A 57671-nucleotide genomic window follows, 5' to 3' on the forward strand; every position below is an offset into this window, starting at 1 on the left:
TGACCCGGCCCAGGAACTCGGTGCCGCTCATGTCGCTCATGCGCTGGTCCGACAGGATCACCTGCACGTCGTTGGTGGCGAGCAGGTCGAAGGCGTCGCGCACGTTGCCGGCGGCCAGGATGCGGTAGCCATCGCGGCGGAACAGGCGCACCAGCGAGCGCAGCACGTTTTCTTCGTCGTCCAGCAGCAGCAGCGTGCGGTCGGGGCGGCTTTCGGCGAACGATTCCGGGCGCAGGTAGCGGCGGCGTAGCGCCATGCCGGCCGACTCGGCCGACATCGGTTCGCCGAACAGGTAGCCCTGGAAGATGTCGCAATCGTTGCGCCGCAAAAAGCCCAGTTGCGCCTGCGATTCCACGCCGTTGGCGATCACCGTCATGCCGAGCTGGTGGCCCATCGCGATGATCGCGCGGGCAATCGCCGCCTCGCGGCTGCCGGCCGGCGCGCTCTTGATGAAGCTGCGATCGATCTTCAGCCGGTCCACCGGATAGCGCACCAGCGCGCTCAGGCTGGAATCGCCGGTACCGAAGTTGTCCAGGCTCAGGCTGATGCCTTCGTTGCGCAGGTTGGCCATCGTCTCGTGGACGAAGTTGACGTTGTTGGTCAACGCGCTTTCGTTGATCTCCAGCGTGACGAACTGCGCCGGCACGCCGGCGGTCTGCAGCATCGCCATCACTTCGTTGAAGAAACCCGGGCGCAACAGCTGCAGCGTGGACACGTTGACCGCGATGCTGAAATCGTCGAAGCCCTGGTCGCGCCATAGCCGCGCCTGGCGCACCGCGTTCTGCAGCACCCATTCGCCGATCTGCACGATCACCCCCAGACGCTCGGCGGTACGCATGAAGCGCTCCGGCACCAGCATGCCCAGGGTGGGCGACTGCCAGCGCAGCAGCGCTTCCATGCCGACGATGCGGCCGTCGCGTGCGCTCACCAGCGGCTGGTAGCGCAGCCGCAGTTCGCCATGCGGGATCGCATCGACGATCTGCCGCGCAATGATGCTTTCGCTATGCGCATTGGTGGTCGAGTTGCGCGTGTACAGCCGCACCGTATTGCCGCCTTCGCGTGCGGCCTGGTAGCTGGCTTCTTCGGCGTAGTCGAGCAGGATCGACAGCGAGGTCGAGTGTTCCGGGCACAGGCTGATGCCGACCTTGCCGGTCATGAACAAGGTGTACGGCAGCACCGACAGCGGCAGTTCCAGCTGCTGGCGGATCTCTTCGGCAAAATCCTCCGGCAGCGGGGTGTCTTCGCGACGCACCGCCACCACCACCATTTCATCGCTGCCATGACGCCACAACTTGCCGCGCGTGCCGAGAAAATCCTGCAGCCGGCGCGCCACCAGCGTCAGCGCCTGATCACCGACTTCGGCACTCATGTTCTCGTTGATCGAGGCGAAGTGATCGATATCGATGTGGAACACCATCAACGGCGGGCCGCCGGATGCGGCAGCGTCCACCAGATGCAGCAGTTCGGGATTGCCCGCGCCCAGGCGGGTGGGTTTGACGATTTCCAGTCCGGGCGGGATTACGGGGCTCCACATGACTTAACGTCCACCATCGTCGTGGACGGACTCGCCGACCGGGTGATAGGGCAGGCGCAACGTCACGCGCGTGCCTGCTCCGGGTGCTGATTCTATCGCGAGCGCACCGCCGACGGTTTGCGCACGCTCACGCATCACGATCAGCCCGAGCCCACGCGGGCCTTCCGGCTCGAAGCCATCGCCGTCGTCGCTGACTTCCAGGCGGAAGCTCTCGCTGTCGATCGAGTACAGCCGCATGTGCACTTCGCCGGCGCAGGCGTGGCGCAGCGCGTTGGTCAGGCTTTCCTGCGCAATCCGGAAGCACGCCTGCTCGATCTCGTTGCCCGGGCGCACGTCCAGTGCCTGGATATCCAGCTCCAGCCGCACCGGCGATGCACGAAACAGCATCGAGGCCTGCCAGCGCAGGGCCGCTTCCAGGCCCAGCGCATCCAGCTGCGGCGGACGCAACAGCATCGACAGGTTACGCAGCTTGGTCACGGTGCTGTCGGCCAGCGACACCACTTCCAGCAGGTCTTCGCGGCGCGCGTCAGGATCCGGCTCGTCCAGCGCCGCATGCGCGGACAGCTTCATCGCGGTGATCGCCTGGCCGATGTCGTCGTGGAGATCGCGCGAGATCGCGCGGCGTTCGTCCTCCTGCAGCGAGAACAGGCGCTTGGCCATCGCCTGCAACTCGGCATTGCTCTCGGCCAGCGCATCGCGCATGCGCTCGGGTTCGCTCAGGTCGCGCACCACCAGCAATTTGCAGCTGCGTCCGCCATAGCGGATATCGCCGGCCGACAGGCCGGCATAGAACGTGCTGCCATCGCGACGGCGCATCGCCCGTGCGCTGGACACCGGCTCGTTGCGATCGCTGCCCGCGCGCAGGTACTCGCGCACCACCGGCAGGTCGCTGTCGCCGACCAGCGTCTGCAGCGGCTCGCCCAGGATGGTTTCGCCCTGGAAACCGAACTGCACCGATCCGGCGGCATTGGCATACATCACGTGCTCGTCGGCCAGGATCAGCACGCCATCGGGCAGCACCCTGACCAGCTCGCGGAACTGCTCCTCGCGCTCGCGCAGCAAGCGGCGCGACTGCTCGCGCTCGCTGACGTCCTGCAGCGTGCCATGGATATGCCGGGCGCCGTTCGGGTTGGTGACGCTTTCGGCGCGCAGATGCACGGTGCGCGGCTGCGAATCGCCGCCGGTCAGCGGCAGCAGCACGTCGATCTGCACGTCGCCACCGGTGCACATGTCCTCGATCATGCGTTCGATCCGCGCCTGGGTGGCGGTGTCCGAGGCGGTCAGCAGTTCTTCCAGCCGATGCTCGCGCCGATGCATCGGCACGCTGCGGCCGAGCAGGCGGTACACCGCCGGCGAGTAGCGCCCCAATCCGGTTGCGCGATCCAGCTGCCAGGAACCCAGCCGCGCGATGCTCTGCGCCTCTTCCAGCCGCTGCAACGCCTCGTCACGCAGATGCTGCGCCTGCCGTTCCTCGCTGCGGTCCACGGTGACCACCAGGCGGGCAGGGCCGCTGGCCAGATGCAGCTGGTTGCTGCGGATCTCGACATGGCGCGGGCCGCTGCGGGTCAGCAGATCCTCGTGCAGGGTGCAGGTGGCGTCGCCCTTGGCGCGGATATGGGCGATGATCTCCTCAAGGCGTGCGCCGTCGGCGTTGGGCCAGATCGCCTGCAGCGTCTGCTGCAGAAATTCGTCGCGTTCCCAGCCGAAGAATTCCAGCGCTGCCGGGTTGGCATCCAGGATGCGCAGCGTGGCCAGGTCGTAGATCAGCGCAGGGCTGGGCAGGGCCAGGAACTTGGCCTGCAGCACCGCTTCCGATTGCGCCAGTTGCGCGTGCTCTTCCACGATCAGCGCCACGAAACGGCGCAGCACCAGGTGGATCACCACGCTCGACACCAGCAGGAAGCTGGCGTCCGACCAGCGTTCCGGCATGGCGGCGCCGGCCAGGTGCAGCAGCCGGTTGCCCAGCAGCAGCCAGATCACCCCGACCAGCAAATACAGCCCGGTCAGGGTCCACAGACCTTGCTGCAGGCGCTCGGCGAGGCGAAGACGGGACACGGGAGCGGACGAAAACGCGGGCGCGGCGACAGGATGAGGCATGGGTCCGCGGACGACCTTTGGTGCTGGCGATGCAACCATCTTAGCCGCAACTCGTCCCGGTTCGGTCGAGCCCGAAACACGCGCCTCAACTAATCGGGGAAACGGCCGTTATCCATTGCGACTCCGAAGGCCGGGGTCGATTCTTCGGAGTGTTCCAGAGTGGACTCAGGCGTCATTGCAAGCATGCTGCAGCACCCGCTGACCTCGGCGGTGGTGTTGTTGGATGCGCATGGTCAGCCTCTGGCGGCCAACCGCGTTGCGCAATCGTTGGGATTGCCGGCCACCCTTGGCGCCTATGCCGAAGTCCTGGAAAGCAGTCGGGCCCAGGTGGCCAACAGCGGCGGCATGACCGCCTGCGTACTGCCGGGTACCGGTGGCGGGCGTCTGGAGGGCTGGCTGCGCGCGGTCAGCGACGAACACGGCCAGGTCATGGCCTTCACCCTGAGCATCCCCGAGCCGATGGGCGCCGACGGTACCAGCCGCTGGGAAATCGGCCTGGACAGCGCCGATCACGGACTGTGGGACTGGGACATTCCAGCCGATGTGGTCTACCGCTCCGAGCGCTGGACCCGCATGCTCGGATATTCCGAACAGTCGCTGCCGAACAATCTCACCGCGTTGTCCGGGCTGATCCATCCCGACGACCACGCGCTGGTCAGTGCGGCCGTGCAGGCGCACCTGGACGGCCGTACCGATACCTATACCGCCGAATTCCGCCTGCGTCAGCACGACGGCCAGTGGCGCTGGATCCTGGATCGCGGCCGCGTGGTGTCGCGGACCGCCGACGGCCGCCCGCTGCGCATGGTCGGCACGCATACCGATGTGCACCACCACAAGTTGCTCGAGCAGCAGCTGCGCGAGCAGCAGGCCCAGCTCGAAGAGGCCCAGCGCATCGCCAGCATGGGCAGCTGGAGCTGGGACACGCTCAAGGACGCGCTGTGGGTGTCGCCGGATTTCCTGCAACAGCTCGGCGTGACCCAGCAGCGCCTGCAGGGCATTCGCGACATCCTGCGCCTGCTGGGCCGGCCGTCGGTTGCGCATTTGCGCAGCGCCTGGCGCAAGATCAAGCACGAAGGCCTGCCGGTGCATTTCGAGCTGGAGATCAATGGGCTTGGCGACGTCAATCCGCATCACCTGCGGGTCTGGGCGCAGCCGGTGTTCGACGGCAACGGCAGCATGGTGCGTCTGCTCGGCCAGTTGCAGAATGTCACCGAGCAGCGCCAGACCGATGCATTGATTCGCTGGCGCACCGAGCTGCTCAACCGCGTGTCTGCGCTGGGCAAGATCGGCGGCTGCGAGATCGAGGTCGACACACGGCGCATGCAGTGGACCGAGGAGTGCTACCGCATCCATGGCCTGCGCAAGGAAAACATCACCCTGGAGCAGGCGCTGTCGCTGTACACGCAGGATTCGCGCGACGCCTTCGAGGCGGCGCTGCTGCGTATCTCCGACGGCGGCCTGCCCGAACAGCTGGAGCTGTGTTTCTACCGCAACTCCGGCCAGCGGATCTGGGTACAGGTGCTGATCGAGCTGGATCGTCGCGAAGGCCTGCCGCCGCGGTTCGTCGCCTTGTTCCGCGACGTTACCCGCGAACGCGAAGCCAACGAGCGCATCGAGCTGCTGGCCCACTACGATCGCCTGACCGGTCTGCCGAACCGCTTCCTGCTGCGCGAGCAGGCAGAGAACGCGATCCGCGAAGCACACGAGCGCGGCCAGGTACTGGCGATGCTGCTGATCGATCTGGATGGCTTCAAGAGCATCAACGATTCCTTCGGTCACGCCACCGGCGACAATCTGCTCAAGCTGGCCTCCGCACGCCTGCACCAGCATCTGCGCAACAGCGACCTGTTCGGTCGTTTCAGCGACGACGAATTCATCGTGCTGCTGCGCGATCTCTCCGAACCGGAAGACGCCGGCCATGTTGCGCGCAAGCTGATCAGCGCGCTGGGCGAACCGCTGCGCAAGGATCATGTCACCCTCAAGCTCGGTGCCAGCATCGGTATCGCGCTGCAAGGAGAAGGCCTCTCGGATTTCGACAGCCTGCTGCGCGCCGCCGATGCAGCGATGTATGCAGCCAAGGAATCCGGCCGCAACACCTTCCATTACTACAGCCAGGACGTGCTGATGCGCGCCCAGCGCCGCCTGGAGCTGGAACACGCGCTGCAAGGTGCGCTGGAACGCGAAGAGTTCACCCTGGTCTATCAGCCGCTGGTCAATACGGTGGGCGAATCCTCGCCGGCGATCGAAGCGCTGATGCGCTGGAATCGCCCCGGCCATGGCCAGTGCAGCCCGGTCGAGTTCATTCCGATTGCCGAGGAGTGTGGCGAGATCGTGCGCCTGGGCGAATGGGTGATCGGCGAGGCCTGCCGTCAGGCCGTGGTCTGGGACCGCGCCGGGCTCAATTTCAGCCGCATCGCGGTCAACGTCTCTGCGGTGCAATTGCGCGAGCGCGGCTTTGCCGAGCGCGTACTGGAAATCTGCCGCGACAACGGCTGGTCGCCATCGCGCCTGGAACTGGAGTTGACCGAATCGGCCTTGATCCGCGATTCCGACTCGCTGCGCCGCTGCTTCGAGCTGTTCGAACAGAATGGTGTGCTGTTGGCGGTGGACGACTTCGGTACCGGTTTCTCCAACCTGCATTACCTCAACCGCTTCCCGGTGCAGCGTCTGAAGATCGACCGCAGCTTCGTGCAAGGCATGCTCGACGACGCCAACACCGCCGAAGTGACCCAGGCCATCGTGCATCTGGGCCACGCGCTGGGCATGCAGGTAGTCGCCGAAGGCGTGGAAACGGTGCAGGAAGACGCATTGCTGCGCCAGCAGGGCTGCGACGAAATCCAGGGCTACTTCTACTCGCGGCCGCTGTCGCCGCGCGACATGGCGCAGTGGCTGCGTGAAGCCGAAGCCGGCATGCGCCTAGGCGCACGCCTGGTCCTCGCCAACTGACGCAAGCTGTCACAGCGCCAGGCGTCGCCCGCCGCCTATTGAAATGCGCCGCTCGAAAGCTCAGCGAGTCGAGGGCGCGATGCCCTCGCCACTTGCGGGACACGCCGTGAATCCATCCCTGGAGGCTCCTCGGGTTCCAGCAACCGGCAGGAGCACCGCACCAGAGAGTTGGTCGGTGGCCAGACAAAGACACACATATTGCAAGGCCTTGAGACTTTGAGAAGTCCATAGCCTGCCTGTCGAAAGCCTGCCTGTTATTCGGCTTGCGTGAGGAGGATTTTCGGACGCAAGGTGATCCGAACAATGCACCTCATGCGCTGCTTGCAACCACACACACCGACTATCTCGACTGGTCCTTGCCCGCCTACCATCGCGGGACCTTACGCGGCATGGATGCCGCGTAAGAGCCTACATGGATGTACTTGCGGCGTGTCCTGCGATGGTGGGCGGGCAAGGGCCCTGCAACCAACCTGCAAAGCCAGGCGCTCTACACCTGATCCAGCACGCGCCAGAGGACCGAAAAGGTACACGCCGGGATTCTGGGCAAAAGTAGCGTCGTGCCGGTGCAGCCCGCTCATCATCGCGGGACCTTGTGCGGCATGGATGCAGCTCAAGCGATTTCGAGAACGGATTCAAGGTCTGACCAGCGACAGTAGGCAGGCAAGGGCCCTGCAGCCAGGCCGCAGATCATCCGATTGACGTGTTGCCTTATGTCGTAGAAGTGCTCGAGCAGACGGGCAGGGGAGACCTCACCCTGGTGCTGCAATCGCACGGCATTGCCTGTTCGGCGCCACGCCGGGTGGCATGGCCTGATGCACAAGCGCCAAGGGTCGGGCAGTGGATACAGCCAGCGGGGCGCCTGCCGAGGCACGCCCCGCTGTCGCACAGAAACGTCAGCGTCCGGATACGTCCACAGCGGCGCCATCCAGGCCCAGATCCCAGGCCACGGTCGCGAACAGCAGTTCTTCTTCGCTGCAGCTGCGGCGCGGGTGCTGCATTGCCTGCACTTCCGCACGCGCGGCACGCTCCAGCCGTTCCAGCGCGGCCGGCATGCGCACGCTGCGCAGCGCGGGCCGGGCAGCGTCGCTTTGCGCAATGCGCTGGGCGTGTGCAGCCGCCAGCGCGGCTGATTCCAGCACGGCCGTGGGTGCATCGGTGGGCGGGGCAAGGAGCGTCATCAGGGGAATACCAGGTTGTTGCGGAACGACAAATCCCCGGAAGGCCGGGGAATGTCGGAAATCAGACAGTGCGTGGCATCGGTCTTAGAACAGCTCGACCGTACCGGCGCCCATGCCTTGCTGCGCCACCGGCTTGTGCGGCGGGCGCTCCCATTCCACACGCATGTCGCGCAGGCGGTTGGACACCTTGGCCAGCGCGGCGACCAGATCGCTGTCGTACACGCCGCCATTGCGATGCAGCAGTTCCTGCAGCGCCACCGCTTCGCGGTTGATCGCGGTGAGGCGATCGAGGTGGGTGTGGATACCGCTCAGCGTCTGCGTGGCGATGTCCTCGAACTGCAGGGCACGCACCGCTTCGGCCACGCTACCGTCGATGGAGCGCGCGCATTCGGAAATTTCGCGCATGCCGTCGCCCAGCGAGGCGTTGATCTGCGCAACGTTCTCCAGCATCGCCGCCGATTCGTGGCGGGCTTCGCGGGAGCGATCCATGTGACGCGAGGCCAGCTGCGAGACCGTTTCACGCACCTTGGCGATCGATTCCTTGGAGCTGTGCGCCAGCTTGCGGATCTGTTCGTTGAAGGTGGTGGAACGCTCGGACAGGTTGCGCACCTCGTCGGCGACCACCGCGAAGCCGCGACCGGCTTCACCGGCACGGGCTGCTTCGATGGCGGCGTTCAAGGCCAGCAGGTTGGTCTGGTCGGCGATCGACTTGACGTCTTCCAGCAACGCGAAGATGCCATCCAGGTGCTGCGCCATCTCATCGATGTGATGCACGGTGTTGGTGCTTTGGCCGCTCACCTGTTCCAGCGCTTCCACCAGTTGCTCCATGCGGGAGCTGGCGTGCTGGGCGAAGCGGGCGACGTCGACACCGGCGCTGCCGTCGTCACCGGCACGGTCGACGATGCGGGCCAATGCCTGGCTTTGCTGGCGCGACTTGCGGTTCATCGCTTCGAAGCTGCCACCAAGACCGGACACGGCCTGGCGGATCAGTTCGCGGGCACGCTCGACTTCCGAGCGTGAACCGTCGACTTCGTTGCTGACGAACGTACGCAGTTCGTTGAGCAGTTGGTCCTGCTCGCGCAGGATGCGGGTCTGGTCCGGATGACGCCGGAACTGGGAGTAGGTCACCCAGGCAGCGAAACCGAGCCAGCTGAGCGTCATGGTCGCCAGGATCGCCCAGCGCACCGAAGCGGGCCAGTCGAATCCGACAGCGAAGGGAAACAGCAAGGTCAGGGCCAAAGGGGCGGCCAGACGGATAAGTGGACGTGAATACATGGGCGTTCTCGGCAGAGTCACGGTTGCTGTATCGGCCGTCCCCCCTGCGTCTTTAGCGACGATCGCCACATCGTCTCGCCCGTTCAAGCTTCGTTGACACGCGCCAGTGATCGCCAGCGCGTGTAGCACACCGGAATCGCCAGTGATTTAGCGCAGCGCGCGGTCCACCGCATCGATCATTGCGCGCTTGGCAAACAGGAAATCCCACAGGCTGCCACCCATCTGCCGCCACAACACGGCCGAGCGGACAGCGGCCAGCAGCAGCGCGCGGATTTCCGCGACCACGCCGGCCTGGCCCAGGTAATGCGGATTGCCCTGCACCATGACCTTGGGGCGCAGGTGGCTGATGGTCTGCGCATACAGCCCGCCCAGCGAACTCAGCACGTCAGGGTGGCCGCTGTCGCCCAGGCTGTGTGCCTGCCGCGCCGCTGCCTCGATGCCATTGGAGACCGTGGCGACGGTGGCGGTGTCGCGCACGAAGCGGCGCTCCAGCTGCAGCACTGCCAGCGCCAGCCGCGGCAGGACCTCGTCCTGGCCCTGGTTGTGGAAATAGTTGTGCAGCACCCGCAGGCCCTGCGCCACATCCGCGGCCGAGCCGTACACGGCCTCCGGCGAGGACGCATCCACCCGGAACACGCTGTCCATGGCGGTACGCACCGTCGCAGCCTCCGAATGCCCGGTTTCGGCGATCCGCCGCACCTGTTGCAGGGCCTGGGCGACGCCGGCAAGCGCCAGCACGCGGTGATCCATGGAAGAACTCATCAAGCCACTACCTCAGGTGAAAAAGAAGATCCCGCCAGTTGGCGTTCCAGCGGCGCATCGGTGGCGGCAATGACTGCGCCACCCAGGCATTCCTCGCCGTCGTACAACACCAGCGACTGCCCGGGCGTCACCGCCCGCTGCGGCCGCTCGAAACGCACCTGCACGCTGCCATCGTCCTGCACTTCCACCGTGCACGGCTCGTCGGGCTGCCGGTAACGTGTCTGTGCGGTGCAGCCGAAGCTGCGCGCCGGCGGCGCCCCGGTGACCCAATGGGCCTGCTCGGACTGCAGCCAGCGCGATTGCAGCAGCGGGCTGTCGCGGTCCTGGTCCACATACAGCACGTTGCTCGCCACATCCTTGCCGACCACGTACCACGGCGCGGCGGCACGCCCACGCACGCCACCGATGTTCAGGCCTTCGCGCTGACCCAGGGTGAAATAGAACACCCCCGGATGCTCGGCGATGCGCTGCCCCTGCGGGTCGCGGATCTCGCCGCTGCGTGCGGGCAGGTAACGGCCCAGAAACTCGCGGAAGTCGCGCTCGCCGATGAAGCAGATGCCGGTGGAATCCTTCTTGGCATGGGTCGGCAGACCGGCGTCCTGGGCGACCCGGCGCAGCGTGCTTTTTTCCATATCGCCGATCGGAAACAGCGTCGCGGCCAGCTGGGTCTGGCCCAGCTGATGCAGGAAATAGCTCTGGTCCTTGCTGCGGTCGGCGCCGCGCAGCAGGCGCCAGCGCCCGCCGCTGTGCGCCACCCGCGCATAGTGGCCGGTGGCGATGCGCTCGGCGCCCAGTGCCTGGGCCGCCTCCAGAAAATGCTTGAACTTGACCTCGCGGTTGCACAGCACGTCTGGATTCGGCGTGCGCCCGGCCGCGTATTCGGCCAGGAAGTGCTCGAACACGCCGCTCCAGTATTCGCCGGAAAAGTCGCGGAAGTGGAACGGGATGCCCAGCACCCCGCATACCGCCACCGCATCGCGGCGGTCGTCCTCGGCGCGGCAATCGCCGCTGCCGTCGTCGGCCCAGTTCTGCATGAACAGCCCTGCGATCGACTCGCCCTGCTGGGCCAGCCGCCAGGCCGCCACCGACGAATCCACACCGCCGGAGACACCGACAACGATCCGCGGCGTACTCATGCGACGTGCCGCACCAAGGCCAGGGGATGGCGCTGGCCGGCCAGATAGTCGGCCACCACCTCCCACACCAGCGGGCTGCGCAGGCGCTCGCTCGCGCTGCGCAATTCGTCCGGCGTCATCCACAACGCGCGCACCACGCCGGTATCCAGGCTGCGCTCGGGATGGTGGGTCACGGCCTCGGCGACAAACGCAAACCGCAGGAAGCATTGGCCAGTCGGGGCGACCCATTGGTAGGTGCCGATGAAGTGGGTCAGGCGGACATCCCAGCCGGTCTCTTCCAGCGTCTCGCGCACCGCCGCATCGAGCAGGCTCTCGTCCGGTTCCAGATGTCCGGCAGGCTGGTTCAACAGCAGCTTGCCGCCAATGGTCTCTTCCACCTGCAGGAAGCGCCCGTCGCGCACCACCACGGTGGCCACGGTGACATCCGGATGCCAACGTTGGTCGGAAGCACTCATCGCTGCGGGTCCTGCGTGATTGGGGCCGCGCTCGCGCTGGCGGCGAACCGTACGGTTTGAAGCCGGGTCAAGCGGCGCTGCGACCCGGCAAGGTGCACGGAGCTGGACAAGTCGGCAGTGAACGACGGCGCCAGCAACCGCGCGGTCAGGGAATCGGTCATCAAGGGCCAGCCATGGAATCGGAGACAAATTGTGCGGGGCGCGGCGTAAATCGTCCAATGCGTGCGGCGATGAACCGTATAATGCCCGGATGCCTCGTAAGACCTCACACGAACACGATCACGGCCTCACCGTCGAAGCCAGCAAGCCTGAAGTGGCGCCACCGCCGCGTTATCAGGTGCTTTTGCTGAACGACGACTACACCCCGATGGACTTCGTGGTGACGGTGCTGCAGCAGTTTTTCAACCTCGATCTGGAGCGGGCCACGCAGGTCATGCTGCATGTCCACACCCGTGGACGCGGCGTCTGCGGGGTCTACAGCCGCGAAGTTGCCGAGTCCAAGGTGGCGCAGGTCAATGAATTTTCGCGCATGAACCAGCACCCGCTGCTGTGCACGATGGAACAGACCTGAGGCGTCAATCCGATCATTCCAGCAGCGCAACACTGTGGCTGCAATCACATGCTAACGCCGTCTGAACATGCCTATCCGATAGGGTTGTGGTAAATCCCAACAAAAGCCGCATATTGTTGGCAACAGCCGTTCGGAGTTACCAATGTTCAGCAAAGACCTAGAGCAAACCATCGGCCAGTGCTACAAGCGAGCACGCGAGGCGCGTCATGAGTTCATGACCGTCGAGCACCTGCTGCTCTCGCTGCTGGACAACCCGTCCGCCCAGGCCGTCCTCAAGGCTTGCGGCGCCGACCAGGTGCGTTTGCACAACGATCTGGAGCAGGCGATCGAGGCCTCGGTCTCGCGCCTGGCCGAAGACGATGGCCGCGACACCCAGCCCACCCTGGGCTTCCAGCGTGTGCTGCAGCGTGCGGTCTATCACGTGCAATCCTCGGGCAAGAAGGAAGTCACCGGCGCCAACGTGCTGGTCGCGATCTTCGGTGAGAAGGATTCGCACGCGGTGTACTTCCTGAACCAGCAGGACATCACCCGTCTGGATATCGTCAATTACCTCTCACACGGCATCGCCAAGCTGGGTGAAGACGGCGAGCAGCCGTCCGCTTCCGATGGCGAGCCCAAGAGCGAGGGCGGGGAGGGCGAGGCCAAAGGCGATGCGCTGGCCGAGTTCGCCACCAATCTCAACGAGCAGGCCCGCAACGGCAAGATCGACCCGTTGGTCGGCCGTGGCGACGAAATCGAGCGCACCATCCAGGTGCTGTGCCGCCGCCGCAAGAACAACCCGCTGTACGTGGGCGAGGCCGGCGTGGGCAAGACCGCGATCGCCGAAGGTCTGGCCAAGCGCATCGTCGACAACGACGTGCCGGAGGTACTGGCCGATGCGGTGATCTTCTCGCTGGACCTGGGCGCGCTGGTGGCCGGCACCAAGTACCGTGGCGACTTCGAAAAGCGCCTCAAGGGCGTGCTGGCGGCGCTGAAGAAGGTGCCCAACGCGGTGCTGTTCATCGACGAGATCCATACCATCATCGGTGCCGGATCGGCGTCGGGTGGCACCATGGATGCGTCCAATCTGATCAAGCCGGCGCTGTCGTCGGGCGAGCTGCGCTGCATCGGCTCGACCACGTTCCAGGAATACCGCGGCATCTTCGAAAAGGACCGTGCACTGGCACGTCGCTTCCAGAAGATCGACATCGTCGAGCCGACCGTGGGCGAGACCTTCGAAATCCTGCAGGGCCTCAAGCCCAAGTACGAGGCGCATCACGGCGTGACCTATGCCGATGACGCGCTGCAGGCGGCCGTAGACCTGTCGGTCAAGCACATCGGCGACCGCCTGCTGCCGGACAAGGCGATCGATGTGATCGACGAGGCCGGTGCGCGTCAGCGTCTGCTGCCGGAAGGCAAGCGCAAGGAACTGATCGATATCGAGGAGATCGAGACCATCGTCGCCAAGATGGCGCGGATTCCGGCCAAGCAGGTTAGCGCGACCGACAAGGACGTGCTGCAGCATCTGGAGCGCAACCTGAAGATGGTGATCTTCGGGCAGAACCCGGCAATCGAGACGCTGGCCGGCTCGATCAAGCTGGCACGCTCGGGTCTGGCCAATCCGGAAAAGCCGATCGGCAACTTCCTGTTTGCCGGCCCTACCGGCGTCGGCAAGACCGAGGTCACCAAGCAGCTCGCGCTGCAGCTGGGGATCGAACTGGTGCGCTTCGACATGTCCGAGTACATGGAAGCGCATTCGATCAGCCGCCTGATCGGTGCGCCTCCGGGTTATGTGGGCTTCGATCAAGGCGGTCTGTTGACCGAGAAAATCGTCAAGACGCCGCACTGCGTGCTGCTGCTGGATGAGGTGGAGAAGGCGCATCCGGACATCTTCAACATCCTGTTGCAGGTCATGGATCGCGGCATCCTCACCGACACCAACGGGCGCGAGGCGAACTTCAAGAACGTGATCCTGGTGATGACGACCAATGCCGGCGCCACCCAGGCGTCGCGGCGGTCGATCGGCTTCACCAAGCAGGATCACTCCACCGATGCGATGGAGTCGATCCGCCGCGGCTTCACGCCCGAGTTCCGCAACCGCCTGGATGCGATCGTGCAGTTCCAGCCGCTGGGCTTCGATCACATCCTGCGGGTGGTGGACAAGTTCATCATCGAGCTGGAAATGCTGTTGCAGGAAAAGCATGTCTCGCTGTCGGCCACCCCGACTGCGCGCGACTGGCTGGCCCAGCACGGCTTCGATCCGTTGATGGGCGCGCGCCCGATGTCGCGTGTGATTCAGGAGAAGATCAAGCGTCCGCTGGCCGACGAACTGTTGTTCGGCAAGCTGGTGGAAGGCGGTCGGGTCAGTATCGACGTCAAGGATGGCGAACTGGTGGTGGAAGCGCACCCGGAACCGGAGCGTCTGCTGCCGGCAACGGTCGACTGACCGCCTTGCGGTCCTGAAACGAAAGAACCGCTCGAAAGAGCGGTTTTTTTTATGCCCTCAGAACTTGTGGCCCGAGTGAGGGGCGCGTAGAAACCGGGCGGCGGTCGCGGCTCGCGAGGAGCAACGACAGCGCGCTTCCAGAGCTTGGGCAGGGTAGCGATCGAGGCGCAAGCGCCGGAGGCAAGGCAAGCGAAGACAGAAGCAAGCCGACACTGCCGAATCACCGCTGCCAACCCGATACGCAAATCTCGGGCACGACAAAAAGCGGCCATTGGCCGCCTCGCGTCTCACACCAGAACCGCTTACTTCATGCGGTAGGTAATACGACCCTTGGTCAGGTCGTAGGGAGTCATCTCAACTTTGACCCGGTCGCCGGTCAGGATGCGGATGTAGTTCTTGCGCATGCGGCCGGAGATGTGGGCGATGATTTCATGCCCGTTTTCCAGCTTGACCCGGAACGTGGTGTTGGGGAGCGTCTCGCTGACGCTGCCTTCGAATTCAATGGAGTCGTCTTTCGACATGTAATCCTGTGCAATCACGGCTGGCCCGGAAGGGCCGTAAGGGACGGCATTTTACGCCCCATCTCCCCGCGGTGCAAATTTTATGTTAAGCGGACTTCAGCAAGCGCGCTGGCAGGCCGCTCGCCGTAGCGCTCGGACCAACTGCCGGGTGCCGCCGCCTGGCCGACCTGCAGCCGCACCTGCTGCAGGAACTCTGCACGTGTCAGGCGTTGCGCACCCAGGCGCATCAGGTGCGGATTCTCCACCTGCGCATCGAGCAACGGCCACCCGCGGGAGTGCAGGTGCGCGGCCAGTGCCGCCAGCGCCACCTTGGAGCCGCCGCTGTCGGCACTGAACATGCTCTCGCCGAAGAACATCCGGCCGACCGCCACGCCGTAGATGCCGCCGACCAGGCGCGTGCCATCGAATACCTCCAGCGAATGCGCGTGGCCCAGCCGATGCAGTTCGATGTAGGCCTGCTGCATCGGCGTGGTGATCCAGGTGCCATCCTGGCCGGCACGCGGAATCGACGCGCAGGCATCGATCACCTGCGCGAAGGCGGTATCGGCGCGCACGATCCAGGGGCTGCTGCGCAGCTGGCGACGGAAACGCGAGGACAGGCGCACGCCATCGGTGCGAAACACCGTGCGTGGGTCCGGGCTCCACCACAGAATCGGCTGGCCTTCCGAGAACCACGGAAACACGCCACTGGCATAGGCGTTGAGCAGGCGCTGCGGCGACAGATCGCCGCCGATGGCGAGCAGGCCGTCCGGCTCGCGCAACGCGGACTCGGCCGGAGGAAACGGGGCGGCCGGATCGGCCGCCAGCAGGTAGGGAAGGGCGCGGGACATGCGCGCAGTGTAGAGCGTGTCGTACATGCTGCACCCAGTGCGACGACCATCGCCGGCATGCGACGGTCAGCGGGTGTGGTCGACACGCGTTGCGGCATGCGTCCGCAAGCACCGCGATGCTGGGCGCGTAGTTCGCACTCGCCAGACGAATGTTCTCTGGGTGGATTGGCCGCCTTGCTCCGACGTCCCCAAGACGCCCGGCCGGCGATCAGCGGCGACTGCGCGCTACGTCGCCGCCGCGCGGCTCAGTCGCGAAACGGGCTGTGCTCGGACAGCTCGCGTGCATGCCGGGCCACCGCCTGGCGCTCGTCGGCACACCATTGCGCCAGCGGCTCGCGGAAGCCGGTGTCGGCGATCCAGTGGCGGCTGCGGACCAGGGTCGGCAGAAAGCCGCGCGCGATCTTGTGCTCGCCTTGCGCGCCGGGCTCGAAGCGGGCCAGGCCCTCGCGCAGACAGTATTCGATGCCCTGGTAGTAGCAGGTTTCAAAATGCAGCCCCGGAAGGGCTTCACCGCCCCAGTAACGCCCGTACAGCGTGTCGCGCCCGCGCAGACAGAGCGCGCCGGCGATCGGTTTCCCGTCCAGCTCGGCCAGAAACATTACCAGCTGGCGCGGCAGGTGCCGGGCCAGGTGATGCAGGAATTCCGGCGTCAGCGCGGGCGAGTTGCCGTATTCGTTGAAGGTCTTGAGATAGAAACCGTACATCGCTTCCAGGTCGGCGTCGCTGGCTTCATCGCCATGCACCACGCGCAACTGCACGCCGGCCCGCTGCACCTTGGCGCGCTCCTGGCGGATGTTCTTGCGCCGCTTGTGATCCATCGCCGCCAGGAAGCTTTCGAAATCGCTCCAGCCGCTGGCGTTGTGCCAGTGGTACTGCAGATCGTTGCGCTCCAGCCAGTCGGCGTCGAAGGCGGCATCTTCGTCGGCCGGGTGGAAGTTGACGTGCGCCGACGACAGCCCGCTGCGCTCCACCAGCGTGCGCATCGCCTCGAGCAACTGCGGGCGCCAGCGTGGTGCGCCCAGCAGGCGCGGTCCGGTCACCGGCGAGTAGGGCACCCCGCACAGCCACTTGGGGAAGTACTCCTGCCCGTAGCGCGCGTAGGCGTGCGCCCAGGCGTGGTCGAACACGAACTCGCCATGCGAGTTGTTCTTCAGGTATCCCGGTGCGGCGGCGACCAGCGTGTCGCCGTCCCATAGTGTCAGGTGCAGCGGGTTCCAGCCCCAGTCCGGGCGCAGGCAGCCCTCCTGCTCCAGGCCTTCCAGGAACGCGTAAGAAATGAATGGGTGCGCGCCGTCATGCAGCGTGTCCCAGGCACCGGCCGGAAGCTCGTCCAGCCGGCGGCACCAGCGGGCCGTGACGCTCATGCGCACGGTCCACTGGTTTCGGCGCTGCCCGCACGGCGCAGCCGGCGGTCAGCAGCCACCTCAGGCGCTCTTGTCGAGGTAGCGCTCGGCATCCAGCGCGGCCATGCAGCCGAAGCCGGCCGAAGTGATCGCCTGGCGGTAGTGCTGGTCGGCGACGTCGCCGGCGGCGAACACACCGGCCACCGAGGTCTCGGTCGCCGCGCCGTTGAGGCCGGAGCGGATTTCCAGGTAGCCGTTGTTCATCGCCAGCTGGCCGTCGAACAATTGCGTGTTGGGGTGATGGCCGATGGCAACGAAGAAGCCGTGCGCGACGATCTCGCGGGTGCTGCCGTCGAGGGTGGACTTGACCCGCACGCCGGTGACGCCGGCATCGTTGCCCAGCACTTCATCGATGGCGTGGTGCCAGACGGTTTCGATCTTGCCGGCGGCGACCTTGGCGAACAGCTTGTCCTGCATGATCTTTTCGGCGCGCAGCGTGTCGCGGCGATGCACCAGGTAGACCTTGCGGGCGATGTTTGACAGGTACAGCGCTTCTTCGACTGCGGTATTGCCGCCGCCGACCACCACCACGTCCTGGTCCTTGTAGAAGAAGCCGTCGCAGGTGGCGCAGGCGGACACGCCGCGGCCCTTGAAGGCTTCCTCGCTGGGGATGCCCAGGTACTTGGCGGTGGCGCCGGTGGAGATGATCAGTGCGTCGCAGGTGTATTCGGCACCGTCGCCGGTCAGACGGAACGGGCGCTGCGACAGGTCGGCGGTGTGGATGTGGTCGAAGATCACCTCGGTCTCGAAGCGCTCGGCATGCGCCTGCATGCGGCTCATCAGGTCCGGGCCCATCAGGCCGTGGGGGTCGCCCGGCCAGTTGTCGACTTCGGTGGTGGTCATCAGCTGGCCGCCTTGCTGCAGGCCGGTGATCACCACTGGCTTGAGGTTGGCGCGGGCGGCGTAGACCGCGGCGGTCCAGCCGGCCGGGCCGGAGCCCAGGATCAGCAGACGGGAATGCTTGGCGGGACTGGCAGAAGAGGCGCTCATGTATACTCGCGATCTAGGAGTTGGCAGGGCAGGCGGGTGAATTCGCGCCCCTGTGGCGGCATAGAGTGGCGGTCCCCACCCGGTGAATCAAGGCGGCGCGATGGAACTGCTTGAACCGCAGATGGCATGGTCCACCCAGTACGCGCAATCAACGCCGCCCCGTGCGGCGTTTTTTGTTGACCATCGCATGCCCGCGCAGGCGATGCGCATGCAACAGCTGAAACCGTGGCCTCAGTCGTTTATTATCAACCACTAACAGCATTTTTCTAAGGTCTGGCTACAGGTGGCAAAGCAGGTTCCCGAACGCAGCAAGCCCGCTGAGGGCAAGACGTCCTCGCGCAAGACAGCGGCGGCGGACAATCCGCGTCGGCAAAAGCTCTGGCGCGATCTGGCATTGATCGCGGTGGCGCCGCTGCTGCTGTATCTGCTGGCCAGCCTGTTCACCTATTCGAGCGCCGATCCGGGCTGGTCGCAGACGGGCAGCGTGGTCGCGCCGGTGCACAACATGGGCGGCCGCGTCGGCGCCTGGACGGCCGACGTGCTGCTGCAGTTGTTCGGTTATGTGGCCTTCCTGCTGCCGGTGGTACTGGGCGCGGTGGCCTGGATCGCCTTGTTCGGCATGGACAAGGAAGGGCAGGCCGAGGCCGATCTGGGGCCGGCATTGCGGCTGGTCGGCATGGTGGGTTTCCTGATCGCTTCGACCGGCTTCCTGCATCTGCGCCTGTTCAACGGCGACGTGGCCGCCGCCGGCGGGATCCTGGGGCGGTTGGTCAGCAATTCGCTGAGCGCCGGGTTCGGGGCCTTGGGTGCCAACCTGTTCGTGCTGGTGCTGCTGCTGGTGTCGATCACCCTGGCCACCGGCCTGTCGTGGTTTGCGGTGATGGAGCGCATCGGCACCTGGGTGCTGGCGCTGGGGCCGCTGATGCAGCGCAAGACCCACCAGGCCACCGAGTGGCAGCAGACCCGCGTGATGCGCGAAGAGCGCGAGGAAGTGCGCAAGGTCGATGCGGTCAAGCAGGCCAAGCGCGAGCCGGTCAAGATCGAGCCGCCGCCGGCACCGGTGGTGGAAAAGAGCGAGCGCGCTAAGCGCGATACCCAGATCCCGATGTTCCAGGGCGTGAGCACCGACGGCTCCGACCTGCCGCCGCTGGCCCTGCTGGACGACCCCAAGCCGCAGGCCAAGGGCTATTCGGAAGAGACGCTGGAGACGCTGTCGCGGCAGATCGAGTTCAAGCTCAAGGATTTCCGCATCGAGGCGCAGGTAGTCGGGGCCTATCCGGGCCCGGTGATCACCCGCTTCGAGATCGAGCCGGCACCGGGCATCAAGGTCAGCCAGATCAGCTCGCTGGACAAGGACATCGCGCGCGGGCTGTCGGTCAAGTCAGTGCGTGTGGTCGACGTGATCCCGGGCAAGTCGGTGATCGGCCTGGAGATCCCCAACGTCAGCCGCGAGATGATCTTCCTGTCCGAGCTGCTGCGCTCCAAGGAATACGACAAGTCGGCCAGTCCGCTGACCCTGGCCCTGGGCAAGGACATCGCCGGGCGCCCGACGGTGGCCGACCTGGCGCGCATGCCGCACTTGCTGGTGGCCGGCACAACCGGCTCGGGCAAGTCGGTGGCGGTCAACGCGATGGTGCTGAGCCTGCTGTTCAAGGCCTCGCACAAGGAACTGCGCATGCTGATGATCGACCCGAAGATGCTCGAATTGAGCGTCTATCAGGGCATCCCGCATCTGCTGGCGCCGGTGGTCACAGACATGAAGGAGGCCGCCAACGGCCTGCGTTGGTGCGTGGCCGAGATGGAGCGCCGCTACAAGCTGATGAGCGCAGTGGGCGTGCGCAACCTGGCCGGTTTCAACAAGAAGATCAAGGACGCCATCGACGCCGGCCAGCCGATGATGGACCCGTTGTTCAAGCCCAATCCCGAACTGGGCGAGGCGCCGCGGCCGCTGGAGACGCTGCCGTTCATCGTGATCTTCATCGACGAATTCGCCGACATGATGATGATCGTCGGCAAGAAGGTCGAAGAGTTGATTGCGCGCCTGGCGCAGAAGGCGCGTGCGGCCGGTATCCATCTGATCCTGGCCACGCAGCGGCCGTCGGTGGACGTGATCACCGGCCTGATCAAGGCCAATATCCCGACCCGCGTGGCGTTCCAGGTCAGCTCCAAGATCGACTCGCGCACCATCCTGGATCAGTCCGGCGCCGAAGCGCTGCTGGGCAATGGCGACATGCTGTATCTGCCGCCCGGCACTGCGCTGCCGGACCGCGTGCATGGTGCCTTCGTCAGCGACGAGGAAGTGCATCGGGTGGTCGAGCATCTCAAGGCCAGCGGGCCGGTGTCCTACGTCGAGGGCGTGCTGGACGAGGTTCAGACCATGGGCGATGGCACCGTGGTCGGTGCGACCGGTTTGCCGGAAAGCAGCGGCGGTGGCGGCGACGAGTCCGACCCCTTGTACGACGAAGCCTTGCGCATCGTCACCGAAACCCGGCGTGCCTCGATCTCCGGCGTGCAGCGGCGCTTGAAGATCGGCTACAACCGCGCCGCACGCCTGATCGAAGCGATGGAAGCGGCCGGCGTGGTCAGCCCGCCCGAGCACAATGGAGACCGCACCGTGCTGGCACCGCCGCCGCCCAAGTAATCGGCGGCCGGCAACGCGGCGCGTATCGGCCTGGTCGACGCCGCGTTCCGGGCTGATGCGGGGTGTGTGTGCGCATGCACATGCGCATGGATGCGGCAATGTTGGAGGCCGGTGCCTGACGCTGCGGCGCACACCGGCTACCCTGATGCCCGAGGGCCGCTCCGGCCCGCCGCGATCGAGACCCATGCTGCGTCGTTCCGTGTTGCTGCTCCTGCTGCTGATCTCACTGCCATTGCTGGCCCAGGCCCAGCAACAGGCTGCGCCTGCTGCCGCTGTGGTGCGCACGCAGGCCGACACCAACTACAGCTTCGTGCGCTATCGCGCCGATTACGAAGTGCGTGCCGATGCCAGCAGCGTGGAAACCGACGAATACGAGATCCTGCTCAAGACCAAGTCGGCGGTGGAACAGTTCAGCCAGGTGCGGCTGAGCTATAGCGAGAAGATGGAAACCCTGGAGGTGCTGCAGGCCTACACCGTCACCGCCGAAGGGCTGCGCCAGGACGTGGCGCCCGACAAGATCTACACCCAGGAAAGCTATTCCAGCGCAGCGGCGGCGATGTATGCCGACCGCAAGGTCAAGGTGGTGGTGTTCCCGAATCTGGCCCCGGGCGCGCGCATCGTCTATCGCGTGCGGCGTGCGCAGAACACCCCGTACTTCCCCGGCTATTTCAGCCTGTGGGAGACCTTCAGCGTGTTCGCGCAATACGACGATGCGGTGGTCACGCTGGTGGCGCCGAAGGCATTGCCGATGCATTTGTCGGTGCGCGGCTTGCAGGGCGGGACCAGGCCGGTGGTGCGTGGCGATCAGGCGCGCTGGGAGTGGCGCTATCAGCGCACCACGCCGATGAAGAACCAGAACTGGAGCGCGGCGACCTGGGAGTTCAGCCCCACCTTGATGGCCAGCACCTTCGACAGCTGGTCGCAGATGGGCCTGGCCTATCACGTCAAGGGTGGCCGCGCCGCCGCGGTGACGCCGGCGATCCAGTCGCTGGCCGACGAGGTGACCCGAGGCATCGACGCGCCGCGGGCGCAGGCCGCTGCGCTGTACGCGTGGGTGGCGCGCAATATCCGCTACGTGGCGGTATACCTGGGCAACGGCGGGCTGGAGCCCAACAGCGCCGACAGCATCCTGGCCAACCACTATGGCGACTGCAAGGACCACACCGTGATCCTGGAAGCCTTGCTGGCGGCCAAGGGCATCGCCAGCACACCGGTGCTGATCGGTGCCGAGGGCGGGCCGACGCTGCCGCCGATCCCGGTGCTCGGCCGCTTCAACCACGCCATCACCTATATCCCGGCGTTCGATCTGTATGTGGATTCGACCAACCCCTATGCGCGCTTCGGCCAGTTGCCGGCCGGCGACCTCGGGGCGCCGGTGGTGCATACGCTGGACGGCAAGGTCACGCATACCCCGCCCAACGACCGCAAGGTCAACCGCTATGTCGCGCGTACCGAGTACCGCTTTACTCCGCAGGGCGGGCTGCACGGCCTGACCACGCTCGACAGTGGGCAGACCGGCGAGGTGGGGCTGCGTGCGATGTTCGTGCAGCTCAATGCGCAGAACCGCAATCGCATCGAGGAGTCGATCATTGCGCAGTCCGGCTTCGACGGCACCGGCGATCTGTTGATCCAGGGCGACCCGCTGGATCTGGATGCGCCGTTCAACTATCGCTACTCCTTCCAGGCCGAGGATGCAGTGGATTTTTCGGTGGTCGGCGGCATGACGTTGCCCGACATGCCCGGTGCCGAATCCACCCGTGGCATCTATACGACCACCTCGGCCGACGACAACCTGACCCCGTTCTACTGCAACGACAGCGTGCGCGAAGAGACCTATGTGGTGAGCTTCCCGGCGACGGTGCCGATCATCGCGATTCCGCGCAGCAGCCGCTTTCGCAACGCTGCTGGCGAGTACGCGGTCGAGTGGACGCGCCAGGGCCAGACGGTGACGGCGGTGCATCGCCTGCAACGCGCGGCAGTACGTGGGCCGCAGGCGCTGTGTCAGCCGCAGGATTACCGCGCGTTTCGCGAGCTCTACCAGCAGGTGCGGCGCGGCTTTCGCGGGCAGATCGTGTATGGCGATCTGTCCAGGGTACAGACGGCGCAGTGAGATGAATCGACTGGCGGCGGCCGCGATCTGAACGCCTTGTGCGATAGCGCTCGCCCATTCATCCAGGAAGTATCAGAATTCCCGCATTCCCTTTCTGGAACACCGCGATGCATCGCCAGCTCCGTTATGCCGTTCTCGCCACCGCCTTGTTCGCCGGCACCGCGTTTGCCGGTGCGCGTCAGGAGCTGGACACGTTCACACGCGGCCTGAAAGGCCTGGACGGGCAGTTCAGCCAGCAGGTCTCCGATGCCAACGGCCGGGTCAAGGAACGCGCGAGCGGGCGGGTGGCATTGTCGGCGCCGCGCCAGTTCCGTTGGGAATACGCCAAGCCCTACAAGCAGCTGATCGTGGCCGACGGCAAGAAGGTGTGGGTGTTCGACCCGGACCTGGAGCAGGTGACCGTGCGTGCGCAGGGCAGCGAAGAACAGAACAGCCCACTGGTTGCATTGATCGACCCGGCGCGCCTGGACAAGCAATACGACGTCAGCGAAGAAGCGGCGCCGCGTGACGGACTGCAATGGCTGTCGCTGACGCCCAAGGTCGACACCGAAGCCAGTTTCCAGATGGCCTCGCTGGGGTTCGGCAAGGATGGCCTAGCCAGGATGGAAGTGGTGGATGCGGTCGGCCAGCGCACCGCGATCAGCTTCAGCGGTTGGAAGCGCAATCCGGCATTCGCGGCCGACACCTTCCGCTACACGCCGGGCAAGGGTGTGGACGTGGTCGGCGACGCGCAGTAGGCCGTTGCTTGCAGGAGTCGTGCAGCCAACGGCCGTGTTCGCAGAAGGTCGTTGGCTGACGCGATACAATGCCGCGTGGCACGAACCAAGCTCCCCATCACTCCCGAAGCCGATCTGCTCAGCGTAGACGGCGAGCACCTGCGCCCGCTGGCCGAGCGCATGCGTCCGCGCACCCTTGACGAGATGGTCGGGCAGAAGCGACTGCTCGCGCCCGACAGCGCATTGCGACGCGCGGTGGAATCCGGCCGTGTGCATTCGATGATCCTGTGGGGTCCGCCCGGTTGCGGCAAGACCACCCTGGCGCTGCTGCTGGCGCATTACGCCGACGCCGAGTTCAAGGCGATCTCGGCAGTGCTGTCGGGTTTGCCCGAGGTGCGCCAGGTGCTGGCCGAGGCTGCGCAGCGCTTCGCCGGCGGGCGCCGCACGGTGTTGTTCGTCGATGAGGTGCACCGTTTCAACAAGGCGCAGCAGGATGCGTTCCTGCCGCATATCGAGCGTGGCACGATCCTGTTCGTCGGTGCGACGACCGAAAATCCCTCGTTCGAACTGAATTCGGCATTGTTGTCGCGCTGCCGCGTGCACGTGCTGGAAGGCGTTTCGCCGCAGGACATCGTCGAGGCCTTGCAACGTGCGCTGCACGATCCGGAGCGCGGGCTGGGGCAGGAGAGCATCCAGGTCAGCGATGCCTCGCTGCTGGAGATTGCCAGCGCGGCCGACGGCGACGTGCGCCGTGCATTGACCCTGCTGGAGATCGCCGCGGAACTGGCAGGCGGCGAGGGCGGCCAGATCACTCCGCAGACGCTGCTGCAGGTGCTGGCCGACCGCACGCGTCGCTTCGACAAGAACGGCGAGCAGTTCTACGACCAGATTTCGGCGCTGCACAAATCGGTGCGCAGCTCCAACCCCGATGCCGCGCTGTACTGGCTCACGCGCATGCTCGACGGCGGCTGCGACCCGGCCTATCTGGCGCGGCGGCTGACCCGCATGGCGATCGAGGATATCGGCCTGGCCGATCCGCGCGCGCAGAGCATGGCGCTGGAAGCCTGGGACATCTACGAGCGTCTGGGCAGCCCGGAGGGCGAGCTGGCGTTCGCGCAACTGGTGCTGTATCTGGCCAGCACCGCCAAGTCCAATGCCGGCTATGCCGCCTTCAACCAGGCCAAGGCCGAGGTGCGCGCCACCGGCACGCAGGAGGTGCCGCTGCATCTGCGCAACGCGCCGACCAAGCTGATGAAGACGTTGGGCTACGGGCAGGACTATCAGTACGACCACGACGCCGAAGGCGGGATCGCGCTGGACCAGACCGGCTTTCCGGATGCGATGGGCGAGCGGGTCTATTACAACCCGGTGCCGCGCGGGCTGGAGATCAAGCTCAAGGAAAAGCTCGACCGCCTGCGCGCCGCGCGCGAACAGGCGCGGGCTGACAAGGGCGGCAAGCCCACGGCATAATCGGCCACACAGGAGATGGCATTCCTCCTTGAACCGCACGCACCCTGCGCGCTGATGATGCCTGCCCACCCCCGCCGGGGCGGCAGGTCTGTGCCCCGGCATCCTTTCTCGCTCAGAAAACCGGATGATGCCGACATGCACGACACCTTGTTGAACCCCCCTTCTGCCGCCTGTGGAGTGCGCGCATGAACGCACCGGTGTGGTGGCAGCAATTGCTGCTGGCGATGACCGGCGGTGCGCTGGGCTCCGGCCTGCGCTTTGCCATCGGTGCGTCGTTGCTGCAGCGCTTCGGTAACGGATTTCCGTGGGGCACGCTGACCGTGAATCTGCTCGGCTCGTTCGTCGCCGGCGTGCTGCTGGTCTGGCTGGATGCGCGCGGGCCGGCAAGCTGGCCGTTGCGGGCCTTGTTGATCGTCGGCGTGATCGGCGGGCTGACCACGTTCTCGTCGTTGATGATGGAATGCCTGGTATTCGCACGCACGGATCGGTCCGCGATGATCGGCGTGTATCTGGCCATCACGCTGGTGGCCGGACTGGCGCTGGTGTTCGCCGGTGCGCGTGCCGGTCAGTGGCTGGTGGCGCGTTAGGCGCAGCTTTGCCGTGTAATCGCGGCAGTGCAGCCAAGGCCGGGATGCGGCGACGTTGCGAGCGTAGATACACACCGACGATTGAATGGCTGGCATGGGTTGGCGCCGCCGGGCGACGGTCAACGTGCGATCAGGAGCCATGCTCGGACGCGACGCCTGGCCGCGTGCCTGTCGGGCGTGCCGACGGATGCATGGTTGTCGCTGGCATTCGCTGACGACCGTTTGCACTGGCGCATAAAAAAGGCGTGCTCGCGCACGCCCTGATTACTGACAGCCTGGTCGGCGTTGCGGGATCGGCCCGGCGGCCGATCCCGCAGTGCATGACTTACAGCGCTTCGATGATGCCCGCCGCGCCCATGCCGGTGCCGATGCACATGGTGACCATGCCGTATTTCTGCTGACGACGGCGCAGACCGTGCACCAGGGTGGCTGCACGGATCGCACCGGTGGCGCCCAGCGGGTGGCCCAGGGCGATGGCGCCGCCGAGCGGGTTGACCTTGGACGGATCCAGCTCACTGTCGCGGATCACCGCCAACGCCTGCGCGGCAAAGGCTTCGTTGAGCTCGATCCAGTCGAGTTGGTCCTTGGTCAGGCCGGCCTGCTTCAGCGCCTTGGGAATCGCCGCGATCGGGCCGATCCCCATCACCTCCGGACGCACGCCGGCCACCGAGAAGCTGACAAAGCGGGCCAGCGGGGTCAGCCCGTAATCCTTGATCGCCTGCTCGGAGGCCAGCAGCACCGCACCGGCGCCGTCGCTCATCTGCGAGGAGTTGCCGGCGGTGACGCTGCCGCCGAACTGGCCGTTGCGGAACACCGGGCGCAGCTTGGCCAGGCCTTCGAGCGAGCTGTCCGGACGCGGGCCTTCGTCGGTGTCGACCAGCCGCTTGCGCAGCGCGATGACATTGCCGGCCAGGTCGGGCTGGTGCGACAGGATTTCGTAGGGAGTGATCTCGTCGCGGAATTCGCCGGCGGCAATGGCGGCAATCGCCTTCTGGTGCGAAGCGAGCGCGAATGCATCCTGATCCTCGCGCGAGACCTTCCATTCCTCGGCCACTTTCTCGGCGGTGATGCCCATGCCGTAGGCGATCGCGACGTGGTCGTCGGCAAAGACGTTCGGCGACATGGCGACCTTGTTGCCCATCATCGGCACCATCGACATCGACTCGGTACCGCCGGCCAGCATCAGGTCGGCATTGCCCAGACGGATCTGGTCGGCGGCCATCGCCACGGCCTGGATGCCGGACGAACAGAAACGATTGATGGTCTGGCCGGCCACGCTGTTGGGCAGGCCGGCGAGCAGCACGCCGATGCGCGCCACGTTCATGCCTTGCTCGCCCTCGGGCATCGCGCAGCCGATGATGGCATCGTCGATCCGCGACAGATCGATGCCTGGCGCCTGCGCCACGACTGCACGCAACACGTGCGCCAGCATGTCGTCGGGACGGGTATTGCGGAACACGCCCTTCGGCGCCTTGCCGACCGGCGTACGGGTGGCGGCGACGATGTAGGCTTCTTGAATCTGTTTGCTCATGGCTATCTCCGATAGCCGGGATTGGGGAGTCGGGATTGGGGATTCGCAACTGCGGATCCTGATTCCTGAATGGTCCTGCCCGGCGGATGAATTTGGTGGAAGCGAGAATGTTGGAGGGCAGGGGAGCCGCTGTTACGAATCCCCAAACCCGAATCCCGAATCTCAGTTCCTCAACGGCTTACCCGTCTTGAGCATGTGCCCAATCCGCGCCTGGGTCTTTTCCTGCTGGGCCAGTTCGACGAAGTGCTTGCGCTCCAGCTTGAGCAGCCATTCTTCGTCGACCAGTGCGCCGCGATCGACTTCGCCGCCGCACATCACCGTGGCGATACGGGTGGCGATTTCATAGTCGTAGTCGCTGATGAAGCGGCCTTCCAGCATGTTGACCAGCAGCATCTTGAAGGTGGCGATGCCGACGTCGCCGGCGACCTGGATGCGGCGTGCCGGCAGCGGGGCGCGATAGCCGCCCTCGGCCAGTGCGCGCGCTTCGGCCTTGGCGATGTGCAGCGACTCGAAGCTGTTGAACACCACCTTGTCGGTGGCGCGCAGCAGGCCCAGCTCCTTGGCATTGACCGCCGAATTGGACACCTTGGCCATCGCGATGGTTTCGAAGGTCTTCTTCAGCTCGGCGAACACATCGCCGCCCGGACCTGCGGCCTGCGAGGCGCGCACGGCGATTTCCTTCAGGCCACCGCCGGCCGGCAGCAGGCCGACGCCAGCTTCGACCAGGCCGATGTAGCTTTCCAGCGAGGCCACCGTCTTGGCGCTGTGCATCTGGAACTCGCAGCCGCCGCCCAGCGCCAGCCCGCGCACGGCCGAAATCACCGGCACCTGCGCGTATTTGATGCGCTGGCTGGTGGCCTGGAAGTTGGCGACCAGCGCTTCGAATGCATCGACCTTGCCGGCCTGCAGCAGACCCAGCGCGCCGGCCAGATCGGCACCGGCGGAGAAGGGCTCCTTCTGCTGCCAGATCACCAGCCCGGCGAAGTCCTTCTCGGCGCGGCCGACGACCTCCTGCAGGCCATTGAGCACGTGATCGGAGACGGTGTTCATCTTGGTCTTGAAGCTGACCACGGCGATGTCGTCGCCGTCATGCCACATGCGTACGCCGTCGTTTTCGAACACCGTCTCGCCCGGCGAGAACTGTTCGCCCAGCAGCGGATCGGGGAAGCGCTGGCGCTTGTATACCGGCAGTGCCGAGCGCGGCAGCTTGGCGTCGCGCGCCGGGCTGTACGAGCCTTCGGCCGCATGCACGCCATCGCGGCCGTCGAACACCCAGTTCGGCAACGGCGCGCTGCTCATGCTCTTGCCGTTGGAGATATCTTCGGCAATCCACTGCGCCACCTGCTTCCAGCCGGCGGCCTGCCAGGTCTCGAACGGGCCGAGCGACCAGCCGTAGCCCCAGCGGATCGCCAGATCCACGTCGCGCGCGGTCTCGGCGATGTCGGCCAGGTGGTAGGCGCTGTAGTGGAACAGGTCGCGGAACGTGGCCCACAGGAACTGCGCCTGCGGGTGCTGGCTTTCGCGCAGCTTGGCGAACTTCTCGGCCGGGTTCTTGATCTTGAGGATCTCGACCACTTCCGGCGCCGCGCTGCGATCGGCGGTTCTGTAATCCTGCTTCTCCAGGTCCAGCACCACGATGTCCTTGCCGACCTTGCGGAAGATACCGGCACCGACCTTCTGGCCGAGCGCGCCCTTGCCGATCAGCGCCTCCAGCCACTTGGGCGACTTGAAGTACTGGTGCCACGGATCGTCGGGCAGGGTGTCGCCCATGGTCTTGATCACGTGCGCCATGGTGTCCAGGCCGACCACGTCCGAGGTGCGATAGGTCGCCGACTTGGGGCGCCCGACCAGCGGGCCGGTCAGCGCATCGACTTCGTCGAAGCCCAGCCCGAACTCGGCGGTGTGGTGGATGGTGGACAGGATCGAGAACACGCCGATGCGGTTGCCGATGAAGTTCGGGGTGTCCTTCGCATACACCACGCCCTTGCCCAGCGTGGTGACCAGGAAGCTCTCCAGGCCTTCCAGCACGGCCTTGTCGGTGCCCTTGGCGGGAATCAGTTCGGCCAGGTGCATGTAGCGCGGCGGATTGAAGAAATGCACGCCGCAGAAGCGGTGGCGCAACTGCTCGGGCAGCACGTCGGAGAGCTTGTTGATGCCCAGGCCCGAGGTATTGGAGGCCAGCACGGCGTGATCGGCCACGAACGGGGCGATCTTCTTGTACAGGTCCTGCTTCCAGTCCATGCGCTCGGCGATCGCTTCGATGATCAGGTCGCAATCGCGCAGCTGCTCCAGGCCGCTTTCATAGTTGGCCGGCGTGATCGCCTCGGCCAGGGCCTTGCTGGCGAGCGGGGCAGGGCTGAGCTTGCCGAGGTTGGCGATGGCCTTGAGCACGATGCCGTCGGCAGGACCTTCCTTGGCAGGCAGGTCGAACAGCACGGTGTCGACACCGGCATTGGTGAGGTGCGCGGCGATCTGCGCGCCCATGACGCCGGCACCGAGCACGGCAGCACGACGGACTAGCAACGGATTGGACATAGCGATGAGCCTTTGGTGTGAGCGACTACGGTGTGGAATGGGTACGGAAACCAGGTTCCGCAAAACGAATCAGTTCGCGCGCGGCGCGCGCGCGGTGGTCGGCCTCGCTGACCCCGGCCGGGCGCTTGATCAGTCCGAAATCGGCCATCGCATAGGTGAGCGCACCGGCCAGGAAATCCAGGCGCCAGTACAGCTCTTCCTTGCTCAGGCCCGGCACGCAGGCAGCGATGGCCTTGCCGAACTCGCGCAGCACATGTCCGTAGTGGTCGGACAGGAACTTGCGCAGGTTGTCGTTCTTTTCAGCATAGGCGCGCGCAATTACCCGCACGAACGCGCCGCCGCTCTGGCGGTCCTGCGCCATCGCCAGGGCCGGCTCGACGAAGGCCGCCAGCACCGCGGTGAGCTCGCCCGGCTGTGACTTCCTGGCCGCCTCCAGTTGCTGCAGGCGCGCGGCAGTCATCTCGTCCATGCGGCGACGGAACACCTCGTTGACCAGGTTTTCCTTGGACCCGAAGTGGTAATTGACCGCCGCGATATTGACGTCGGCCTGGGTGGTCAGCTGGCGCAGCGAGGTTCCGGCGAAGCCATGCTGGGCGAACAGCTCCTCGGCCGCGCCGAGGATGCGGTCCTTGGTGGAGAAGTGGGCGGGCTTGGGCATGCGCGGGGCGGAACTCAATCAAACGATTGTTTGAGTCTACGGGCTGGACGCTGTGGCGGTCATGCGGCAGCGCAGCACGATTCAGGGGGCGGTGTGCAAATGCAGCGACGAAGGGATAGAATTGACCATCGCAAAGAAGCCTAAGCCCGCGTTTTGACGCGGGTTTTTTTCATGATAACCTCGGGCCTTCAGTGGCCCGCCCAACGGAGATCCTCCCATGGCGCTGGAGCGCACCCTGTCCATCATCAAGCCCGACGCCGTTGCCAAGAACGTCATCGGCGAAATCTACAGCCGTTTCGAGAAGGCCGGCCTGAAGATCGTGGCGTCCAAGTACAAGCAGCTGTCGCGTCGCGAAGCCGAAGGCTTCTATGCCGTGCACCGCGAGCGTCCGTTCTTCAACGCGCTGGTCGAGTTCATGATCTCCGGCCCGGTGATGATCCAGGCGCTGGAAGGCGAGAACGCCGTTGCCGCACACCGTGACCTGCTGGGCGCGACCAATCCCAAGGACGCTGCGCCGGGCACCATCCGCGCCGACTTCGCCGACTCGATCGATGCAAATGCCGCCCACGGCTCGGATTCGGTCGAGAACGCTGCCAACGAAGTCGCGTATTTCTTTGCCGCCACCGAAGTGGTCTCGCGCTGAGGCCGAGAGAGTCGAATCGTGAATGAGGTCGTGATCCCCTCCGTGCTGCAGGACGTTCCCGTCCGTACCCCGGAACTGCGCAAGCAGAACCTGCTCGACCTCGACCGCGAGGGACTGGAGCGCTTCTTCGCCGACACGCTCGGCGAAGCGCGCTACCGTGCCCATCAGGTGATGAAGTGGATCCACCATCGCTACGTCACCGATTTCGATCAGATGACGGACCTCGGCAAGGCGCTGCGTGCAAAGTTGCACCAGCACGCCGAGGTCCTCGTCCCGAATGTCGTGTTCGACAAGCCGTCCACCGACGGGACCCACAAGTGGCTGCTGGCCATGGGTACCGACGGCAAGAACGCGATCGAAACCGTCTACATCCCCGACAAGGGCCGCGGCACGCTGTGTGTGTCGTCCCAGGTCGGCTGCGGTCTGAACTGCACCTTCTGTTCGACTGCCACCCAGGGCTTCAACCGTAACCTCACCACCGCCGAGATCGTCGGGCAGGTGTGGGTGGCGGCGCGCCATCTGGGCAACGTGCCGCACCAGCAGCGCCGCCTCACCAATGTGGTGATGATGGGCATGGGCGAGCCGCTGATGAATTTCGACAACGTCGTTCGCGCCATGAGCGTGATGCGCGACGACCTGGGCTACGGCCTGGCCAGCAAGCGGGTGACGCTGTCGACCTCCGGCCTGGTGCCGATGATCGACCGGCTCTCGACCGAAAGCGATGTCTCGCTGGCGGTCTCGCTGCATGCGGCCAACGACACGCTGCGCGAAAGCCTGGTGCCGTTAAACAAGAAATACCCGATCGCCGAGCTGATGGAATCCTGCGCGCGCTATCTGCGCGGCAACAAGAAGCGCGATTCGGTCACCTTCGAATACACCTTGATGAAAGGCATCAACGACCAGCCCGAGCATGCGCGCCAGCTGGCCAGGTTGATGCGTCAGTTCGACAATGCGGTGCAGTCCAAGGACGCCGGCAAGGTCAACCTGATTCCGTTCAATCCATTCCCGGGCACGCGTTACGAGCGCTCGGGCGAGACCGAGATCCGCGCGTTTCAGAAGATCCTGCTCGACGCACAAGTGCTGACGATGGTCCGGCGGACCCGTGGCGACGATATCGACGCCGCCTGCGGGCAGCTCAAGGGGCAGGTTATGGACCGCACCCGTCGTCAGGCGGATTTCCTGCGCACCCTGGAAGGGCAGGCCGGTCGAGATGCGGCAGCGTGATCTAGCAGCCATGGCGGCTGTGGCGATCGCACTGTGCGCGGTCGGCTGCGGTGGTCGCAATGCCAAGGCCGGCTCGGTCCAGACGGTCGAGGAGGTCGCGCAGGTGCATTCGTTCCGCGACAGCACCGCGACAAAGAATCGTCTGGCGGTGCAGGAGAAGCTGGGCCTGGCCAATAATCGGCTGCAGACAGGCGACTACGTCGCTGCCGAAGAGCAGGTCCGTGCAGCCTTGAAGAAAGATCCCCAGTCGGTGGATGCCATTGGTCTGCTGGCGCTGATTCAAGGCGCCAAGGGCGATGTTGCCGGCTCCGGTGCGTCATACCGCCGGGCCGCGGAGCTTGCGCCGCAGCGCGGCGATGTCCTGAACAATTACGGCGCGTGGTTGTGCGCGAACGGCTCGCCGGCCGAATCGCTGATCTGGTTCGATCGCGCCCTGACCGACAGAAACTACGCATCGCCAGCCTCCGCGTTGGGCAATGCAGGTGGCTGCGCACTCAAGGCCGGGCAGCCGCAGCGGGCGGTCGGCGACTTGCGCAAGGCGCTGGAACTGGATCCGCGGAATCCATACGCACTCGAGTCGATGGCGCGCTCCGAAGCGACCAATCGCAATTATTTCGAAGCGCGTGCGTTTATTGAACGACGGCTTGCGGCTGCACCGGCAACCGCTTCCGTGTTACAACTCGCCATTCAGATTGAGCAAGGGCTAGGCGACAAGGTAGCTGCCAGCCGTTATCAACAGCGGTTGGTCAAGGAATTTCCTGACGCAGCGACCGCTAACCCCGGGGCCAATGCATTGTGATCAGTGATTCCAATCCGAACCCTTTCGAGCAGGAAAAGGGCTGCGGACAGCATTTGCGCGACGCGCGCGAAGCGGCAGGTCTGAGCGTGGACGAAGTCGCCGGCAAGCTGCGCATGCCGGCGCACGTGGTGCGCTCGCTGGAGCAGGAAGACTGGCAACGCCTGGGTGCGCCGGTCTTCGTGCGCGGTCAGTTGCGCAGCTATGCGCGCTTGCTGCATGTGGACCTGGAGCCGCTGCTGCAGCAAGCGGCGATTGCGCCGATCGAGCCGGTCAAGCTGGTCAGCCACACGCATACGCCGCGGGCGCGGCGCATCCTGGAAAGCACGGCGCGCAAGGCGATGTATGTGGTGATCACCGGCGTGTTCGCGGTGCCGGTGTGGTACGCGACCCGTTCGCATCTGGATGGCAAGGCGCCCAGCACGGTATCGCTGGACAGCATGCCGGAAGCGCCCGGGACCGGCACCCCGGCCAACGCTGCCACGCAGCCGGCCAGCGCGCCGCGCGAGCAGCCGGCGCCGTACATCGCGTCGATGACGCCGGTGCCACGGGCCACGCCCGAGGTCGAGACCCTTGCAGTGTCGGCCGCCAGTGGCGGCAGTTTGTCGTTGAGTTTCAGCGGCGACAGCTGGGTGCAGATTCTGGCACCGGATGGCAGCGCGGTCGAAAAGGCACTGGTGCGTGCCGGCGAGCGTCGCAGTTATTCGCCAGGGCAGGTGGGTCGCATCGTGCTGGGTAATGCGTCGGCGGTAGAGGTTCAGCAAGGCGGCAGTATCGTCGATGTGAAACCGTTCCAGCGCGCTAACGTGGCCCGTTTTGCGGTATCCTCCGACGGCTCCGTGGTACCTGCTTCCGAGTGAAGCGGACTGCGGTTTTTCATTTTTCCCTATTGATGTTCCGCGCCTCCGGGATGACGGAGCGAGAGTACGCATGGCGATCGACGATCTGCTGGACGAACACGAACAAGGCGAACGCGTTCGTTCCTGGTTGAGAAAGAATGGCGCAGGGCTGGTAGGCGGCATCGTGGTGGGCCTGGCCCTGATCCTGGGCTGGCAGTGGTGGCAGAAGCACACCGCCACCCAATCGGTGGAAGCCAATACCCGTTACGAAGCGGTGGTCAAGTCCATCCAGGGCAAGGACCTGGACAAGGCGGCCAAGGACATCGTGGCGCTCGATGACGGCAAGGGCGGTGTCTACGCCGAACTGGCTGCATTGCGTCTGGCAAAGGCCCAGGTGGATGCCGGCAAGCATGCCGAAGCGATCAAGACCCTGCGCGACGTGCCGGCCGAAGGCGAGCTCAAGCAGATCGTGCAGCAGCGCCTGGCGCGTGTGTTGACCGAAAGCGGCAAGCCGGACGAAGCGATCAAGCTGCTGGCCGATGCGCAGGACCACACCAGCCTGGAGATCCGCGCCGATGCGCTGGTCGTGCAGGGCAAGCCGGACGAAGCGCGTGCGCTCTACGCCAAGGCCCTGACCACGGTGGACGTGGCCTCGCCGCAGCGCCGTTTGCTGGAAACCAAGCTGATGGATGTGGGCGGCAAGGTGCCCGATCCGGCGGAGCCGATTTGATGAAGCAGGTTGATATGTACAAGCGCATTGCAATGATCGCCCTGATGGGCGTGTCGCTGGCTGGTTGCAGCACCGTCAAGGGCTGGTTTGCCGGGAAGGACGCTGCTGCCAAGAAGGCGCAGGAACCTGCCGAGCTGGTCAAGTTCGAGCCGTCGGTCAAGGTCGACAAGATCTGGTCCACCGGCGTGGGCAAGGGCGAAGGCCATATCGGCGTGCGCCAGCGTCCGGCGGTGGCCGATGGCAAGGTGTACGCCGCGGCGATTACCGGCGGCGTGCAGGCGCTGGACCTGCAGACCGGCAAGCGCGTGTGGGAATACAAGCCCAAGAAAGAAGAGCGTAACGATCGCAAGTTCAAGCAGCGCCTGTCCGGTGGCCCCGGCGTCGGCGAAGGCCTGGTGGTGATCGGCACCCTGTCTGGCGACGTGATTGCCTTGAACCAGGCTGATGGCACCGAAAAATGGCGTGCCAAGGTGCCGAACGAAGTCATCGCCGCACCGGCGATTGCACAGAACCTGGTGTTGGTGCGCAGCAACGATGGTCGCGTCAGCGCCTTCGACGCGGCCACCGGCGAGCGTCGCTGGTTCCATGCCGAAGAAGGCCCGACCCTGTCGGTGCGCGGCAATGCGCCGATCGTGACCGGCCCGGGCGTGCTGTTCGTCGGCAACGACAGCGGCACCTTGAGCGCCCTGGCGCTGCAGGACGGCCGCCCGTTGTGGGAACAGGCGATCGGCGTGCCGGAAGGCCGCACCGAGCTGGAGCGCATGGCCGATGTGGACGGCGCCCCGGTGCTCGATGGCACCACGCTGTATGCGACCAGCTTCAAGAACGAAACCCTCGCACTGGAAGGCCCGAGCGGCCGTCCGCTGTGGACGCGCGATCACGGCGGCGCCGGTGGCGTTGGCGTGTCGTCGGCAGTGGTGGTGGTCTCCGACAACGCCGGCTCGGTGTGGGGCCTGGACAAGAGCAGCGGGGCGGCGATGTGGTCGCAGGCCGCGCTGGCGCGTCGCTCCCTGACCGGTGTGGCCATCCAGGGCGATTACGCCGTGGTCGGCGATTACAAGGGCTATCTGCACTGGCTGAAACTCAGCGACGGTGCACTGGCCGCGCGCGCTCGCGCTGGACGCGACACGCTGCTGGCGCAGCCGATCGTCGTGGACGGCATTCTGTTGGTACAAAACACCGATGGCGATGTCACCGCCTTCCGGTTGGCACAATAAGGACTTCGCGATGCTGCCCCTGGTCGCCCTGGTCGGACGGCCCAATGTCGGCAAGTCCACCATCTTCAATGCGCTGACGCGCACCCGTGACGCGCTGGTCCACGACCAGCCCGGCGTCACCCGCGACCGTAACTACGGGGTCTGTCGTCTCGACGAGGAACGCCCGTTCATCGTCGTCGATACCGGCGGTATTGCCGGTGACGAGGAAGGCCTAGCCGGCGCCACCGCGCGGCAGGCCCGCGCCGCTGCCGGCGAGGCCGATCTGGTGCTGTTCGTGGTCGACGGCCGCGAAGGCGCCTCCTCGCTGGACGACGAGATCCTGGCCTGGCTGCGCAAGCTGGCGCGGCCGACCGTGCTGGTCATCAACAAGATCGACGGCACCGATGAGGAAACCGTGCGCTCGGAATTCGCGCGCTACGGGTTCTCCGATGTGGTGGCGTTGTCTGCCGCACATCGGCAGGGCATCGACGAACTGCTTGAGGAAGTCGGCGCACGTCTGCCCGAGGAAGGTGCCGGCGAGCTGCTGGATACCGACCCGGCGCGTGTGCGCATCGCCTTCGTCGGCCGCCCGAACGTGGGCAAGTCGACGCTGGTCAATCGCCTGCTCGGCGAAGAACGCATGATTGCCTCCGAAGTGCCGGGTACCACGCGCGATTCGATCGCCGTGGACATGGACCGTGACGGGCGCCAGTACCGCTTGATCGATACGGCCGGCCTGCGTCGCCGCGGCAAGGTCGAGGAGGCGGTGGAGAAGTTCAGCGCGTTCAAGACGCTGCAGGCGATCGAGCAATGCCAGGTTGCGGTGCTGATGCTCGATGCCGGCGAAGGCGTCACCGACCAGGACGCGACCATTCTGGGCGCCATCCTGGACGCTGGCCGCGCCCTGGTGGTGGCGATCAACAAGTGGGACGGGCAGAGCGACTACCAGCGTGCGCAGGCCGAAGACCTGCTGTCGCGCAAGCTGGGCTTTGTCAGCTGGGCCGAGGCGGTGCGGATTTCCGCGCTGCACGGCTCGGGCATGCGCGAGTTGTTCCAGGCGATTCACCGTGCACACGCGTCGGCCACGCACGAGTTCAGCACCAGCGAAGTCAACCAGGCGCTGGAAATCGCCTACGAGACCAATCCGCCGCCGAGCATCCGTGGTCACGTCTCCAAGCTGCGTTACGTGCATCCGGGTGGCGCCAATCCGCCCACCTTCATCGTGCACGGCACGCGCCTGAAGGTGCTGCCGGAGTCGTACAAGCGCTATCTGGAAAACTTCTTCCGCAAGCGCTTCAAGCTGGTCGGCACGCCGGTACGTTTCATCTTCCGCGAAGGTGCCAATCCGTACGAGGGCAAGAAGAACACGCTCACCGAACGGCAGGTGGCGCGCAAAAGGCGGTTGATGAAGCACGTCAAGGGCAAGTAAGCAGGGAACGGCCCGTGCCTGGCCAATGATCATCAGATGGAGTGGCCGCAGCGCCTGCAACTGCCGTGGTCCAGTGCCGCGAGCTACGCCAGGAAGGTGCAGTGATTCCTTCTGGCATCTGCACTGGCAGTGCCTGGCGTTCTGAGTCGTCGTGGTGCGCTGGTATCCTGCGTGCCATGACCGACTATCCCTCCCGCATTCCCTATGCACAGGCGCTGCAGATCCTGCAGGCCGTCGCCGCCAACAGCCGTCCGCCCGACGAGAACATCGCCACCTCGCGTGCCGACGGGCGGATCAGCGCTGCCGATCTGATCGCACCGATCGCGTTGCCGCCCTTCGCCAACAGCGCAATGGACGGCTTCGCGTTGCGGCATGCCGATGTCGCTGGCGGCGATGCGTCATTGCAACTGGTCGGCGAGCAATTCGCTGGCGAGCGCTGGAGCGGCACGCTGAGCGCCGGCCAATGCCTGCGCATCACCACCGGTGCGCCGCTGCCCGATGGCGCCGATACGGTGATCCCGAAAGAGGATGCGCAGGAACGCGATGGCGTAATGCGTTTCCATAGCATGCCTGCGCCGGGTGCGGCGGTGCGTCTGGCCGGCAGTGACGTGCGCGCGGGCGATCTGGTGGTGCAGAGCGGCCAGGTGTTGACGCCTGCTCGGATCGGACTGGCGGCTGCGCTCGGCCTGTCGCGGCTTGCGGTGGCGCCGCGGCCGACCATCGCGGTGCTGGCCACCGGCGATGAACTGGTGGAGCCGGGCATGCCGCTGGGGCCGGGACAGATCTACAACAGCAACCGCGACATGCTGATGGCGCAGCTGCGGGCACTGGGCTACGCGCCGACCGCATGGCCGACCCTGCCGGACGATCCGCAACGCATCCGTACCATGCTGGAAGACGCGGCTGCGGCGTTCGATGTGGTGATCACCTGCGGCGGCGTCTCGGCGGGGGAAAAGGATTATCTGCCGCAGCTGATCGGCGAACTGGGCCGCATCCACTTCTGGCGCGTGCGCATGCGCCCGGGTATGCCGGCGGTGCTGGGCCAGATCGGCCGCTGCCTGGTGCTGGGTCTGCCGGGCAATCCGGTCTCGGTGCTGGCGACGCTGATCGCCTACGGCGTGCCGCTGCTGGATGGCCTGCAGGGACGTAGCGAGCCGCGCCCGCTGTGGCATGCGGCCCTGGCCAGTCCGTGGGAAAAACGCCACGAGCGCCTGGAGTTCCTGCGCGGGCGGCTGGAGTGCGGCGAAGACGGGCGTCTGACGGCGTTGCCGCATCGGGGCGATGCATCGCACCTGCTGCGTGGCGCGGCCGACAGCAATGCCTTGATCGTGTTGCCCGAGCAGGCACGGCGTTTCGAGGCGGGCGAGAGCGTGCGGGTGATTCCTTACGCGCTTTGAGCGTTTGGTACAGCACGCGCGACAAACAGCAGGGGCCGCGCTCGCCGTCAGGCGGGCAGGCCGGTCCTTTCGCGGCTTCGGCACTGAACGCCGACGGTGCGTGACGTAATGGCAGCGACGGAGGGCGCACGTAGTAGCAGACTGCCCCGTCCACGTCACGCGCAGGAACGTGGCGGCCTGATGCGAAGCGACAACCAGCGCCGATCGGTCGCGCTCAGCCGACGGCGCTGCCGCAGAAGGCGGCGTAATCGGCATATCCGGTGAATGCGACACCGGGAGCACACACCGGGCAATGCGGGTCGGGCGGCAGCCGGATTTCGCGAAAGCGCATTGCCAATGCATCGAAGCTGAGCAGGCGCCCGGTAAGGGTCTCGCCCATGCCCAGCAGCAACTTGATCGCCTCGGTGGCCTGCAGCAATCCGATCACCCCGGGCAGCACGCCCAGCACGCCGGCCTCGGCGCAGCTGGGGGCGAATTCGGGCGGCGGCGGCTCGGGAAACAGGCAGCGATAGCAAGGTGCATGGCCGCGCTTGCGGCCGGCATCGAACACGCTCAATTGCCCTTCGAACTGCTGTACCGCGCCGTAGACCAGCGGTTTGCCGAGTTTGACGCAGGCATCGTTGAGCAGATAGCGCGCAGGAAAATTGTCGGCGCCGTCGACCACGACATCCACGTCCTTCAGCAGGGCTTCGACATTGTCGGCAGTCACGCGTGCCTGCAGCGCCTCGACCTGCACGCGTGGATTGAGCGCGGCAATGCGCTGCGCGGCCGAGCTGACCTTGGCGACGCCGACGCTGTCTTCCACATGCAGGATCTGGCGCTGCAGATTGCTGCGGTCAACCACATCGTCGTCGGCGATCCGCAGGTGGCCGACCCCGGCGGCAGCGAGATAGAACGCCGCCGGCGAGCCGAGCCCACCTGCACCGACCAGCAACACGCGCGACTGCGCCAGGCGCTGCTGGCCTTCCAGACCAACCTGCGGCAGGCGCAGATGGCGCGAGTAGCGCTCGAGAAAATCCTGCTCGTCCGGCGGCAGGGTAGGGCGCGCCAAGGGAAGGCCGGCGCCGGTCCATGCGGCGGTGCCACCGAGCACCGAAGACACCTGCGTATAGCCGTGCGCGCGCAAGATCTCCGCCGTGTGTGCCGAGCGCTTGCCGCTCTGGCAGATCAGCACGATCTCGCGCGTCTGCTCCGACAGATGCTGTGCGGGTGCGGTTTCCAGATCGTGTTGCGCAATCGCCAACGCGCCTTCGGCCTGGCCGCCGGCACGCTCGTGCAACTGCCGGATGTCGATCAGCAAGGCGCCTTGCAGGGCGCGCAGGCGGGCGTCTGCAGGGGAGATATCGTGGCTGCTCATGGCGTCATTGTCGCGCAAACGCAGGCCGTGCGATGCACAGGACTGCCATGTTGGCATCAGGCTCACCAGCACGGCGGTAGCGTGGGCACACAAGGAGACCCTCAATGACCCCCGATATCGACGCGCAATTGAAACAACTTGCCGATGCATTGCCTGATATTCGTCGCCAGCATCCGGACGATTTCTGGGATGTATTCCACGCACGTGCAGAGAAGATCACCGCTGCCGCAGAGTCGCAGGAGCAGGCGGCGCAAATCGTCAAACGCATCGACGACATCCTGTCGGCGCATCAGTTGGGCCCTGCGGATCCCGGCGCCTGACCCGGCGGGCCTTGCTCTACGTGCAGTCTTGCAAGTGCGCATTCGCAGTCCTGAATGCTGAGTATTCCAAGGCAGCCGGACGGCTCGAGCCATGTTCCGTGGGAACGGGAGCCGGTTGCTCAGTGTGCCAGCACCGTCCTAAGTCGCCCAACACGGACGCCATGCCACCTTCACTCCATGTGAAGCGCACTGCGGTGCAGCACGGTTTCCTCTCCAGCTTTCGACGCCGGTACGACGATCGGGTCACGCGACGAGGTCCAGCATGAAGGCACACCTTCTGGCTGGAGATCCATATGAAAGTACGTCACCCGATGTTTGCGGCGCTGACCCTGTGTCTAGGCATCACCGCCGCTGCGCATGCGCAGAACGCAACGCAGGCCGGCATGCCCGCCACTGCCCAGCAACAGGCGGGCACTAATTCCCCGAGCGCGAAGGAGCGTGAGGCGCTAGGCACCCTGAGCGCCATCAACACCAGTGAAATCAGTGCGGCCAATCTCGCGCTGCAGAAGCAGGTGCAAGGTGGCCTGCGCGACTATGCGATGCAGATGGTCAAGGAGCATACCGACAACAATCAGAAGCTGGCCAAGTGGTCGCCGGACCTGTCTGCTGCCGCTGCCAAGGCGCAGATGAGCAAGGCCAAGACCGAACTGGCGGTGTTGCAGAAGCTCGACGGCAAGGCCTTCGAGGCCGCCTACGTCACGGCAATGGTGAAGGACCACACTGACGCACTGACGCACTGGCGGCGCTGGACAAGCAACTGATTCCTGCGGCCAAGACGGCACAGGTGCTGGCGCATCTGCAGACCACGCGCAGCCATGTCGCCGAGCATCTGGCGGCTGCCAAGACGCTGCAGGCCGGCAGCAAGGGTGCCGGACGCTAAGGCATGCCTGGATTGCCGGCAACACCGGGTGCCGCTGTTGAAGACCCCATGAAGTGGATGCGTCGCCTGATCATCCGGGCCGAGCCGCACCAGATCCTGGATGCGTGGTGCGATGCCAATGTGCAGCGACGCATCCTGCGTGGAGTGGCGGAGCTGGTCGCTGGCGATGGGCATGCATCACGTTGGGCGCTGCAGGCCACTTGGTGTCGGCGCGGCGTTGTCGGGTTGCAGCGTGGTGAGGCGCGCCTGGGTGAATCGGTGCGTTACCAGGTTGATGGCGGTCGCGGCCTGCAGCTGGGCGTGTTGCTGCATGTGCGGACTGCGCCTGGATGCGAGGGCAGTTGTGTCACGTTGAGTCTGCAGGGTGCAGATGGGCGAGAGCGCGCTCGGCCATCGGTCGAGCGCATGCAGCGTGTCCGGCATCTGTGGATGGGCAAGGCGTTACGGCGCCTGCGTGACGGTATGGACGTGTGAGATCGCGTCCGCTCGTCCGCACCTTGTCGATGGACTTCGAATGCCTGGCCCCCGATTGCAGTTGCTACGGGCGGCCAGGTCTTGAGGGTTCAGTCGGATGGGGTGCTTGCGTCGACCACCCCGGGGAGCGGTTCGACATTGCCGAAGTGCGGCCGCAAGGCATCCACTCCGTGCTGCGGCCTGGCCAGCGGGGTCAGGTCCTGGCGATTGGCGCGACGTTGCGCGGTAGAGAACGTGGCCAGCTTGTCGCGCTGATCGATCAGCGGTTGCTGCACCTCGCCATCGCGATTGAACGACCAGGCCAGCATCGGCTCGCCCAGCGGCAATGCATCGCCCGCGGCGGTGCCGTTGCGCGAATGCCAGGTGTGCCAGGTCTTGCCATAGCTGTTTAGCTTGCTGCGCATCAGTTCTTTCTCCGCAACCAGCGGCAGGTTGGGCGCGGATAGCTGGCCCGACAGGATTTCGCCATTGTGCGGATGCCAGAAGTTGCGCTCGTGCTCTGGCAACTGCGCGAACAGTTGTTCGGAAATGATGTACTCGATACCGGTGAGGTTGGCCTGATCGGTATTGCCGTCGTAGAGCGCGCATTGCGCCAGGTCTTCATTGACCTGATGGCAGTAGTGATGCGCTTCCATCTGTACATCCGGTGCGTCCTTCATCGGATGGAAGCCCACCAGGTAGATGTCGAGCTTGCCGACCGGCCCGGTCGGTTGCAGGACCCTGGCACCGGCCTCCAGCACATTGGTCTTGGCGCTTTCAGGCGCGCCCGGTGGGGTAACCGAAGGCGGGCTGCGCGAGCAGCCGGCGCACAGCAGGGCAATCCAGAGCGCGGACTGTCGCATGCGATCTCCAACAATGAGTAGTGGGGCCAGCCTACGGAGGCTGATGGTTTGCGAAGCGTGAGCGCGTGCGCAGATATCCAACAGAGCTTCACCTCGCTTGAGCATCTGCTTAATGCCACGGCGGCGATGCTGCGCAGCTACGCATGCCTGGTCGCTCACCCATGTCCGCCACCACCCGCAAGATCGCGACATTCAACGTCAATGGCATCACTAGCCGGCTGCCGCATCTGCTGGAATGGCTACAGCGCGAGCAACCGGACATCGTCGGCTTGCAGGAATTGAAAGCCACGCAGGACGCCTTTCCGGAACAGGCAATCCGCGATGCTGGCTATGGCGTGATCTGGCAAGGCGAGAAGTCGTGGAACGGTGTGGCATTGCTGGCGCACGGCGCCGATCCGGTCGAAATCCGTCGTGGGCTGCCGTGGGACCGCGGCGATACGCAGAGCCGTTATCTGGAAGCTGCAATTCACGGGGTAGTGGTGGCCTGCCTGTATCTGCCCAATGGCAACCCGCAGCCCGGTCCGAAGTTCGACTACAAGCTGGCGTGGTTTCAACGTCTGATCCGGCACGCCAAGACGCTGGTGGACCTACCGCACCCGGTAGCACTGATCGGCGATTTCAACGTGGTGCCGACCGATGCCGACATCTACGACCCCAAGGGCTGGCGCAAGGATGCGTTGCTGCAGCCGGAGAGTCGTCAGGCGTACCAGACCCTGCTCGAGCAGGGCTGGACCGACAGCCTGCTTGCAGTGCATGGCGAAACGCCGATTTACACCTTCTGGGATTATTTTCGCCAGCATTTTGCGCGCGATCGTGGGTTGCGCATCGACCACCTGCTGCTCAACCGCACCCTGGCGCCTGGGCTGCAGGACGCCGGCGTGGACAAGTGGGTACGTGCACTGGAAAAGGCCAGCGATCATGCGCCGACCTGGATCAGCGTGCATGTGCCCGAAGCGGTAGCCGAGCCAGCAACGCAGGCCGAGGCCGTGCCCAGGCCACGAAAGCGTGCCGTGGCGAAGGCAAGCCCGGCACGCACGTCCACGACGAAGAAAACGCCCAAGACCGCGGCGAAAAAGGCCGCAACGCGGTCTGCCGCCAGCAAGTCAACCGGACCCACCAAGCCGCGCAAGCTGGCGAAGAAAAGCGCCAAATAACGCGGCAGCGCTAGCCGATACTGCCCGCGTGACGCTCCATCCGACGCTGCTTGATCCGGTGCAGCACATGCCCGGTGAGGGCGGTCAGCAGGATCAGCACATTGCTGACGATAAACACGGCATTGCCGACCAGGTAGCTGTAGAGGATGAACAGCACCGAGGCGCTGATCTGGCCGATGAACAGCCAGCGCGACACGCCCTGTGCCGCATCCGAGCGCCATTGCTTGTAGATCTGGCGGATCAAGGTGGCAATCAGGACGGCACTGGCGAGCCAGCCTACAAGATCGACGAGTTGCATGCGGCAGGGAGACCGTGGGGAACTGCATGTCACTGTGCAAGTTGCCGTGTGGGCGCGGCGTTCTAGCGGCTTCAAGCGACGTGCGCCCTGGTCGAGACGAGGGCGCGCATGCAGCAGGGTGCGGTGATGCCGCGATTGCTGCGCCTGTACCGGCCGCGTCGGGGGCCGGTATCCTAGCCAGGTCATCCACCGGTCGACCGTGCCTTGCTCATGATCAGCTACGCCGACGCACTTGCGATTGTCCATCGGCAGATCGCCGTGCTTGCCGGCGAGTGGGTGGACAGTGCCGATGCCGAGGGGCGTGTGCTTGCGCAGGTGTTGTCGAGCCCGGCGGAGTTGCCGGCGTTCGACAACAGCGCGATGGATGGATTTGCGTTGGTCACCGCCGCCCGTGGCGCGATCGCCGGCAGCGAACATGTGATCGGTGGCAGCGTTGCCGCAGGCGAAGATGTAGGTGGCATCACGGCTGGCAGCGCGTGGGAAATCATGACCGGCGCCGGTTTGCCCGCGGGCGCCGATGCCGTGGTGCCGATCGAGCAGGTGGACGTGCTGGCGCACGATGACGCGCGGCCCGGTCGCATCCGGCTGCGCGCCGATATCCGCGCCGGTCAGCATATTCGTCGACGTGGGGAAGATGTGGCCTTGCACGACCGCGTGATCGAGGCCGGCACCGTCTTGCGCGCCGCACACCTGATGCTGCTGGCCGGGCTGGGCTGTGCGCGGGTGCAGGTGGTGCGGCGTCCGCGTGTGGCCTTGATTGCGACCGGCCGCGAGTTGATCGGCGATCCGGCGCAGCCGTTGCGGCCTGGCCAGATTCGCGATGGCACCAGCAGCTATCTGCTCAGCCAGCTGCGGGCAGCCGGTGCCGAACTGGTCTGGCATGGACAGGTGGGCGATGACGATGCCGGTTTCGATCTGGCGCTTGCGCAGGCGCGCGATGCGGGCGCCGAGGTGATTCTGAGCACCGGTGCGGTGTCGCGCGGGCGCTACGATTTCGTGCCCGATGCCTTGGCAGGGCATGGCGCGGCGGTGCTGTTCCACAAGGTTGCGGTGCGGCCGGGCAAGCCGGTGTTGCTGGCGCGCTTCGCAGACGGTGCGTTGTATGTCGGTTTGCCGGGCAATCCGATGGCCAGCGCTGCCGGGCTGCGCTTTTTCGTGGAGCCGGCGCTGCGCGGTTTGCTTGGCATGCCGGCCGAGCGCGGCGTGCAGGTTGCGCTGGAAACCCCGATGCAGGCACGACCGCTGTGGCGGCAGCACCTGCGCGCACGTTTGACCTGCAGCGCTGCCGGAGTGCTCTGCGTGCAGATCCTGCCGCAGCAGGAGTCGTTCCGCGTGGCGCCGTTGTTGCAGGCCAATGCGTGGGCGGTACTGGAGCCGCAGGACGAAGGCGCCGCGCCCGGTACGACAGCGCAGGTGTTCGGGCTGGGCCATCTGCAGCCGGCTGCACCGGAGATCGCGCCATGAGCCAGCACCTGCACGTCGTGCGATGCCGTGCCGGCGAGCAGGCGGCATGAACGCGAGACCTGCATGGACGGGCGTGGTGCTGGCCGGCGGCCGTTCCTCACGGATGGGGCAGGACAAGGCGCTGCTGCAGTGGCGCGGACGTCCATTGCTGGAGCACATGCAGGCGTTGCTGCGCGATGCCGGCGCGCACAATGTGGTGATCAGTGGCGATCGCCCGGACTACGCCGGGATTGCCGACGCGCAGCCGGACCTGGGGCCGCTTGGTGGCCTGGCCAGCGTGATCGATCGGCTCGCCGATGCAACGACACTGGTGGTGGTGCCGGTCGACATGCCGCTGCTGTCCCGGTCATTGCTGGATCGGCTGCTGGCGCCACCGCATCGGCGCTGCGTTACCTTTGAAGACCAGATGCTGCCGATGCGCCTGTATGTGGATGACGTTGTGCGTGAGGCGCTCACTGCGCTGATGGCAGGAACTGGTTCGTCACGCTCGCTGCGCGCCCTGCAGGCTGCGCTGCAATGCCATCGCATCGCTGTCACCGCCAGCGAACGCGCCGCGTTCGTCAATTGCAATACGCCCGAGCAGTGGAGTCAGCTCATTCATGAAAATCCAGATTGAAGCTCAGCAGCTGCGCTTCCGCATCGACGAAGCCGAATTGGCCGATTTGCTTGCCGGGCGCACGGTCGAGAATCTGAGCCGCTTGCCGAGCGGGCAGGGCGCGCGACTGCTGCGCCACAGCGTCAGCCTGAGCGACGGTGACGCGGCCTGCAATTGCACTGCCGAGCATTGGCAGTTGTCGGTGCCGCGCGATGCGCTGGAACAGCATGCACGGCAATTGCCCAGCCGCGAGGGATTGCGCTTCAGCTTCGATGCCGGTGCTGGCGATGCCGAACCGACGGCGTTGCAGGTGACCTTCGATATCGATGTGCGCGACAGTGCGCGCAAGCGCTTTCCGAAGGCCTGAAGTGTCATCAGCGCACACGCGCAGCGCTCATGCGTTGATTTTTTCAAGCCCCGCAGCAATGCCGGACACCCGATCGCAGGCCAGGCCGCGCGCCTGCAGCGCCGCTTCGATGGCAGCAGCATCGGCATCGCTGTAACCGGCGCCACTGCGCAACGCGACCACATGCAGGCCTTCTGTGGCCAGTTCCAGCACCAGATGCTGTTGGGCGTCGGCCTGCTGCGGCAAGGCGCGGCGTGCGGCATCGCGTCTTGCCAGTTCCAGTACCGCGTCGGGGATGTCGTCGCCGATCAGCAGGACGTCGGCCAGATTCATCGCACGCAGCGCCTTGATGGTGAGCAGGCCGGGATCGCCCGGGCCAGTGCCGACCAGTTGCACGCTGCCGCGCGCCGGCACCGCGCCGGCATCGTCCAGCGCCGCGATGAAGGCACTTTCGGCTGCGTCGTCGTTGCCGGCCTGCAGCAGCAAGGGCACATCGCCGTCGATGACGCGATCGAACCAGCGCCGGCGCCGGTTCATGTCGGGAAACTGGCTGCGGATGCGCTCGCGGTGACGTGCGAACATGCCGGCGAAGCGGCCGACCGAGACATCCAGTTCGCGTTCCAGCCGTTCGCGCAGGCGGCGCGCCAGCATCGGTGCGGCACCGGCGGAGGAAATGGCGATGACCAGCGGGTCGCGATCCACGATGGCGGGCACCTGATAGGTCGACAACTCGGCATCGTCCACCACATTGACCAGGCGCTGACGCGCGCCGGCAGCAGCAGCGACGCGTTGATTCAACTCGCCATCGTCGGTGGCGGCGACCACCAGCCACACGTCGTCGATCCAGGCGGGATCGAACTCGCCGTCCAGTTGTTCGAAACGGCCAGCCTGCATCAGTTCCGCCAGTTCGGGCGAGAGCGCATGCGCATACAGGCGGATCTGCGCACCGGCCTTGAGCAGCGCCAGCACCTTGCGCGTGGCGACCTCGCCACCACCGATGACCAGCACGGCGCGTGCTTGCAGGTTTGCGAACAGCGGGAACAACGGCATCAGACGTACTCCGAAAGGATGGCTCGCACCGACGGCATGTTGCATGGCACCATCAGGCCACGTCCACGCCTCGCTGCCGCCAATGCGTGTCTTGCTGGTCAACGATACCGAAAAGCCGATCGGCGAACTGCGTCAGGCACTGACGCGCGCCGGTTATACGGTGCTCGACGATGTAGCCTCGGTCGGTGCATTGCTGCACGCGGTACAGAGCCAGCAGCCGGATGTGGTGGTGATCGATGTCGACTCGCCCTCGCGCGATACCCTGGAGCAACTGTCGATGCTGCATGCACATGCGCCGCGGCCGGTGGTGATGTTTTCCGGCGATGGCGACGATGCATTGATCCATGCGGCGGTCGGCGCCGGCGTCACCGCCTATGTGGTCGATGGCCTGGCGCCGGCGCGGCTGGCGCCGATCGTGCAGGTGGCGCTTGCGCGGTTTGCACAGGAGAGCAGCATGCGCAAGCGCCTGGACGATGTGCAGCAGGCGCTGCAGGACCGCAAGCTGATTGATCGCGCCAAGGGCTTGCTGATGGAAAAACGCGGCCTGAGCGAGGCCGATGCCTACGCGGCGCTGCGCCAGCAGGCGATGAAGCAGGGCGTCAAACTGGCCGAAGTGGCGCGACGCATCGTGGCCATGGCCGAGTTGCTGGGATGAACACATGAGCCAAGCCGACCTCCCCGTATTGCGCGTGGCCTACATGCCGCTGATCGATTGCGCGCCCCTGGTCGCGGCGCAGCGGCTGGGCCTGGATCGCGTCCATGGGCTGCAGTTGGACTTGCAGCGGCAGGCCTCCTGGGCCGGCGTGCGCGACCGTCTGCTGGCCGGCGAGGTCGATGCGGCACATGCGCTGGCCAGCCTGGTGTATGCGATCGACCTGGGCATTGCCGGGCCGCAATGCCCGATGGCGCTGTTGATGACGCTCAATCACAACGGCCAGGCGATCACGCTGGCGCCTGCGCTTGCGCAGGCCCTGGAGGAGGGGCAGAGCTTGCCGCAGGCGCTGGCCAGCCTGGGCCGCCGCGCCGTGTTTGCGCAGACCTTCCCGACCGGCACGCATGCGCTGTGGCTCTATTATTGGCTGGCGGCACGTGGCGTGGACCCGATGCGAGACGTGGAGGTGCTCAGCATCCCTCCACCGCAGATGCCGGACGCCCTGGCCAGTGGCCTGGTCGACGGCTATTGCTCCGGCGAGCCGTGGGCTGCGGTTGCGCAGGCGCAGGGCAGCGGTCGCCGGGTGATCCGCAGTGGCGAGCTATGGGCCGGCCATCCGGAGAAGGTGCTGGCCTGCCGACGCGAATTCGCCGCGCTGCAACCCGAGTTGAGCGAACGCCTGACCGCCTGCGTACTGGATGCCTGTCGCTGGCTGGATGCGGACCCGGCAAATCGGGCGCAATGTGCGCAATGGCTGGCCGAGCCGAAGCATATCGGGGTGTCGGCCGCGCATCTGGCCGCCTGTCTGGATGCCGATGTCGAAGCCGAGGCACATGCGAAGGATGTGACAGCGCTGGCCTTTCATCGCGACGGCGCGGTCAACATGCCGTGGCTGTCGGACGGGGAGTGGTTCCTGACCCAGTTCCAGCGCTGGGGCTGGCACGACATCCAGGAAGACGACATCGCGCGGCTGCGCGACATCCATCGACTGGACAACTATCGGCGCGCTGCCGCGCGCGTGGGCGTGGTTTCCCCCGAGGACGACCACCGCAGCAATCGGTTGTTCGATACGCCCTGAGCCCGGATGCCGAGCGCATCCGGCGGTAAGTCAGGCCAGGGTGCGCTGGATGAGACTGGATGCATTGGATCTTGCGGACAGAAGCCGAGGCGACGGCAACGGCGCGAGGCATGTGGTCTGCGGCTTGGTTGCAGGGTCCTTGCCCGCCCACCCTCGCAGGACACGCCGCAAGTACGTCCCTGTAGGCCCTTACGCGGCATCCATGCCGCGTAAGGGCCCGCGACGGTGGGCGGGCAAGGACTTGTCGAGATGCTCGGTGTGCATAGTTTTCAATAAAACAGCCTGCAAACTTCCTGGTGCGGTGTCCTTGCCGATTGCGGGACCGTGTGGCGGCATGGATGCTGCCACCGAGCCTGCACGGACGGATTCACGCCGTGTCCCGCGGGCGGCGAGGGCCGCGCGCTCGACTGACACGGCTTTTGACCTAGATATTTGATCGGTATGCACGCGTCCTAGATGAGGCTTCCGAGCACAGCCGTGCAGTAGCTCTGTTGGGCGCTGTTAGTCATGCCAAGCGACAGAGCCTGCGATACAGGGTGCACGCTGTTGGTGCAAGGCTGCACGAAAGACGGGACTGGTGAGCTGCAATGGCGTGTCGGTAGGCTGTCGTGAAATCGGACGCGCTGCATCCAAAACGCTATTTTTCAATGACTTGTATCGTCGTGATGCTCGGGTGAGCAAGTTGGCACGTTGATTGCGTAGTGACTCCGTGCAGGTGCAACGGCGTACCTGCCACAACACGAACACGATGCAGCGGATCAACGGCGATCCGCACGCATCCAGGACAACGGCGTCCTTCCGGTTTTACCGGAGGGGCGCCGTTTTTTTTGGCCATCGCATTCGAAGAGGTCTCTATGCAGCGCTCGTTCTGGCGATCCGGGCACACGCCCACCTTGTTCGCATCCTTCCTGTATTTCGACCTGAGCTTCATGGTGTGGTATCTGCTCGGTCCGCTGCAGGTACCGATTGCGCAGTCGCTGGGGCTCGATACGCAGCAGCGTGCCTTGATGGTGGCGGTGCCGATCTTGTGCGGCGCGGTGCTGCGGCTGGTGCTGGGCATGCTGGCCGACCGTATCGGTGCCAAGCGCGCGGGCGTTGTCGCACAAGTTGCGGTGATCGCTTCGTTGTTTGGTGCCTGGCAGTTCGGCGTGCACAGCATGGGGCAGGTGTTGTTGCTGGGCGTGTTGCTCGGCATTGCCGGCGCTTCGTTCGCGGTTGCGCTGCCGCTGGCCTCGCGCTGGTACCCGCCCGAGCATCAGGGCACCGCGATGGGGATTGCCGGGGCGGGCAACTCCGGCACCGTGCTGGCGGCGTTGTTCGCACCGATGCTGGCGTTGGCGTTCGGTTACCAGAACGTGTTCGGACTGGCATGCATTCCGCTGCTGCTGACGCTGGTCGTATTCGTCCTGATTGCGAAAGAAGCGCCAGTACCGGTCGCGCGCAAGCGCTGGTCCGACTATGGCCGCGTGTTGGTGGCCAACCGCGACGCGTGGCGCTTCATGTTTTTCTATTCGGTGACCTTTGGCGGTTTTTCCGGGTTTGCCAGTGCATTGCCGGGCTACTTCCACGACCAGTTCGGCTTCGATGCGCGCACTGCAGGGTGGGCGACGGCTGCCTGCGTATTGGCGGGTTCGGTGATGCGTCCGTTGGGCGGCGTGATTGCGGACCGCATTGGCGGCACGCGCGCCTTGCTCACCGTCTATCTGCTGGTGGCTGCGCTGGTGGGCATCGCAGGCTTCGGCGCAGGCGGGGCAATGGTGACGCTGGCCTTGTTCGTACTGACCCTGCTGTGTCTGGGTGCCGGCAATGGCGCGGTGTTTCAGCTGGTGCCGCAGCGGTTTGCGCAGGACATCGGCGTGATGACCGGCTTGATCGGCATGGCCGGCGGCATCGGCGGGTTTGCGCTGGCTGCGGGCCTGGGCGTGCTCAAGCAGCACACCGGCAGTTATGCGATGGGCATGTGGTTGTTCGCTGCGTTCGCACTCGGTGGTTGGGCGTTGCTGGCCGGGGTCAAGACACAGTGGCGTAGCGAATGGTCCAGTGCCGGCGCGGCGCGGGTCTGACATGTCGACAGGAATCCAGGCAATGAAGCAACCCAGACTCGTCGTCATCGGCAATGGCATGGCCGGCATCCGCACCGTGGAGGAGCTGCTCAAGCTGATGCCGGGCATGTACCAGATCACCGTGTTCGGGGCCGAGCCGCATCCCAACTACAACCGCATCCTGCTGTCGCCGGTGTTGGCCGGCGAGCAGGAGTTCGACGACATCGTGCTCAATCCGTTGCAGTGGTATCAGGACAACGGCATCCGCTTGCATCTGAACAAGGAAGTCACCCGCATCGATCGGGTACGTCGCCGCGTGATCGCCGCCGATGGCACCGAGGCGGAATACGACCGCTTGTTGATCGCCACTGGTTCGGTGCCGTTCGTGTTGCCGATTCCCGGTAACGAATTGAAGGGCGTGATCGGCTACCGCGATATCCAGGACACCCGCACGATGATCGAGACCGCGCGCAGCAAGCGGCACGCGGTGGTGATCGGTGGCGGTCTGCTGGGGCTGGAAGCGGCCAATGGCCTGAAGCTGCGCGGGATGGACGTGACCGTGGTGCATCTGGCCGGGTGGTTGCTGGAGCGCCAGCTCGATCCGGTAGCCGGCAATCTGCTGCAGCAGGCCCTGCGCGCGCGCGGGCTGGAGTTCAGGCTGAGCACGGCGACCAGTGCAGTGCTGGGCAACGCGCAGGGCGAGGTAATTGGCGTGAAGTTCGCCGACGGCAGCGAGATCCCGGCCGATCTGGTGGTGATGGCAGCGGGCATCCGCCCGAATACGCGGCTGGCCGAAGAAGCCGGCATCCACTGCGCGCGCGGCATCGTGGTCAACGACAGCCTGCAGAGCTTCGACCCACGCGTGTACGCAGTGGGCGAGTGCGCAAACCATCGTGGCATAGCCTACGGACTGGTGGCGCCGCTGTTCGAGCAGGCCAAGGTGTGCGCGAATCACCTGGCGCAGTTCGGCATCGGCATCTATCGCGGCTCGGTGGCGTCGACCAAGCTCAAGGTCACCGGGATCGATCTGTTTTCCGCCGGCGATTTCATGGGCGGCGATGGCTGCGAGGAGATCGTGCTGTCCGACCCGGCCGGCGGGGTCTACAAGAAGCTGGTGATCCGCGACGACGTGCTGGTCGGCGCCTGCCTGTACGGCGACACCAGCGATGGCGGCTGGTACTTCAAGCTGCTCAAGGACGGCACGCCGATCCGGGCGCAGCGCGATCAACTGATCTTCGGCGAAAGCGCGCTGGGCGATGCCGGCACCGGCGGACAGGACCGTGCCAGTGCGATGGCCGACAGCGACGAGGTCTGCGGCTGCAACGGCGTGTGCAAGGGCACCATCGTCAAGGCCATCAGCGAGCAGGGGTTGTTCACCGTCGACGAGGTGAAGAAGCACACCAAGGCCGCCAGTTCCTGCGGGTCGTGTACCGGCCTGGTCGAGCAGATCCTGATGAACTGCCTGGGCTCCAACTTCCAGGAAACACCGAAAACCAAGGCGGTCTGCGCCTGCACCGATCTGAGCCATGGCGATGTGCGGCGCGCCATTGCCGAACACAAGCTGCTGACCCATGCGCAGGCCTATGCCTTCATGGAATGGCGCACGCCCAACGGCTGCGCCACCTGCCGGCCGGCGATCAACTACTACATGTTGTCGAGCTGGCCGCATGAGGCCATCGACGATCCGCAATCGCGTTTCATCAACGAGCGTGCGCACGCCAACATCCAGAAGGACGGTACCTTCTCGGTGATTCCGCAGATGAAGGGCGGGGTGACCAATGCCGGCGAGCTGCGCCGCATTGCCGATGTCGCCGACAAATACGCGGTGCCGATGGTCAAGGTGACCGGCGGCCAGCGCATCGACCTGCTCGGGGTCAAGAAGGAAGATCTGGTCGATGTCTGGCGCGATCTGGGCATGCAGTCCGGGCATGCGTACGGCAAGTCGATCCGCACGGTGAAGACCTGCGTGGGCAGCGAGTTCTGCCGCTTCGGCACCCAGAACAGCACGCAGATGGGCATCGACCTGGAAACCATGCTGGCCAATATGTGGAGCCCGCACAAGGTCAAGCTGGCGGTGTCCGGCTGCCCGCGCAATTGCGCCGAATCCGGCATCAAGGACGTGGGCATCATTGCGGTGGATTCGGGGTGGGAGCTGCATGTTGGCGGTAATGGCGGCATCAAGACCGAGGTCGCCCGCTTCCTGGTCAAGGTGAGCACCGCCGAGGACGTGCGCGAATACACCGGTGCGTTTCTGCAGCTGTATCGCGAGCAGGCGTATTACCTGGATCGCACCGTGCACTACATCGCACGGGTGGGGCTGGATTACATCCGCGCACAAGTGGTGGATGACGCGGCCAACCGGCGTGCCTTGTACGAACGCCTGCTGTACTCGCTGGAAGGCCTGGTCGACCCGTGGAAGGCGCGTATCGCCGGCGAACGGAAGCAGGAGTACCAACCCTTGCGTATCGCCGCGCCGGCCGCAACGGTGGAGGAATGAGCATGCAGCAGACCGCGTGGATTCGCGTGTGCGCGCTGCAGGAGCTGCCTGCATTGGGTGCGCGCGTACTCGAGATCGAGGGCATTGCACCGATCGCCTTGTTCCGCACCGCCAGCGATCAGGTATTTGCGTTGCGCGACCGTTGCCCGCACAAGGGCGGGCCGTTGTCGCAGGGTATCGTGGCCGGCGACACGGTGACCTGCCCGTTGCATGGCTGGGCGATCGCCTTGCAGAGCGGCCAGGCCTGCGCACCGGATGTGGGCTGCGCGCCGCGTTACCCGGTCAAGGTGGAAGCCGATGCGGTATGGATCGTGTTGCAGCCGGTATCGCTGCCGGAAGCAGTCGCCGAGCCGGCCGCATGAGCGACGGCCAGCAGCTACCTTTGATCGCTGCGGCGGTACAGCCGCATACGTCTGCGCCGATGCATCGCATCACCCGGTCGACCTGCTGCTACTGCGGGGTGGGCTGCGGGGTGCTGATCCACAGCGAGCACGACACGCATGGCGAACGCATCGTCGGCATCGAAGGCGACCCGCTGCATCCGGCCAATTATGGCCGGTTGTGCAGCAAGGGCCTGGCCTTGCCGCAGACCGCCGCCGGTACGCAGGGGCGCGTGCTCGCGCCGGAGCTGCGTCGTCATCGGCAGGCACCGCGGGCGGCGGTGAGCTGGGATCAGGCGCTCGACCACGTCACCGGCAAGCTGGCGGCGATCGTCGAGGAGCACGGCGCGGACGCGGTGGCGTTCTATCTCTCGGGACAGCTGCTGACCGAGGACTATTACGTCTTCAACAAGCTCGCCAAGGGCCTGCTGGGCACCAACAACATCGACACCAACTCGCGCCTGTGCATGTCCAGCGCGGTCACCGCCTACAAGCTGGCGCTGGGTGCCGATGGCCCGCCCACCTGTTACGAGGATCTGGAGCTGGCACAGACGGTACTGTTTGTCGGCAGCAACATGGCGTATGCGCATCCGGTGCTGTTTCGCCGGCTGGAAGAGGCGCGGGCGAAAAATCCCGCCATTCGCTGGGTCGTGATCGATCCGCGTCGCACCGACACCGCGGCCATGGCCGACCTGCACCTGGCGATCGAACCCGGGACAGACGTCGCCCTGTTCAACGGCATGCTGCACCACCTGATCTGGGAGGGTCTGGTGGATGCGCGTTTCGTTGCGGCGCACACCGAGGATTTCGACGCCCTCAAGCACATGCTGCGCGAGTACACCCCGCGCATGAGCGCCGAGATCTGCGGTATCTCGCACGAGGACCTGGTGCAGGCGGCCGAGTGGTTTGGACGCAGCCCGGCGGCGTTGTCGCTGTACTGCATGGGCCTGAACCAGTCCGCGCAGGGCACCGACAAGAATCTGGCACTGATCAATCTGCATCTGGCGACGGGGCAGATCGGCAAGCCGGGCGCAGGGCCGTTTTCGCTGACCGGCCAGCCCAATGCGATGGGCGGGCGCGAGGTCGGCGGCATGGCGACGATGCTGGCGGCGCATCGCGAGATCGGCAATGCCGACGATCGTGCGGAACTGGAACGTCTGTGGCATTTGCCCGCCGGCCGTCTGAGTGCCACGGCCGGCACACCGGCCGTGCAGTTGTTCGAGCGTCTGCGTGCGGGCACGTTGAAGGCGGTGTGGATCGTCTGCACCAACCCCGTGCATTCGATGCCGGAGGTGGAGGGCATTCGCGCCGCACTGGAACAGGCCGAACTGGTGATCGTGCAGGATGCGTTTTCCGGCACCGACACCGTGCCGTATGCCGACGTGCTGTTGCCGGCCGCCAGTTGGGGCGAGAAGGACGGCACCGTGACCAACTCCGAGCGCCGTATCACCCGCGTGCGCAAGGCGGTGGACGCGCCGGGCCAGGCGCGCGCGGACTGGTGGATCGCCCGCGAAGTGGCACGCCGGCTCGAAGCGCGTCTGGCACCTGCCAGCGGGGCGGGGCTGTTCGGGTTCGACAGCACCGTGCAGATCTTCGACGAGCATCGCGCGTTGACGGTGGGGCGCGATCTGGACATCGGCGGGCTGGATTACCCGCTGCTGGATGACGCGCCGCAGCAGTGGCCGTTCCCTGCCGGTGCCGCACACGGGCAGGCGCGGCGCTATACCGATGGCGTGTTCGCCACCGGCAACGGGCGCGCGCGCTTCCACGCCACGCCGTATCGCAAGGTGGCCGAGCCGACTTCGGCCCGCTTTCCGATGCGCTTGCTGACCGGCCGCCTTCGCGATCAATGGCATGGCATGTCGCGCAGCGGACGCGTGCCGGCAGCGTTTGCGCATAGCCCCGAACCCGCGTTGCGCATGCATCCGGACGACGCAGCACGACGCGGCCTGGTCGCCGGCGAGCTGGTGCAGATCGCCAGCAAGCGCGCTGCGCTGGTGCTGCCGCTGGAACTGTCCGACGAACTGCGCTCGGGCAGCGTGTTCGCCGCAATGCATTGGAGCGGGCAGCACCTGTCCAGCGGCGGCATCAACGAAGTGAGCAGCCCCGCGGTGGATGCGCGCTCGCAGCAGCCCGAGCTCAAGCATGCGGCGGTGCGGGTGGAGAAGGCGGTGTTCGGCTGGCATCTGCTCGCTGCCCGGCGCGGCGATGCGTTGGCCTTGCAACAGGCACTGCAGCCGCTGTTGCGCGACTGCGGCTATGCATCGCTGCGGCTGCATGCCGAGCCGCTGGCCGAGGCCGGCGGGCACTGGGCGGTCCTGCACGCGGCCTGCGGACGCGCGCCGGATGCGCAATGGCTCGATCGCCTGATCGCCGCATTGCAGTTGCCGGCCGGCGCAGACGTGCTGGAGTACCGCGACCTGCGCCGCGGGCTGCTGCGTCGTGTGGGTTGGCGCATGCAGGACGGCCACAGCCATATCGACGGCCTGCTGCTCAGCGCGGCGCAGCCCAGCGAGGCCAATCAGGCGTTGCTGCGCAGCGCATTGGCAGGCCGGCCCTGGCGCGGCCCGCGGCTGGCGGTGTTTGCGCAGACGCTGGGCGCGCCCAGCGACCCGATCGTCTGCAGCTGCATGCAGGTGTCGACTGCTGCGATCCATGCCGCCATCGACGACGGCGCCGACCTGCACCAGCTCAAGCAACGCCTGGGCTGCGGCACGGTCTGCGGCTCCTGTGTTCCGCAACTCACCCGGCTGTGCCGGCAACCCCGACACGCCTGAGTGCCTGTCCCGACCTCCACATATTGCGAGACCTGCTCATGTCAGTCATTCCGTCCTGCGCGCGTGATGTGGTGTTGTTGTCCGCCGGCCCCGGCGATCTGGATCTGCTCACCATCAAGGCGGTCAAGGCGCTGGCTGCCGCGCAGGTGCTTCTGCTGGACGATCTGGCCAACCCGCAGATCGTCGAACTCGCACCGCAGGCGCGGGTGATCCGGGTCGGCAAGCGCGGTGGCTGCCGCTCGACGCCGCAGGATTTCATCTGCCGGCTGATGCGGCGCTACGCCGTGCAGGGCTTGCGCGTGGTGCGCGTCAAAGGCGGCGATGCGCTGCTGTTCGGGCGCGCGGGCGAGGAGATCAGCTTCCTGCGCCGCGCCGGTGTGGGCGTACAGATCATCAACGGCGTCAGTGCCGCATTCGCCGCCGCATCCGCACTGGAAGTGTCGCTGACCCATCGCAGCCATTGCCACGGCATCACCTTCGTCACCGCGCATACGCACGATCACGGCGAGCCGAATTGGGGCGCACTGGCCGCCAGCGGCACCACGCTGGGCATCTACATGGGCCTGCGGCGTGCCGATGCCTTGGCCGCCGCGTTGCTGGCGCATCTGCCGGCCAGCACGCCGGCGGCCATCGTGCAGGCCGCCACCCGGCCCGAGCAGCAACGCCGGCTGACCACCCTGGGCGAGCTGGGACTTACCGCCGCCGGCATGCTGCCGGGCTTGCCCACCTTGCTGCTGGTGGGCGCTGCCTTGTCCGAGGCGACAGCGCAGTGCGACGACCGCTTCGGCATGGCGCTGGAGCAGGCAGCGGGGTGAGCGCGATCTGCTGAGCGCCGCGTGC

At 65.8% G+C, this 57671-nt stretch carries 48 protein-coding genes, 1 pseudogene and 1 riboswitch (1 of these 50 cut by a window edge); of the genes and pseudogenes, 31 read left to right on the forward strand and 18 right to left on the reverse strand.

Features of this window, described 5'->3' with window-relative positions:
• Both ACCQ04_RS09860 and ACCQ04_RS09865 read right to left on the reverse strand, forming a co-directional pair.
• Positions 1 to 1534, reverse strand: the 5' portion of a protein-coding gene (locus ACCQ04_RS09860; RefSeq protein ID WP_016901733.1) for an EAL domain-containing protein. The gene continues 188 nt to the left of window position 1, outside the view; 1534 of the gene's 1722 nt are visible here — the first part of the coding sequence; it begins with the start codon at positions 1532 to 1534; the stop codon falls past the left edge of the window.
• Positions 1535 to 1537: 3 nt separating this feature from the next.
• Positions 1538 to 3670: a sensor histidine kinase gene (locus tag ACCQ04_RS09865; protein ID WP_226427818.1), complete on the reverse strand. Its 2133-nt coding sequence runs from the start codon at positions 3668 to 3670 to the stop codon at positions 1538 to 1540.
• Between the two features lie 120 nt (positions 3671 to 3790).
• Between ACCQ04_RS09865 and ACCQ04_RS09870 the strand changes: the two genes are divergently transcribed.
• Positions 3791 to 6577, forward strand: coding sequence for a bifunctional diguanylate cyclase/phosphodiesterase (locus tag ACCQ04_RS09870; RefSeq protein ID WP_372358757.1), 2787 nt, complete (start codon positions 3791 to 3793; stop codon positions 6575 to 6577).
• 893 nt (positions 6578 to 7470) lie between these two features.
• Here ACCQ04_RS09870 and ACCQ04_RS09875 read toward each other — a convergent pair.
• The 5 genes from ACCQ04_RS09875 to ACCQ04_RS09895 form a co-directional block, all read right to left on the reverse strand.
• Positions 7471 to 7755: a hypothetical protein gene (locus ACCQ04_RS09875; protein WP_047128680.1), complete on the reverse strand. Its 285-nt coding sequence runs from the start codon at positions 7753 to 7755 to the stop codon at positions 7471 to 7473.
• An 84-nt stretch (positions 7756 to 7839) separates the two neighbouring features.
• Positions 7840 to 9117, reverse strand: coding sequence for a methyl-accepting chemotaxis protein (locus ACCQ04_RS09880; protein WP_184455874.1), 1278 nt, complete (start codon positions 9115 to 9117; stop codon positions 7840 to 7842).
• A 60-nt stretch (positions 9118 to 9177) separates the two neighbouring features.
• Complete coding sequence (gene hflD / locus ACCQ04_RS09885; protein WP_226427819.1) at positions 9178 to 9792, reverse strand: high frequency lysogenization protein HflD; 615 nt, start codon at positions 9790 to 9792, stop codon at positions 9178 to 9180.
• Entirely contained in the window at positions 9792 to 10928 is a 1137-nt protein-coding gene (mnmA, locus tag ACCQ04_RS09890; protein ID WP_054590953.1) for a tRNA 2-thiouridine(34) synthase MnmA, read from the reverse strand. Before mnmA ends, hflD begins: the two co-directional genes overlap by 1 nt.
• On the reverse strand, positions 10925 to 11383 hold the full coding sequence (locus tag ACCQ04_RS09895) for an NUDIX hydrolase (protein ID WP_024940110.1): 459 nt from the start codon (positions 11381 to 11383) through the stop codon (positions 10925 to 10927). The genes mnmA and ACCQ04_RS09895 overlap by 4 nt, the downstream gene beginning before the upstream one ends.
• A 250-nt stretch (positions 11384 to 11633) precedes the next feature.
• Here ACCQ04_RS09895 and clpS point away from each other — a divergent pair, with 250 nt between their 5' ends.
• Together clpS and clpA are read left to right on the forward strand one after the other, a co-directional pair.
• Entirely contained in the window at positions 11634 to 11954 is a 321-nt protein-coding gene (clpS, locus tag ACCQ04_RS09900; protein ID WP_016901748.1) for an ATP-dependent Clp protease adapter ClpS, read from the forward strand.
• A 142-nt stretch (positions 11955 to 12096) separates the two neighbouring features.
• Positions 12097 to 14379, forward strand: coding sequence for an ATP-dependent Clp protease ATP-binding subunit ClpA (clpA, locus tag ACCQ04_RS09905; protein ID WP_039527343.1), 2283 nt, complete (start codon positions 12097 to 12099; stop codon positions 14377 to 14379).
• 302 nt (positions 14380 to 14681) lie between these two features.
• Here clpA and infA read toward each other — a convergent pair whose 3' ends face one another.
• The 4 genes from infA to trxB form a co-directional block, all read right to left on the reverse strand.
• Positions 14682 to 14900, reverse strand: a complete 219-nt coding sequence (infA, locus tag ACCQ04_RS09910) for a translation initiation factor IF-1 (RefSeq protein ID WP_002813418.1) — start codon at positions 14898 to 14900, stop codon at positions 14682 to 14684.
• A gap of 80 nt (positions 14901 to 14980) precedes the next feature.
• Complete coding sequence (gene aat, locus ACCQ04_RS09915; protein ID WP_184612012.1) at positions 14981 to 15730, reverse strand: leucyl/phenylalanyl-tRNA--protein transferase; 750 nt, start codon at positions 15728 to 15730, stop codon at positions 14981 to 14983.
• Between the two features lie 245 nt (positions 15731 to 15975).
• Positions 15976 to 17094 (reverse strand): GNAT family N-acetyltransferase, encoded by a 1119-nt coding sequence (locus ACCQ04_RS09920; RefSeq protein ID WP_226427820.1) that lies wholly within the window; start codon positions 17092 to 17094, stop codon positions 15976 to 15978.
• Positions 17095 to 17154: 60 nt separating this feature from the next.
• Positions 17155 to 18123, reverse strand: a complete 969-nt coding sequence (gene trxB / locus ACCQ04_RS09925; protein WP_016901755.1) for a thioredoxin-disulfide reductase — start codon at positions 18121 to 18123, stop codon at positions 17155 to 17157.
• A gap of 100 nt (positions 18124 to 18223) precedes the next feature.
• Between trxB and ACCQ04_RS09930 the strand changes: the two genes are divergently transcribed.
• The 6 genes from ACCQ04_RS09930 (at position 18224) to crcB (ending at position 25647) form a co-directional block, all read left to right on the forward strand.
• Complete coding sequence (locus ACCQ04_RS09930; protein ID WP_226427821.1) at positions 18224 to 18379, forward strand: hypothetical protein; 156 nt, start codon at positions 18224 to 18226, stop codon at positions 18377 to 18379.
• 27 nt (positions 18380 to 18406) lie between these two features.
• Positions 18407 to 20764, forward strand: a complete 2358-nt coding sequence (locus ACCQ04_RS09935; protein WP_065031398.1) for a DNA translocase FtsK — start codon at positions 18407 to 18409, stop codon at positions 20762 to 20764.
• A gap of 184 nt (positions 20765 to 20948) precedes the next feature.
• Positions 20949 to 22874, forward strand: coding sequence for a DUF3857 domain-containing transglutaminase family protein (locus tag ACCQ04_RS09940; RefSeq protein ID WP_226427822.1), 1926 nt, complete (start codon positions 20949 to 20951; stop codon positions 22872 to 22874).
• Positions 22875 to 22981: 107 nt separating this feature from the next.
• Positions 22982 to 23611 carry an outer membrane lipoprotein periplasmic chaperone LolA gene (gene lolA, locus ACCQ04_RS09945; protein ID WP_016901760.1) on the forward strand — a complete coding sequence of 210 codons (630 nt, stop codon included), beginning with the start codon at positions 22982 to 22984 and terminating at the stop codon, positions 23609 to 23611.
• 159 nt (positions 23612 to 23770) lie between these two features.
• The gene (locus ACCQ04_RS09950; protein ID WP_226427869.1) at positions 23771 to 25060 is read left to right on the forward strand and encodes a replication-associated recombination protein A; all 1290 of its coding nucleotides are present in this window, start codon (positions 23771 to 23773) and stop codon (positions 25058 to 25060) included.
• 2 nt (positions 25061 to 25062) lie between these two features.
• Positions 25063 to 25131: riboswitch (Fluoride riboswitch) on the forward strand.
• 114 nt (positions 25132 to 25245) lie between these two features.
• On the forward strand, positions 25246 to 25647 hold the full coding sequence (gene crcB, locus ACCQ04_RS09955; protein ID WP_065031396.1) for a fluoride efflux transporter CrcB: 402 nt from the start codon (positions 25246 to 25248) through the stop codon (positions 25645 to 25647).
• A 325-nt stretch (positions 25648 to 25972) separates the two neighbouring features.
• On the opposite strand, the gene ACCQ04_RS09960 is transcribed toward crcB, so the two are convergent.
• The 3 genes from ACCQ04_RS09960 to ACCQ04_RS09970 all read right to left on the reverse strand — a co-directional run bounded on the left by ACCQ04_RS09960 (position 25973) and on the right by ACCQ04_RS09970 (position 30371).
• A complete protein-coding gene (locus ACCQ04_RS09960; protein WP_102597082.1) occupies positions 25973 to 27178 on the reverse strand; it encodes an acetyl-CoA C-acyltransferase in 1206 nt (401 codons plus the stop codon).
• A gap of 162 nt (positions 27179 to 27340) precedes the next feature.
• A complete protein-coding gene (locus ACCQ04_RS09965) occupies positions 27341 to 29713 on the reverse strand; it encodes a 3-hydroxyacyl-CoA dehydrogenase/enoyl-CoA hydratase family protein (RefSeq protein WP_102581678.1) in 2373 nt (790 codons plus the stop codon).
• Positions 29714 to 29738: 25 nt separating this feature from the next.
• Complete coding sequence (locus tag ACCQ04_RS09970; RefSeq protein ID WP_024940119.1) at positions 29739 to 30371, reverse strand: TetR/AcrR family transcriptional regulator; 633 nt, start codon at positions 30369 to 30371, stop codon at positions 29739 to 29741.
• A gap of 217 nt (positions 30372 to 30588) precedes the next feature.
• Between ACCQ04_RS09970 and ndk the strand changes: the two genes are divergently transcribed.
• The 8 genes from ndk (at position 30589) to ACCQ04_RS10010 (ending at position 38625) form a co-directional block, all read left to right on the forward strand.
• On the forward strand, positions 30589 to 31014 hold the full coding sequence (gene ndk, locus ACCQ04_RS09975; protein WP_024940120.1) for a nucleoside-diphosphate kinase: 426 nt from the start codon (positions 30589 to 30591) through the stop codon (positions 31012 to 31014).
• 18 nt (positions 31015 to 31032) lie between these two features.
• Entirely contained in the window at positions 31033 to 32238 is a 1206-nt protein-coding gene (rlmN, locus tag ACCQ04_RS09980; protein ID WP_039527310.1) for a dual-specificity RNA methyltransferase RlmN, read from the forward strand.
• A 10-nt stretch (positions 32239 to 32248) separates the two neighbouring features.
• A complete protein-coding gene (gene pilW, locus ACCQ04_RS09985; protein WP_226427824.1) occupies positions 32249 to 33037 on the forward strand; it encodes a type IV pilus biogenesis/stability protein PilW in 789 nt (262 codons plus the stop codon).
• Positions 33034 to 33894 (forward strand): helix-turn-helix domain-containing protein, encoded by an 861-nt coding sequence (locus tag ACCQ04_RS09990; protein ID WP_226427825.1) that lies wholly within the window; start codon positions 33034 to 33036, stop codon positions 33892 to 33894. The genes pilW and ACCQ04_RS09990 overlap by 4 nt, the downstream gene beginning before the upstream one ends.
• Before the next feature lie 70 nt (positions 33895 to 33964).
• Positions 33965 to 34603, forward strand: coding sequence for a YfgM family protein (locus ACCQ04_RS09995; protein WP_054590942.1), 639 nt, complete (start codon positions 33965 to 33967; stop codon positions 34601 to 34603).
• The gene (gene bamB / locus ACCQ04_RS10000; protein ID WP_065031390.1) at positions 34603 to 35820 is read left to right on the forward strand and encodes an outer membrane protein assembly factor BamB; all 1218 of its coding nucleotides are present in this window, start codon (positions 34603 to 34605) and stop codon (positions 35818 to 35820) included. The genes ACCQ04_RS09995 and bamB overlap by 1 nt, the downstream gene beginning before the upstream one ends.
• A gap of 10 nt (positions 35821 to 35830) precedes the next feature.
• The gene (gene der, locus ACCQ04_RS10005) at positions 35831 to 37228 is read left to right on the forward strand and encodes a ribosome biogenesis GTPase Der (protein ID WP_016904421.1); all 1398 of its coding nucleotides are present in this window, start codon (positions 35831 to 35833) and stop codon (positions 37226 to 37228) included.
• Between the two features lie 176 nt (positions 37229 to 37404).
• Positions 37405 to 38625: a molybdopterin molybdotransferase MoeA gene (locus ACCQ04_RS10010; RefSeq protein ID WP_179465873.1), complete on the forward strand. Its 1221-nt coding sequence runs from the start codon at positions 37405 to 37407 to the stop codon at positions 38623 to 38625.
• Between the two features lie 214 nt (positions 38626 to 38839).
• On the opposite strand, the gene moeB is transcribed toward ACCQ04_RS10010, so the two are convergent.
• Positions 38840 to 39982: a molybdopterin-synthase adenylyltransferase MoeB gene (moeB, locus tag ACCQ04_RS10015; RefSeq protein WP_226427826.1), complete on the reverse strand. Its 1143-nt coding sequence runs from the start codon at positions 39980 to 39982 to the stop codon at positions 38840 to 38842.
• Positions 39983 to 40086: 104 nt separating this feature from the next.
• Here moeB and ACCQ04_RS10020 point away from each other — a divergent pair, with 104 nt between their 5' ends.
• From ACCQ04_RS10020 to ACCQ04_RS10030, 3 genes and pseudogenes are all read left to right on the forward strand, one after another.
• A complete protein-coding gene (locus tag ACCQ04_RS10020) occupies positions 40087 to 40302 on the forward strand; it encodes a hypothetical protein (RefSeq protein WP_154831983.1) in 216 nt (71 codons plus the stop codon).
• 293 nt (positions 40303 to 40595) lie between these two features.
• Positions 40596 to 41182 (forward strand): annotated as a pseudogene (locus tag ACCQ04_RS10025) (DUF4142 domain-containing protein).
• A 48-nt stretch (positions 41183 to 41230) separates the two neighbouring features.
• Positions 41231 to 41656 (forward strand): hypothetical protein, encoded by a 426-nt coding sequence (locus tag ACCQ04_RS10030; RefSeq protein ID WP_102581673.1) that lies wholly within the window; start codon positions 41231 to 41233, stop codon positions 41654 to 41656.
• 89 nt (positions 41657 to 41745) lie between these two features.
• On the opposite strand, the gene ACCQ04_RS10035 is transcribed toward ACCQ04_RS10030, so the two are convergent.
• The gene (locus ACCQ04_RS10035; protein WP_226427828.1) at positions 41746 to 42498 is read right to left on the reverse strand and encodes an OBAP family protein; all 753 of its coding nucleotides are present in this window, start codon (positions 42496 to 42498) and stop codon (positions 41746 to 41748) included.
• A 161-nt stretch (positions 42499 to 42659) separates the two neighbouring features.
• Here ACCQ04_RS10035 and xth point away from each other — a divergent pair, with 161 nt between their 5' ends.
• The gene (xth, locus tag ACCQ04_RS10040; RefSeq protein WP_104574570.1) at positions 42660 to 43652 is read left to right on the forward strand and encodes an exodeoxyribonuclease III; all 993 of its coding nucleotides are present in this window, start codon (positions 42660 to 42662) and stop codon (positions 43650 to 43652) included.
• 10 nt (positions 43653 to 43662) lie between these two features.
• Here xth and ACCQ04_RS10045 read toward each other — a convergent pair whose 3' ends face one another.
• Entirely contained in the window at positions 43663 to 43950 is a 288-nt protein-coding gene (locus ACCQ04_RS10045; protein WP_024940800.1) for a PQ-loop domain-containing transporter, read from the reverse strand.
• Positions 43951 to 44160: 210 nt separating this feature from the next.
• On the opposite strand from ACCQ04_RS10045, the gene ACCQ04_RS10050 reads away from it, so the two are divergent.
• From ACCQ04_RS10050 to ACCQ04_RS10060, 3 genes are read left to right on the forward strand one after another with little or no spacing between them, the layout of a single operon-like run.
• The gene (locus ACCQ04_RS10050; protein WP_372358758.1) at positions 44161 to 45414 is read left to right on the forward strand and encodes a molybdopterin molybdotransferase MoeA; all 1254 of its coding nucleotides are present in this window, start codon (positions 44161 to 44163) and stop codon (positions 45412 to 45414) included.
• A 46-nt stretch (positions 45415 to 45460) separates the two neighbouring features.
• The gene (locus tag ACCQ04_RS10055) at positions 45461 to 46030 is read left to right on the forward strand and encodes a molybdenum cofactor guanylyltransferase (protein ID WP_104574574.1); all 570 of its coding nucleotides are present in this window, start codon (positions 45461 to 45463) and stop codon (positions 46028 to 46030) included.
• Positions 46014 to 46376, forward strand: a complete 363-nt coding sequence (locus tag ACCQ04_RS10060) for a hypothetical protein (protein WP_024940398.1) — start codon at positions 46014 to 46016, stop codon at positions 46374 to 46376. Before ACCQ04_RS10055 ends, ACCQ04_RS10060 begins: the two co-directional genes overlap by 17 nt.
• Before the next feature lie 27 nt (positions 46377 to 46403).
• On the opposite strand, the gene ACCQ04_RS10065 is transcribed toward ACCQ04_RS10060, so the two are convergent.
• The gene (locus ACCQ04_RS10065) at positions 46404 to 47405 is read right to left on the reverse strand and encodes an NAD(P)-dependent oxidoreductase (protein ID WP_226427830.1); all 1002 of its coding nucleotides are present in this window, start codon (positions 47403 to 47405) and stop codon (positions 46404 to 46406) included.
• Between the two features lie 82 nt (positions 47406 to 47487).
• On the opposite strand from ACCQ04_RS10065, the gene ACCQ04_RS10070 reads away from it, so the two are divergent.
• The 7 genes from ACCQ04_RS10070 to cobA all read left to right on the forward strand — a co-directional run bounded on the left by ACCQ04_RS10070 (position 47488) and on the right by cobA (position 57646).
• Entirely contained in the window at positions 47488 to 48060 is a 573-nt protein-coding gene (locus ACCQ04_RS10070; protein ID WP_024940396.1) for an ANTAR domain-containing response regulator, read from the forward strand.
• Positions 48061 to 48064: 4 nt separating this feature from the next.
• Complete coding sequence (locus tag ACCQ04_RS10075) at positions 48065 to 49135, forward strand: CmpA/NrtA family ABC transporter substrate-binding protein (RefSeq protein WP_104574578.1); 1071 nt, start codon at positions 48065 to 48067, stop codon at positions 49133 to 49135.
• An 893-nt stretch (positions 49136 to 50028) separates the two neighbouring features.
• Positions 50029 to 51198 (forward strand): nitrate/nitrite transporter, encoded by a 1170-nt coding sequence (locus tag ACCQ04_RS10080; protein WP_024940394.1) that lies wholly within the window; start codon positions 50029 to 50031, stop codon positions 51196 to 51198.
• 58 nt (positions 51199 to 51256) lie between these two features.
• A complete protein-coding gene (gene nirB, locus ACCQ04_RS10085) occupies positions 51257 to 53674 on the forward strand; it encodes a nitrite reductase large subunit NirB (RefSeq protein ID WP_372358780.1) in 2418 nt (805 codons plus the stop codon).
• Positions 53671 to 54036, forward strand: a complete 366-nt coding sequence (gene nirD / locus ACCQ04_RS10090; RefSeq protein WP_226427832.1) for a nitrite reductase small subunit NirD — start codon at positions 53671 to 53673, stop codon at positions 54034 to 54036. The genes nirB and nirD overlap by 4 nt, the downstream gene beginning before the upstream one ends.
• 59 nt (positions 54037 to 54095) lie before the next feature.
• Complete coding sequence (locus tag ACCQ04_RS10095) at positions 54096 to 56831, forward strand: nitrate reductase (RefSeq protein WP_226427833.1); 2736 nt, start codon at positions 54096 to 54098, stop codon at positions 56829 to 56831.
• A gap of 68 nt (positions 56832 to 56899) precedes the next feature.
• Positions 56900 to 57646, forward strand: coding sequence for a uroporphyrinogen-III C-methyltransferase (gene cobA / locus ACCQ04_RS10100; RefSeq protein WP_226427870.1), 747 nt, complete (start codon positions 56900 to 56902; stop codon positions 57644 to 57646).
• The last annotated feature ends 25 nt before the right edge of the window (positions 57647 to 57671 follow it).

This window comes from Xanthomonas sp. NCPPB 2866 (genome assembly GCF_041475745.2).
Classification (GTDB): Bacteria; Pseudomonadota; Gammaproteobacteria; order Xanthomonadales; family Xanthomonadaceae; genus Xanthomonas; species Xanthomonas arboricola.

Bases quoted from the DNA above. Each gene is read 5' to 3' on its own strand.
- ACCQ04_RS09895 (WP_024940110.1), bottom strand. From the start codon at position 11,383: ATGAGTGCTTCCGACCAACGTTGGCATCCGGATGTCACCGTGGCCACC.
- ACCQ04_RS10010 (WP_179465873.1), top strand. From the start codon at position 37,405: ATGACCGACTATCCCTCCCGCATTCCCTATGCACAGGCGCTGCAGATC.
- ACCQ04_RS10035 (WP_226427828.1), bottom strand. From the start codon at position 42,498: ATGCGACAGTCCGCGCTCTGGATTGCCCTGCTGTGCGCCGGCTGCTCG.
- ACCQ04_RS09960 (WP_102597082.1), bottom strand. From the start codon at position 27,178: ATGAGCAAACAGATTCAAGAAGCCTACATCGTCGCCGCCACCCGTACG.
- infA (WP_002813418.1), bottom strand. From the start codon at position 14,900: ATGTCGAAAGACGACTCCATTGAATTCGAAGGCAGCGTCAGCGAGACG.
- ACCQ04_RS10070 (WP_024940396.1), top strand. From the start codon at position 47,488: ATGCGTGTCTTGCTGGTCAACGATACCGAAAAGCCGATCGGCGAACTG.
- ACCQ04_RS09970 (WP_024940119.1), bottom strand. From the start codon at position 30,371: ATGCCCAAGCCCGCCCACTTCTCCACCAAGGACCGCATCCTCGGCGCG.
- ACCQ04_RS10050 (WP_372358758.1), top strand. From the start codon at position 44,161: ATGATCAGCTACGCCGACGCACTTGCGATTGTCCATCGGCAGATCGCC.
- ACCQ04_RS09875 (WP_047128680.1), bottom strand. From the start codon at position 7,755: ATGACGCTCCTTGCCCCGCCCACCGATGCACCCACGGCCGTGCTGGAA.
- der (WP_016904421.1), top strand. From the start codon at position 35,831: ATGCTGCCCCTGGTCGCCCTGGTCGGACGGCCCAATGTCGGCAAGTCC.
- mnmA (WP_054590953.1), bottom strand. From the start codon at position 10,928: ATGAGTACGCCGCGGATCGTTGTCGGTGTCTCCGGCGGTGTGGATTCG.
- ACCQ04_RS09965 (WP_102581678.1), bottom strand. From the start codon at position 29,713: ATGTCCAATCCGTTGCTAGTCCGTCGTGCTGCCGTGCTCGGTGCCGGC.
- crcB (WP_065031396.1), top strand. From the start codon at position 25,246: ATGAACGCACCGGTGTGGTGGCAGCAATTGCTGCTGGCGATGACCGGC.
- ACCQ04_RS09950 (WP_226427869.1), top strand. From the start codon at position 23,771: ATGCGTCCGCGCACCCTTGACGAGATGGTCGGGCAGAAGCGACTGCTC.
- hflD (WP_226427819.1), bottom strand. From the start codon at position 9,792: ATGAGTTCTTCCATGGATCACCGCGTGCTGGCGCTTGCCGGCGTCGCC.
- ACCQ04_RS10060 (WP_024940398.1), top strand. From the start codon at position 46,014: ATGAAAATCCAGATTGAAGCTCAGCAGCTGCGCTTCCGCATCGACGAA.
- ACCQ04_RS09930 (WP_226427821.1), top strand. From the start codon at position 18,224: ATGGAACTGCTTGAACCGCAGATGGCATGGTCCACCCAGTACGCGCAA.
- nirD (WP_226427832.1), top strand. From the start codon at position 53,671: ATGAGCATGCAGCAGACCGCGTGGATTCGCGTGTGCGCGCTGCAGGAG.
- clpS (WP_016901748.1), top strand. From the start codon at position 11,634: ATGCCTCGTAAGACCTCACACGAACACGATCACGGCCTCACCGTCGAA.
- ACCQ04_RS09920 (WP_226427820.1), bottom strand. From the start codon at position 17,094: ATGAGCGTCACGGCCCGCTGGTGCCGCCGGCTGGACGAGCTTCCGGCC.
- ACCQ04_RS10095 (WP_226427833.1), top strand. From the start codon at position 54,096: ATGCATCGCATCACCCGGTCGACCTGCTGCTACTGCGGGGTGGGCTGC.
- aat (WP_184612012.1), bottom strand. From the start codon at position 15,730: ATGTCCCGCGCCCTTCCCTACCTGCTGGCGGCCGATCCGGCCGCCCCG.
- nirB (WP_372358780.1), top strand. From the start codon at position 51,257: ATGGCCGGCATCCGCACCGTGGAGGAGCTGCTCAAGCTGATGCCGGGC.
- trxB (WP_016901755.1), bottom strand. From the start codon at position 18,123: ATGAGCGCCTCTTCTGCCAGTCCCGCCAAGCATTCCCGTCTGCTGATC.
- pilW (WP_226427824.1), top strand. From the start codon at position 32,249: ATGGCGGCTGTGGCGATCGCACTGTGCGCGGTCGGCTGCGGTGGTCGC.
- moeB (WP_226427826.1), bottom strand. From the start codon at position 39,982: ATGAGCAGCCACGATATCTCCCCTGCAGACGCCCGCCTGCGCGCCCTG.
- lolA (WP_016901760.1), top strand. From the start codon at position 22,982: ATGCATCGCCAGCTCCGTTATGCCGTTCTCGCCACCGCCTTGTTCGCC.
- ACCQ04_RS09995 (WP_054590942.1), top strand. From the start codon at position 33,965: ATGGCGATCGACGATCTGCTGGACGAACACGAACAAGGCGAACGCGTT.
- bamB (WP_065031390.1), top strand. From the start codon at position 34,603: ATGAAGCAGGTTGATATGTACAAGCGCATTGCAATGATCGCCCTGATG.
- ACCQ04_RS10030 (WP_102581673.1), top strand. From the start codon at position 41,231: ATGAAGTGGATGCGTCGCCTGATCATCCGGGCCGAGCCGCACCAGATC.
- ACCQ04_RS10065 (WP_226427830.1), bottom strand. From the start codon at position 47,405: ATGCCGTTGTTCCCGCTGTTCGCAAACCTGCAAGCACGCGCCGTGCTG.
- ACCQ04_RS10075 (WP_104574578.1), top strand. From the start codon at position 48,065: ATGAGCCAAGCCGACCTCCCCGTATTGCGCGTGGCCTACATGCCGCTG.
- ACCQ04_RS10020 (WP_154831983.1), top strand. From the start codon at position 40,087: ATGACCCCCGATATCGACGCGCAATTGAAACAACTTGCCGATGCATTG.
- clpA (WP_039527343.1), top strand. From the start codon at position 12,097: ATGTTCAGCAAAGACCTAGAGCAAACCATCGGCCAGTGCTACAAGCGA.
- ACCQ04_RS09865 (WP_226427818.1), bottom strand. From the start codon at position 3,670: ATGGTTGCATCGCCAGCACCAAAGGTCGTCCGCGGACCCATGCCTCAT.
- ndk (WP_024940120.1), top strand. From the start codon at position 30,589: ATGGCGCTGGAGCGCACCCTGTCCATCATCAAGCCCGACGCCGTTGCC.
- ACCQ04_RS10045 (WP_024940800.1), bottom strand. From the start codon at position 43,950: ATGCAACTCGTCGATCTTGTAGGCTGGCTCGCCAGTGCCGTCCTGATT.
- ACCQ04_RS09940 (WP_226427822.1), top strand. From the start codon at position 20,949: ATGCTGCGTCGTTCCGTGTTGCTGCTCCTGCTGCTGATCTCACTGCCA.
- xth (WP_104574570.1), top strand. From the start codon at position 42,660: ATGTCCGCCACCACCCGCAAGATCGCGACATTCAACGTCAATGGCATC.
- ACCQ04_RS10055 (WP_104574574.1), top strand. From the start codon at position 45,461: ATGAACGCGAGACCTGCATGGACGGGCGTGGTGCTGGCCGGCGGCCGT.